At 71.6% G+C, this 52,152-nt stretch carries 44 protein-coding genes and 1 pseudogene (1 of these 45 only partly in view); 14 read left to right on the top strand and 31 right to left on the bottom strand.

Going from position 1 to position 52,152, the window contains the following annotated elements:
- Positions 1-109: 109 nt before the first annotated feature.
- Positions 110-931 (bottom strand): class I SAM-dependent methyltransferase, encoded by an 822-nt coding sequence (locus ABZ826_RS21065; RefSeq protein ID WP_361450218.1) that lies wholly within the window; start codon positions 929-931, stop codon positions 110-112.
- A gap of 224 nt (positions 932-1,155) precedes the next feature.
- Complete coding sequence (locus ABZ826_RS21060; RefSeq protein ID WP_361450206.1) at positions 1,156-2,160, bottom strand: AraC family transcriptional regulator; 1,005 nt, start codon at positions 2,158-2,160, stop codon at positions 1,156-1,158.
- Between the two features lie 81 nt (positions 2,161-2,241).
- Between ABZ826_RS21060 and ABZ826_RS21055 the strand changes: the two genes are divergently transcribed.
- Entirely contained in the window at positions 2,242-3,111 is an 870-nt protein-coding gene (locus ABZ826_RS21055) for an NmrA family NAD(P)-binding protein (protein ID WP_361450203.1), read from the top strand.
- A gap of 78 nt (positions 3,112-3,189) precedes the next feature.
- Here ABZ826_RS21055 and ABZ826_RS21050 read toward each other — a convergent pair.
- Positions 3,190-3,932: pseudogene (locus ABZ826_RS21050) on the bottom strand (class I SAM-dependent methyltransferase).
- An 80-nt stretch (positions 3,933-4,012) separates the two neighbouring features.
- On the opposite strand from ABZ826_RS21050, the gene ABZ826_RS21045 reads away from it, so the two are divergent.
- On the top strand, positions 4,013-4,975 hold the full coding sequence (locus tag ABZ826_RS21045; RefSeq protein ID WP_361450200.1) for a LysR family transcriptional regulator: 963 nt from the start codon (positions 4,013-4,015) through the stop codon (positions 4,973-4,975).
- A 144-nt stretch (positions 4,976-5,119) separates the two neighbouring features.
- Here ABZ826_RS21045 and ABZ826_RS21040 read toward each other — a convergent pair whose 3' ends face one another.
- Positions 5,120-5,425, bottom strand: coding sequence for a 4a-hydroxytetrahydrobiopterin dehydratase (locus tag ABZ826_RS21040; protein ID WP_361450197.1), 306 nt, complete (start codon positions 5,423-5,425; stop codon positions 5,120-5,122).
- A gap of 63 nt (positions 5,426-5,488) precedes the next feature.
- Here ABZ826_RS21040 and ABZ826_RS21035 point away from each other — a divergent pair, with 63 nt between their 5' ends.
- Positions 5,489-6,394 (top strand): helix-turn-helix transcriptional regulator, encoded by a 906-nt coding sequence (locus tag ABZ826_RS21035; protein ID WP_361450194.1) that lies wholly within the window; start codon positions 5,489-5,491, stop codon positions 6,392-6,394.
- On the opposite strand, the gene ABZ826_RS21030 is transcribed toward ABZ826_RS21035, so the two are convergent.
- From ABZ826_RS21030 to ABZ826_RS20985, 10 genes are all read right to left on the bottom strand, one after another.
- A complete protein-coding gene (locus tag ABZ826_RS21030) occupies positions 6,384-7,127 on the bottom strand; it encodes a YoaK family protein (RefSeq protein WP_361450215.1) in 744 nt (247 codons plus the stop codon). The two genes, ABZ826_RS21035 and ABZ826_RS21030, sit on opposite strands and share 11 nt — an antisense overlap.
- 519 nt (positions 7,128-7,646) lie before the next feature.
- Positions 7,647-9,974: a protein translocase subunit SecD gene (gene secD, locus ABZ826_RS21025; protein ID WP_361450191.1), complete on the bottom strand. Its 2,328-nt coding sequence runs from the start codon at positions 9,972-9,974 to the stop codon at positions 7,647-7,649.
- 30 nt (positions 9,975-10,004) lie between these two features.
- Positions 10,005-10,607 (bottom strand): hypothetical protein, encoded by a 603-nt coding sequence (locus tag ABZ826_RS21020; RefSeq protein WP_361450188.1) that lies wholly within the window; start codon positions 10,605-10,607, stop codon positions 10,005-10,007.
- Entirely contained in the window at positions 10,604-11,428 is an 825-nt protein-coding gene (locus tag ABZ826_RS21015; protein WP_361450185.1) for a rod shape-determining protein MreC, read from the bottom strand. Before ABZ826_RS21015 ends, ABZ826_RS21020 begins: the two co-directional genes overlap by 4 nt.
- A gap of 155 nt (positions 11,429-11,583) precedes the next feature.
- On the bottom strand, positions 11,584-13,695 hold the full coding sequence (gene ligA, locus ABZ826_RS21010; RefSeq protein ID WP_361450182.1) for an NAD-dependent DNA ligase LigA: 2,112 nt from the start codon (positions 13,693-13,695) through the stop codon (positions 11,584-11,586).
- Between the two features lie 46 nt (positions 13,696-13,741).
- Positions 13,742-15,844, bottom strand: a complete 2,103-nt coding sequence (locus ABZ826_RS21005; RefSeq protein WP_361450179.1) for a phage holin family protein — start codon at positions 15,842-15,844, stop codon at positions 13,742-13,744.
- Positions 15,845-15,944: 100 nt separating this feature from the next.
- Complete coding sequence (locus ABZ826_RS21000; protein ID WP_361450176.1) at positions 15,945-16,358, bottom strand: hypothetical protein; 414 nt, start codon at positions 16,356-16,358, stop codon at positions 15,945-15,947.
- A 162-nt stretch (positions 16,359-16,520) separates the two neighbouring features.
- Positions 16,521-17,960, bottom strand: coding sequence for a gamma-aminobutyraldehyde dehydrogenase (locus ABZ826_RS20995; RefSeq protein WP_361450173.1), 1,440 nt, complete (start codon positions 17,958-17,960; stop codon positions 16,521-16,523).
- An 89-nt stretch (positions 17,961-18,049) separates the two neighbouring features.
- Positions 18,050-18,451, bottom strand: coding sequence for a nuclear transport factor 2 family protein (locus tag ABZ826_RS20990; protein ID WP_361450170.1), 402 nt, complete (start codon positions 18,449-18,451; stop codon positions 18,050-18,052).
- Between the two features lie 47 nt (positions 18,452-18,498).
- Positions 18,499-20,040 carry a cytosine permease gene (locus ABZ826_RS20985; RefSeq protein ID WP_361450167.1) on the bottom strand — a complete coding sequence of 514 codons (1,542 nt, stop codon included), beginning with the start codon at positions 20,038-20,040 and terminating at the stop codon, positions 18,499-18,501.
- A 98-nt stretch (positions 20,041-20,138) separates the two neighbouring features.
- Between ABZ826_RS20985 and ABZ826_RS20980 the strand changes: the two genes are divergently transcribed.
- The 3 genes from ABZ826_RS20980 to ABZ826_RS20970 all read left to right on the top strand — a co-directional run bounded on the left by ABZ826_RS20980 (position 20,139) and on the right by ABZ826_RS20970 (position 23,134).
- Positions 20,139-21,590: a PucR family transcriptional regulator gene (locus tag ABZ826_RS20980; protein ID WP_361450164.1), complete on the top strand. Its 1,452-nt coding sequence runs from the start codon at positions 20,139-20,141 to the stop codon at positions 21,588-21,590.
- 144 nt (positions 21,591-21,734) lie between these two features.
- The gene (locus ABZ826_RS20975; RefSeq protein WP_361450161.1) at positions 21,735-22,517 is read left to right on the top strand and encodes an MBL fold metallo-hydrolase; all 783 of its coding nucleotides are present in this window, start codon (positions 21,735-21,737) and stop codon (positions 22,515-22,517) included.
- Positions 22,514-23,134: a DedA family protein gene (locus tag ABZ826_RS20970; RefSeq protein ID WP_361450158.1), complete on the top strand. Its 621-nt coding sequence runs from the start codon at positions 22,514-22,516 to the stop codon at positions 23,132-23,134. Before ABZ826_RS20975 ends, ABZ826_RS20970 begins: the two co-directional genes overlap by 4 nt.
- Here the strand turns inward: ABZ826_RS20970 and ABZ826_RS20965 are convergent.
- The 3 genes from ABZ826_RS20965 to ABZ826_RS20955 form a co-directional block, all read right to left on the bottom strand.
- Positions 23,124-24,182, bottom strand: coding sequence for an MBL fold metallo-hydrolase (locus tag ABZ826_RS20965; RefSeq protein ID WP_361450155.1), 1,059 nt, complete (start codon positions 24,180-24,182; stop codon positions 23,124-23,126). The two genes, ABZ826_RS20970 and ABZ826_RS20965, sit on opposite strands and share 11 nt — an antisense overlap.
- A gap of 49 nt (positions 24,183-24,231) precedes the next feature.
- The gene (locus ABZ826_RS20960; RefSeq protein WP_361450152.1) at positions 24,232-25,545 is read right to left on the bottom strand and encodes an aminotransferase class I/II-fold pyridoxal phosphate-dependent enzyme; all 1,314 of its coding nucleotides are present in this window, start codon (positions 25,543-25,545) and stop codon (positions 24,232-24,234) included.
- 152 nt (positions 25,546-25,697) lie between these two features.
- A complete protein-coding gene (locus ABZ826_RS20955; protein WP_361450149.1) occupies positions 25,698-26,549 on the bottom strand; it encodes an SMP-30/gluconolactonase/LRE family protein in 852 nt (283 codons plus the stop codon).
- A gap of 466 nt (positions 26,550-27,015) precedes the next feature.
- On the opposite strand from ABZ826_RS20955, the gene ABZ826_RS20950 reads away from it, so the two are divergent.
- The 3 genes from ABZ826_RS20950 (at position 27,016) to ABZ826_RS20940 (ending at position 29,884) form a co-directional block, all read left to right on the top strand.
- A complete protein-coding gene (locus tag ABZ826_RS20950; protein ID WP_361450146.1) occupies positions 27,016-28,524 on the top strand; it encodes a phosphatase PAP2 family protein in 1,509 nt (502 codons plus the stop codon).
- A gap of 172 nt (positions 28,525-28,696) precedes the next feature.
- The gene (locus tag ABZ826_RS20945; RefSeq protein WP_361450143.1) at positions 28,697-29,506 is read left to right on the top strand and encodes a methyltransferase domain-containing protein; all 810 of its coding nucleotides are present in this window, start codon (positions 28,697-28,699) and stop codon (positions 29,504-29,506) included.
- 24 nt (positions 29,507-29,530) lie between these two features.
- Entirely contained in the window at positions 29,531-29,884 is a 354-nt protein-coding gene (locus ABZ826_RS20940) for a VOC family protein (protein WP_361450140.1), read from the top strand.
- 172 nt (positions 29,885-30,056) lie between these two features.
- On the opposite strand, the gene ABZ826_RS20935 is transcribed toward ABZ826_RS20940, so the two are convergent.
- On the bottom strand, positions 30,057-32,030 hold the full coding sequence (locus ABZ826_RS20935) for a DUF5107 domain-containing protein (RefSeq protein ID WP_361450137.1): 1,974 nt from the start codon (positions 32,028-32,030) through the stop codon (positions 30,057-30,059).
- Between the two features lie 335 nt (positions 32,031-32,365).
- The gene (asnB, locus tag ABZ826_RS20930; RefSeq protein WP_361450134.1) at positions 32,366-34,213 is read right to left on the bottom strand and encodes an asparagine synthase (glutamine-hydrolyzing); all 1,848 of its coding nucleotides are present in this window, start codon (positions 34,211-34,213) and stop codon (positions 32,366-32,368) included.
- A gap of 502 nt (positions 34,214-34,715) precedes the next feature.
- On the opposite strand from asnB, the gene ABZ826_RS20925 reads away from it, so the two are divergent.
- A complete protein-coding gene (locus tag ABZ826_RS20925; protein ID WP_361450131.1) occupies positions 34,716-35,462 on the top strand; it encodes a carbon-nitrogen hydrolase family protein in 747 nt (248 codons plus the stop codon).
- A 413-nt stretch (positions 35,463-35,875) separates the two neighbouring features.
- On the opposite strand, the gene ABZ826_RS20920 is transcribed toward ABZ826_RS20925, so the two are convergent.
- The 8 genes from ABZ826_RS20920 to ABZ826_RS20885 all read right to left on the bottom strand — a co-directional run bounded on the left by ABZ826_RS20920 (position 35,876) and on the right by ABZ826_RS20885 (position 45,391).
- Positions 35,876-36,418 (bottom strand): DapH/DapD/GlmU-related protein, encoded by a 543-nt coding sequence (locus ABZ826_RS20920; RefSeq protein WP_361450128.1) that lies wholly within the window; start codon positions 36,416-36,418, stop codon positions 35,876-35,878.
- 68 nt (positions 36,419-36,486) lie between these two features.
- On the bottom strand, positions 36,487-37,488 hold the full coding sequence (locus ABZ826_RS20915) for a LysR family transcriptional regulator (protein WP_361450125.1): 1,002 nt from the start codon (positions 37,486-37,488) through the stop codon (positions 36,487-36,489).
- A 110-nt stretch (positions 37,489-37,598) separates the two neighbouring features.
- Positions 37,599-38,204, bottom strand: coding sequence for a GNAT family N-acetyltransferase (locus tag ABZ826_RS20910; protein ID WP_361450122.1), 606 nt, complete (start codon positions 38,202-38,204; stop codon positions 37,599-37,601).
- Between the two features lie 108 nt (positions 38,205-38,312).
- Positions 38,313-40,088, bottom strand: a complete 1,776-nt coding sequence (locus ABZ826_RS20905; protein WP_361450212.1) for a CocE/NonD family hydrolase — start codon at positions 40,086-40,088, stop codon at positions 38,313-38,315.
- Positions 40,089-40,269: 181 nt separating this feature from the next.
- Positions 40,270-41,214 (bottom strand): LD-carboxypeptidase, encoded by a 945-nt coding sequence (locus ABZ826_RS20900; RefSeq protein ID WP_361450119.1) that lies wholly within the window; start codon positions 41,212-41,214, stop codon positions 40,270-40,272.
- Entirely contained in the window at positions 41,211-43,199 is a 1,989-nt protein-coding gene (locus ABZ826_RS20895; protein ID WP_361450116.1) for a prolyl oligopeptidase family serine peptidase, read from the bottom strand. Before ABZ826_RS20895 ends, ABZ826_RS20900 begins: the two co-directional genes overlap by 4 nt.
- 22 nt (positions 43,200-43,221) lie before the next feature.
- Entirely contained in the window at positions 43,222-44,565 is a 1,344-nt protein-coding gene (locus ABZ826_RS20890; protein ID WP_361450113.1) for a M20/M25/M40 family metallo-hydrolase, read from the bottom strand.
- The gene (locus ABZ826_RS20885) at positions 44,558-45,391 is read right to left on the bottom strand and encodes a M55 family metallopeptidase (RefSeq protein ID WP_361450110.1); all 834 of its coding nucleotides are present in this window, start codon (positions 45,389-45,391) and stop codon (positions 44,558-44,560) included. Before ABZ826_RS20885 ends, ABZ826_RS20890 begins: the two co-directional genes overlap by 8 nt.
- Positions 45,392-45,608: 217 nt before the next feature.
- Here ABZ826_RS20885 and ABZ826_RS20880 point away from each other — a divergent pair, with 217 nt between their 5' ends.
- From ABZ826_RS20880 to ABZ826_RS20870, 3 genes are read left to right on the top strand one after another with little or no spacing between them, the layout of a single operon-like run.
- Positions 45,609-46,553: an ABC transporter ATP-binding protein gene (locus ABZ826_RS20880; protein ID WP_361450107.1), complete on the top strand. Its 945-nt coding sequence runs from the start codon at positions 45,609-45,611 to the stop codon at positions 46,551-46,553.
- A complete protein-coding gene (locus ABZ826_RS20875; RefSeq protein ID WP_361450104.1) occupies positions 46,550-47,524 on the top strand; it encodes an ABC transporter permease subunit in 975 nt (324 codons plus the stop codon). Before ABZ826_RS20880 ends, ABZ826_RS20875 begins: the two co-directional genes overlap by 4 nt.
- A 45-nt stretch (positions 47,525-47,569) precedes the next feature.
- Positions 47,570-47,974, top strand: a complete 405-nt coding sequence (locus ABZ826_RS20870) for a GntR family transcriptional regulator (protein WP_361450101.1) — start codon at positions 47,570-47,572, stop codon at positions 47,972-47,974.
- A gap of 69 nt (positions 47,975-48,043) precedes the next feature.
- Here ABZ826_RS20870 and ABZ826_RS20865 read toward each other — a convergent pair whose 3' ends face one another.
- From ABZ826_RS20865 to ABZ826_RS20855, 3 genes are read right to left on the bottom strand one after another with little or no spacing between them, the layout of a single operon-like run.
- On the bottom strand, positions 48,044-48,601 hold the full coding sequence (locus ABZ826_RS20865; RefSeq protein WP_361450099.1) for a DinB family protein: 558 nt from the start codon (positions 48,599-48,601) through the stop codon (positions 48,044-48,046).
- A gap of 31 nt (positions 48,602-48,632) precedes the next feature.
- Positions 48,633-49,505: an alpha/beta hydrolase gene (locus ABZ826_RS20860; RefSeq protein WP_361450096.1), complete on the bottom strand. Its 873-nt coding sequence runs from the start codon at positions 49,503-49,505 to the stop codon at positions 48,633-48,635.
- Positions 49,502-50,152, bottom strand: a complete 651-nt coding sequence (locus tag ABZ826_RS20855) for a TetR/AcrR family transcriptional regulator (protein ID WP_361450093.1) — start codon at positions 50,150-50,152, stop codon at positions 49,502-49,504. Before ABZ826_RS20855 ends, ABZ826_RS20860 begins: the two co-directional genes overlap by 4 nt.
- Before the next feature lie 58 nt (positions 50,153-50,210).
- Between ABZ826_RS20855 and ABZ826_RS20850 the strand changes: the two genes are divergently transcribed.
- Entirely contained in the window at positions 50,211-51,641 is a 1,431-nt protein-coding gene (locus ABZ826_RS20850; RefSeq protein ID WP_361450090.1) for an amidase, read from the top strand.
- A gap of 2 nt (positions 51,642-51,643) precedes the next feature.
- Here ABZ826_RS20850 and ABZ826_RS20845 read toward each other — a convergent pair whose 3' ends face one another.
- Positions 51,644-52,152, bottom strand: partial view of an aldo/keto reductase gene (locus ABZ826_RS20845; protein ID WP_361450087.1) — the 3' portion only. The gene runs 493 nt beyond the window's last position; only the last 509 of its 1,002 coding nucleotides appear in the window; its start codon lies beyond the right edge, outside the window; it ends in the stop codon at positions 51,644-51,646.

Below are 52,152 nucleotides of genomic sequence, written 5' to 3'. Positions count from 1 at the left end.
AGAACCCCCGCCCCTTCGCCTGGACGAAGAGCGCCGACGAGATCCTCGAACGCCTCGCCGCATATCTTGATCGAATTCCTGGCGCAGGACACTAGCAGGTCGACACCGGTCAGCCCTTCCGGCCCAGGTGCACCGTGCGTGCCATGAGCAGGAAGACGTCGGGGCGGTGGCGTAGTCCGGCCGGGTCCTCGGGGTCGAGCAGCCGGTCCAGTACGGCGATGTCCTCGGCCGAGAGGGCCTCCCCGAGCATCTCGCGCCGACGGCCGAATTCGGCGATGACGTGGTCGAGCGCCGGTCCTGAAAGTGGTGCCGGAAGGTCGAGAAGGAAGCTCCGGGTGCCCTGCGGCTCCAGCCCCACCGCGGTGAACAGGGCACTCCAGTCCTCGGTCTCGCGCTTGGAGCCGGGCAGTGCCGCCCGCATGTCCTCGAACCAGTCCGCGGTGATCACGTCGAGCCTGGCCTCCAGACCGGGCCGCCCCATGCCGATGTCACGCGGGAGTTGGCGCGGCGGCAGACCGCCCTCGACCAGGGCGACGGTCCCACCGGGGCGCAACAGCTCGGCGAACCCCGCGAGAACGGCGCGCTGGTCACCCATGTGGTGCAGGGTGTTGCCCGCCCAGATCAGATCCGCCTCCCCCAGTCCGTCGAGGTCGTCGGGGAGGTCGGCCTGCTGGGTGCGGAGCCGGTCACCGAGGCCGAGCCGCTGCGCGCGGGCCCGGGTGCGTTCCAGCAGGGCCGGGGTGCCGTCGACGGCGACCACCTCCGCCTCGGGGAACACCTCGGCGAGCAGACAGGAGATCACGCCGGGACCGCTGCCGATGTCGAGCACCCTGCGGACCTCCGGGGCCGTGGGCAGACCGGCGATCCACCGGGCCGCCTCCGCGTACTGCGGGCTGCTGAGCTCGGCGTTCTGCTCCAGCAGCGGGCCCATGACGTCCCAGCCGAATTCGGTGTTGTCGTGGTGATGACCGTGCGCGGTGCCCGGGTGACCGCCGTGCGCGGTCCTGTGCTGATGACTGCGGGTGGCGTGGTCCTGAGGTGTGTGAGTGCCATCGGACTGGGAACCATGGCCGCCATCGTGCTCAGAACCGTGAGTGGCGTCGTGCTGATGACCGTGATCGGTGTGCTGGCTCATGCGGACACCCTCACCACACATCACGCATCCGGCAAGCTTTCTTGCCGGTTCGGCAAGCCGCCGCTCCGGTACTCCTGTGGACTGACACCTCGGACGCGCTTGAACGCGGTGCTGAACGCGAAGGACTGGCTGTACCCGACCCGCCGCGCCACCGCCTCGACCGTGACATCCGTCTCCCGCAGCAGGTCCGCGGCGACGGCGAGTCGCCAGCCGGTCAGGTATGTCATCGGCGGCTCCCCGACCAGCTCGGTGAAACGCCGGGCCAGGCCGGCCCGGGAGACCCCGGTACGGGCGGCGAGACCGCCGACCGTCCAGGGGTGGGCGGGATCCCGTTGCAGCAGCCGCAGAGCCTGACCGACGACAGGATCACCCATGGCCCGGTACCAGCCGGGGGCTTCGGCGCCGGGCCGGGCGAACCACGTGCGCAACGCGGCGATCAGCAGCAGATCGAGAAGACGGTCCAGGACCACGCTCTGGCCGGGCTCGTCCTTGGAGATCTCCTCGTCGAGCAGCGTCAGCAGAGGGCTGCCCCGGCCGTCCGAGGGCAGATGAACGAGCGGGGGCAGGGCGTCGAGCAGTCGCCGGCTGATCTCGCCGTCCAGCAGATAGGTGCCGATGAGCATGGCCGCCGCGCCACCGAGGGCGTTGCCCCAGGTGCGCACCCCCAGCTGCATGGATTCGGAGAGCGGCTCGCCGCGCAGTGTGGTGCAGGTGCCGCCGGGTCCGATCACGGCGTGCGGCGCGGTGCCGGGGGTGTCGGCGACGGTGTACGGATCCGGGCCGCGCGCTATGGCGATGTCACCGGGCCGCAGCAGCACGGCGTCCGTGGCTGTGGCTGTGGCTGTGGCTGTGGCTGTGGCTGTGGCTGTGGCGGGAACGATCCAGGCCTCCCCGTCCGTCACCGACATCAGGCAGAGCGGGGCCCGGTCCTCGATCCGTACGGACCACGGAGGCTCCATCACCATCCGAAGCAGGAAGGCGCCCTTGGCCCTCGGCCCGTCCAGGAGTCCGGCGAGTGCGTCCATGCCCAGCAGCGTAGACGCACGCGTATGGAGCTGAGCGGCACGGGGATGTCGCGGACGGCGCCGCCGGACGAGCCTTGAGCCATGACACAGAACACGGAGAACGCGCGGCGGGAAACGGTGCTGGTGACGAGTGGTACGGGAAAGACCGGCCGCCGGGTCGTCGAGCGGCTGGCCGCTCGTGGGGTCCCGGTGCGGTCCGGTTCGCGCAGTGGTGAGATCCGCTTCGACTGGGCGGACGAGTCCGGCTGGGCGGAGGCGCTGCGGGGTGCGGAGGCGTCATATGTGACGTACTACCCGGATCTGGCGGCGCCCGGTGCGCCGGAGGCGATGGCGGCCTTCGGGCGGATCGCGGTGGAGAACGGGGTACGACGACTGGTGCTGCTGTCCGGACGGGGCGAGCCGCAGGCGGTGGTGGCGGAGGAGAGCCTGCGCGCATCGGCGGCGGGGGTGGAACTCACCGTCGTCCGGTCGGCGTTCTTCGCGCAGAACTTCAGTGAGGGCGCGATGCTGGACGGAGTGCTCGGCGGCGAGGTGGTGTTCCCGGCGGGCAGGACCGCTGAACCGTTCGTGGACGTCGACGATCTGGCCGACGTGGTGGTGGCCGCGCTCACCGAGGACGGCCATGCGGGCGTGGTGCATGAGCTGACCGGGCCGCGGCTGCTGACGTTCGACGAGGTCGCATCGGAGATCGCGCGGGCCACGGGGCGCACGGTGCGGTATCTGCCGGTGACCGGACCGGAGTACGCGCGAATGCTGGAGCGCTACGGCGTGCCGGGGCCCGAAGCCGGTTTTCTGGCCGGCCTGTTCACCATGCTGCTCGACGGGCACAACGCGACGGTGACCGAGGGCGTGAAGCGAGTGCTTCGGCGCGATCCGCAGGACTTCGGGGCGTTCGTCCGTGCGGCGGCGCGGGCAGGTGCGTGGGAGGTCCGTGACACGGTCCGGGAGTAGCACCGTCGGCCCGTGGGGCGGCCGGGAGCATCGGAACGCACTCGTGGGGGCGCCGGGCGCCCATTTTGTGAGCTCCTCTCAGTCTCCGCGTCTCAGCGCCGGCAGCCGGTAGCGCGGATCGGGGCGCGGCCGGTCGGGCTCGGGCAGCGCCGTCAGTACGGCCGCGAGCCGCTCGGCCGCCGCCCCCGGCAGGTGCAGGCGCGAGGCGTAATAGCCCGCACGCACCGCCTGTGCCGCGCTCAACGGGGTCCGGCCCTGGCCATGCCCCCGGAAGTGGGCGTCCCCCACCACGTCGAGGCCGGCCTCCGATCCGTACCCGACGACCAGGTTCGCGGAATCGGACGGGCCGGCGTCGAGACAGGGGGCGAAGGCCTCGTCGATGTCGCTGCCCACGTCGTGGGCCGCGTCCTTGTCGACGGTGGTGACGAACACACCACCGGGCCGCACCACCCGCGCCACCTCGGACACCACCGCCCGCACGTCCCCTTCGCCGCGCAGCAGGTGCAGCAGGTGCAGCAGCCAGATCGCGCCGACCGCATCCACCGCAGCGTCCGGCATCGGCAGCCGGCGCGCGTCGGCGAGCGCCACCGAACCGATCCGCTGCCGGGCCATCCGTGCCATGCCGTACGAGGCGTCGGTACCGAACACGCCGAGTCCGGGACGGGCGAGGGCCATTCGCTCGGTGACCAGGCCCGTACCGCAGCCGATGTCCAGCGGGTGGAAGGAACCAGTCCGAGCACCGCCGCGGCCGCAGCCTCGGCCCTGGGCGCGCCACCGCGGGTGGCGTCGTAGGCAGCCGCCTCGGCGCTGTAGTTCAGCACCTGGCCAACTCTGACACAGACCTCTACCGAATGGACGCCGGCATATTGCCGGTAGGCCGCAGGGCCCATAACTTGCGTTTATGGAGCTGGAGTTACGCCATCTGCGAACCGTACGTGCCATCGCCGACACCGGAAGCCTGACCAAGGCCGCCGCGGCCCTCGGGCTGGCCCAGCCGGCGCTGAGCGCGCAACTGCGACGGATCGAGAAGGCTCTCGGCGGCCCGCTGTTCGAGCGGGACCACACCGGTGCGCGGCCCACGCTCCTGGGTGAGCTGGTGCTCGAACGGGCCCGGGTGGTGCTGCCCGCCGTGAGCGAGCTCCAGGAGGAGGCGGTGCGCTTCGCCAACGCCTGGGGAACGATGGAACGCTTCCGGCTCGGTGGCACGCACGGACCGCTGCTGGGCGGCCTCGTCGACCGCCTGGTCGCCACGCACCCGACCGCGCCCGTGTCGACGTACACCTCCTGGCCGGTTGCCGAGATCGCCGCCCAACTGGTCGACGGAAGGCTCGACTTCGCGCTCATCGGGACCTGCGGAGAGAGCCCGCCACCGGCGAACGACCGACTGACGTGGCAGGTGGTCGGGGTCGACCCGGTCTTTGTGATGCTGCCGGACTCCCATCCGCTCGCCGACGAGCCGGAGCTCGACCTCTCCGCGTTGGCGGGCGAGTGCTGGGCGGACGTACCGGGCGACGGTTGCTTCGCCGACTGTTTCGTCGGTGCCTGCGCGCGGGCCGGGTTCAGCCCGGTGTCGGTGTACGAGACGGACACGGCGTCCGTCGTCCATCTGGTCCAGGTCGGACGGGCGGTCGGGCTGTGCCGGGCGACCTTCCCGCCGACGCCGGGAGTGGTGCCCCGCCCGCTCTCCGGTTCACCGCTGAGCTGGCGCCATCTGCTGGGCTGGCACCCCCGCTCGGCTGCGGCCGCAGCGGCGTCCGGAGCGGTGAGCGGGCACACCCGGGCAGCGTACGCGGAGGCGGCCGGGCGCAGCGAAAGCTATGCGCGCTGGCTCGACCGGCATCCGCGTTTCGGCGCCGCGATGTGAGGTGGCCGCCTCGGCTGCGCGGCGCCCATGCGTGTCACCCACCCGAGTCGCCCACCCACATCGCCCCGGCCCCATCGGGCGCCCGCCCCCGTCGGACGCCCGGCCCGGAGACCTCGGTGTTCGGCGGCGTGCCCGCCCGTCCGGCTATCTCACGCCGTGTCCGGGGGCGATCGCCACCACCCGCGCGGCCAGTTTGAGATCGTTCTCGGTGACCACGCCACCCGCGTCATGGGTGTTCACGGAGAGGGTGACGGTGTTGTACCCGAGGGTCAGATCGGAGTGGTGGTTCAGTTCGTCCTGGATCTGGGCCACGTGCACGGTCAGCCCGACGGCGGCGAAATGCGTGTGGAGCCGGTAGGTACAGGTGATGCTGTCACCCTCCAGCGACCAGCCGGGCAGGTCGCCCAGACGGTCCTCGATCTCTTTCTGCGACAATGGTGCGGCGGGCATGCTGCGACTCCCTCACGAGCGATCGGTGCCGGTCGACGGTGCCGGTGACGTTACGGTCTTGGTATGACAACTGTCGCGCTTGACACGGGGGTAGGGCCGCTGCTGCGCAGCTGGCGGGAGCAGCGTCGGATCAGCCAGCTCGAACTGGCCCTCCGCGCCGATTCCTCGGCCCGTCACATTTCCTTCATCGAGACGGGCCGCTCCCGCCCCAGCGAGGACATGATCCTGCGGCTGGCCGAACACCTCGACATTCCGGTAAGGGAACGCAACGCCCTGCTCGTGGTCGCCGGTTACGCGCCCCGATACGCACAGACCGCGCTCGACGACCCGGCGCTGGGCGCGCTGCGCGAGGGGATGGAGCGTCTGCTCCACGGGTACGACCCGTATCCGGCGCTCGTCGTCGACGGCATGTACAACGTGGTGGCGGCCAATCGGGGTATCGCGATGCTGCTGGAGGACGTGGCCGGGCATCTACTGGTCCCGCCGCTGAACGCCATGCGGCTCACGCTCCATCCGGAGGGCCTGGCGCCACGCATCCGTAACCTTCGGGAGTGGCGGGCCGATCTGCTGGCACAGATGGAACGCCAGATCGCCCTGGCCCGGTCGGCCGAGCTGCGTGAGCTGTACGAGGAGGTCGCGGGCTATCCCGCACCCGACGGCACTGACAGGGCCGAGAACTCCGAGGACGCCGCAACCGCCGGAAGCAGCGGGAGCGGCGGAAGTACCGGGGCCATCGGCGAAAGCACGACCAGGAACGGGGACGGGGACGGCAGGGCAGTCGGCCCCGCGTCATCTCTGCCGTTCGCGTTGCCCCTGCACATCGAGCACGGCGGGCAGGTGCTCTCGTTCGTCTCGTCCATCGCGACGTTCAACACACCGATGGACGTGACGGTGGCCGAACTGGCCATCGAGACCTTCCTGCCCGCCGACCGGGCCACCGCCGACCATCTGCGGTCCCTCACTTCCTGACGACAGGACGGGCCCAGGGCGCGTCCGAGCGTGCCAGGACGGCGGCGACGGTGCTCGCGACGGCCAGCACCGCCACGGCGAGCAGCAGGGGCAGGCTCGGGTGCCCGTGCAGCACGGCCGCGGCACCGACGAGCGCGCCGGTCATCATGGCTGCGGCCGAGAGCGCCCGTCGTCCGGCCTTGCTGCCACCTCCGCCGACGAACCGGCTGTCGGAGATGATGCCGGTGATGGTCAGGGTCAGCACGGTGGTGGTGAGGTCGGGAACCGCCAGTGCCCGGGACACGGCGTTCTGCGCCCCGAGGCCGAGTCCGAGCAGTGCGATGAGGGCGAAGCGGACCCCGCCGGTGAAGGGATGGCCGGACACCACGGTGACGATCAGCGCGGCCAGGACGCAGACGGTCTCCACGAGGAGTGCGTACAGCAGCATCCGGCCGCGATGGGACAGCGCACGGTGCACGATCAGACCGCCGAGCAGCGCCCCCACCACGAACGCCGCGAGTGCGACGAGGGAGGCCGCGAACGAGAACCCGGGGGCTCCCGCGATCGCGAAGCCGGAGAAGACCACGTTGCCGGTCATGTTCGCCACGAAGACCCGGCCGAGTTCAAGATAGCTGACGGCGTCGACCAGTCCGGTGACGACGGTCAGGGCGAGCATCAGGGGCGGCAGCGGTCCATGCCGGTCGTTCAGGTCCGGTACGACGGTGGACCAGGCCTCACGCAGCACGACGGGCACGGGCACGGGCACGCTCCGATCACGAGGCGGGTGCTCGGAATTGTGCCGCCCGGGGCGTACGGAACACCACGACCGACGCACGCGGCCCCCGCCCGGAAGGAAACATGGGTTCCGGGGACGGGGGCGCCGTGCGGCACAAAGTGGCCGGGCCGTCCGGCCCCGGCCCGCCGGACAGACGCCAGGCCCTCTCGTTCGGATCGTGTGGACCACGCCGGGCTCGTGTGCCCGGCGCCGGGCCCCGCCGCGTTGTCGTCGGTCGCCATGGCTCTCTCCTGCGCCATGACTCTCACCTCCGCCTCGCGATGCACGCCGCCGGGCCCCGCTCGCCGATCCGGCCTGATCCGGACGAAGGACCCTGGGGGCTGTCCCGTAATCCCTGGTGGATCAGCGTGCGGCGTCAGATGCGGTGCATCGCAAGGCAGAGGGACGCCCGAATACTGGATGTATTCGGGCGTTCCGACAACGCGGCGAGGTGCCGTAGCTGTCGTCGCACGCCCGCCAGGGATTACGGGACAGCCCTTAGACGCGTGCTCCGTTGTCGATCGGATCCCGGCGCGCCGTTCGCGTTCCGGAACGGCGACTCGGGGCCCTCTTGCGGGCGGGTGGCGGGGCCTTGCTGCTCCGCTCCAGGACGAGCGCGGCCGGTACGGCGGTCAGCACGGAGGAGTACGTGCCGACGCAGATGCCGATGAGCAGGGCGAGCGCGAAGTCCGCGAGGGAGTCGCCGCCCAGCACGGCGAGAGCGGTCAGGATGAACAGGGCTCCCATCCCGGTGTTGACCGTTCTGGGGACGGTCTGGAGAACGGCCCGGTTGGCGATCGTGCCGACGGGCGTGCGACGGGCCTTCGCCCACAGTTCCCGTAGCCGGTCGAAGACCACCACCGAGTCGTTGACGGAGTATCCGATGACGGTGAGGAGTGCGGCCAGGAAGATGCCGTCGACGGTCCGTCCCAGCCAGGCGAAGGCGCCGACCAGGATGATGACGTCATGGATCAGAGCCCCGACCGAGGCCAGGGCGAACGTCCAGCGGAACCGGATCGCCAGATAGGCCAGCTGCACGAGGACGGCGATGCCGAGGGCGATCAGGGCATTGCGCCGGAGTTCGTCCCCGAGGCTGGGGCCGATGAGTTCGTCGCGGATCTTGGTGGTTTTGCCGCCTTCCTCCGCGAGGGCCGCCCGCAGGGCCTGTTCGCCGTCGTCGTCGAGCTCTCCGGTACGTACCGAGAGGTCGCCCGCACCGGCCGTGGTGACCTCGGCATCGCCGAAACCGGCGTCGGCCAGGGCGTCGCGGGCGCGCTCGACGTCGACGGGCCGACTGGTCGAGTACTCGACGAGCCGCCCGCCGGTGAACTCGACGCCCAGGTTGACGCCGCGTACGACGATGCCGAGGACCGCGACGGCGATCAGTGCCGTGGAGATCAGCAGCCAGCGGTGCGGGGAGCGCATCAGCTGGGGGTCGCGACGGGTCAGCCAGGTCCGCACCCGGCCGGGACCGGCGATGCCGTTGACGCCCCGGTAGTCGCTGACGAAGCGTGAGCCCGAGGCGATCTCGGTGAGTGCGCGGGCGATGACGAGGGCGGAGAACATCGAGGCCATCACACCGATGGCGAGTGTGACACCGAAGCCCTTCACCGGTCCGGAGCCGAGGAAGAAGAGCAGCCCGGCCGCGATCAGTGTCGTCACGTTGGAGTCGGCGACGGCGCTCCAGGCACCACGGAACCCCGCGGTCAGTGACGAGCGCAGCGTGCGGCCGGGACGTTGTGCGTGTTCTTCCCTGGCCCGTTCGAAGACCAGCACGTTGGCATCGACCGCCATCCCGATGGCCAGAACGAATCCGGCGAGGCCGGGCAGAGTGAGGGTGACGCCGAGGGCGACCAGGGCCGCGTAGGAGATCAGTCCGTAGGCGGCGAGTGCGACGGCGGCGAGCGCGCCGAAGAGCCGGTAGACGACGGTGATGAAGAGCGCCGTGGCCGCGGCGCCGATGAGGGCGGCACGGGCGCTGGCGTCGATGGCGGCGGCGCCCAGCGTCGGACCGACGGTCCGCTGCTCGACGATCTCGACCGGGAGCGGCAGGGCACCGCCCTTGATGAGCAGGGCCAGTTCTCTGGCCTCGTCGGCGCTGAAGGAGCCGGTGATCTGGGTGGAGCCCGAGGGCAGACCCACGCCGCAGCCGGCCGAGGGGGAAACCTGCGGCGAGGAGATGATCTGCTGGTCGAGGACGATGGCGACGCGCCGCCGCTCGTCCTGGACCGGATGACAGGCGGCCTCGCCGGTCAGCCGGGTCCAGTCCCGGCCCGCCTTCTTGTGGAAGTCGAGGGAGACGGTCCAGCCGGCGCCCTGTTGGGCGTCGAACACGGCGGTGGCGTCCTTGACTCCCGCGCCGGAGAGCCGGGCCGGGCCGAGGTCGAGGGAGCGGCCCTGCTCGTCGGCGAGCGTCGGCCCGCGGTCGGCCCGGTCGTCCGCCTTCCCGTCCGCCTCGTCGCTGTTCCGTGTGCCGGGGCCCTCAACGGCGTGGAAGCTGAGCTGGGCGGTTCTGCCGATGACTTCGGCGGCCTTGCGCGGGTCCTGGACGTCCGGGAGCTCGACGATGATCCGGTCCTCACCGGAGCGGGTCAGGGTGGGCTCGGCGACGCCGAGGTTGTCGATGCGCTGGCGGAGCACCTCAAGAGTGCGGTCGGTGCTCTCCCGGTCCGCTTTCGCGGTATCGGAGTCCTTGGCCTGGAGCACCAATCTGGTGCCGCCCTGAAGATCGAGGCCGAGTCTGGGTGACATGGTCAGGGTGATGAGCGCGGATACGAGCAGCACGGCCGCAGCCAGAACCGCTCGCACCGTGGTGGCGCGAGTCATGGGTTTCCTCCGAGGGGGCGCCGGGCGCCCTCACCTCGGCGAGGACGGGACGGCGGTTCTGTGGGACGGTTCCGGTGGCAGGACCGGTGGCCGGTGAACGGCCGTTCCCGGAGGTCCGCGTACGCCGGGGAGCGCGACGCGGAAGCGGCCGGCGGCACGAAGGGGTGCGGCGGGGGGCCGCTGGTGGGAGTGGTGCGGCGGGCGGATGCCGGGTGGACCGGACAGCAGGATGTCGGGGCCGGGCGGCTGGAGTTGGTGCGCGGTCCGGGCGTGGTCGGTGCCGGCCCTGGGCTGGGGAGCGGTCGTGGGCGCGGGCCGGTGGCGGTCGGTCGCCGTGGCCGTGCGGGTGCGGCGGGTGTCCTGGACGGTGCTGGTCCGGGCGGTCCGGTCGGTGTGCGGGGTGGGCTGATGCGCGCCGGGCGAGTACGCGACGGAGGGCGGCACACCGGCGAACGGCCGGGCCGGGAGTACGGCTCCGGCTGTTGCGGGGGCGCCGCCGCCGACGGTGAGTACGGCGAGCAGGAGGGCGACGAGGAACTGCCGGGCCGCCGGTACGCGTTCGCGGTGCGCCGGGTTGCCCGGCCGTGCCCTCGGGGGCGCGTTCCCCGGGGGCGGCCCCGGGAGGGGGGTCACCTCTGTCGACCGGGCAGGGCCGGTGCCACACCGGCCCGGCGGAGCACGGAGCTGAGGATCAGCCCGGCGCCGCGCACGACCGTGGTCGCCGGGTCTTCGGCGAGACGTACCGGAACACCGAGCCGGACCGCGATCCGGTCGGTTATGTCGGGGCGGGCGGCGCCGCCCCCGGCGAGCAACGGGCCCTTGCGCAGGGCCCCCAGGACGGCACCGTGCCGGTCCTGCTGCCACATCGCCATGACCATGTCCAGGACGGTGCGCACGACGGCGGTGGGTGGCTCGCAGGGGTCGAGGTCGCTCAGTCCCGTCTCGGCCTGGCGGGCGTCACGGACCAGTCCGTCGACGAGAAGGGTCACCTCGGTCAGCTCGGCGCCGAGGTCGACGACGAGCAGCGGGCCGCCGTCCCGCGGTCCGGCGTACGCGGCGGCGGCTCTCGCGCTGTCCAGGGCGATGACGCCGATCGGCCCGAGTGCGGCGATGAGCTCTCGCGCGACGGCGCGGTGCTCGGATCCGGCGAGGACGGGATGGCTGAGGACGATCACGGTGTCGGTGCGGTCCGCGCCCAGTGCCGTCTCGGCGATACGGCCGAGCATCCGGCCGCAGGACACGGGGTCGACGATGCGCCCCCGCCGGACGGGGCGCCCGTGCCCGGGTTCGGCGCCGGGGTCGCCGCAGGCTCCGGTGTCCGCGATGACGCCGTGGCCGGGCAGCCAGGCACGGGTCCGGGAGCTGCCGAGGTCGAGCGCGATGCCGCGAGTGACGCCCCGGTAGTCCCGGCGGACGGACGGGTCGAGTCGCGGTCCGTCGTGCAGCGAACGCATCGCCCCTCCCCCGGTCTGCCACCGCAGCCGTTCACACACCCATGGACCCGCTGATAGCGAGGCATGGCCGAGCCCTCACTATGCAATAGGGAGGCAAAGAAAGCCACTCCCAGGTAAATCCAAGGGCTCGGCGTTGCATGGTCCGCGTCCTGTCGTCACACCTCCGACGGAAGGAATCCGGCGATCAGTTCGGCGAACTCGTCCGGCGCGGCAATCCGGACACCGAGGTCCTCGGCCTTGGTGCGCTTGGATCCGGCCTTCTCGCCGGCCACGAGGAGGGTGGTGCGCTTGGAGACGCTGGACGAGGACTTCCCGCCGGCCCGCTCGATCAGTTCGTTCATCTGGTTCCGGGACAGCTTCTCCAGCGCACCGGTCATGGCGCCGGTCACCACCACGGTCATTCCGTCGAGGGGCAGCCCGGCGACCCCCTCCCCGTCCGCCGTGGCGGCCGCTTCCGTACCCTCCTGGCCCGGCTCGGGCGGCGGCGTCGCTCCGGGCTCCGTCATGTTGACCCCGGCGGCCATCAGCTTCTCGATCAGCGGGGCCAGCTCCACCAGCTCCGCGACGACGCCCGCGGCCTTCTCCTTGCCGATGCCGTCGACCCGCTGCAGCTCCTCGGCTTCGGCGGCCCTGATCCGGTCCATGTCCGCGAAGTACCGGGCGATCCGCCGTGACATGGAGCGCCCGGTGCCACGTACCCCCAGTGCGCAGAAGACGCGGGAGAGCGGCTGGGTCCGTGCCGTTTCGATGGCGGCGAGGAGGTTGTCGGTGCTGGTCTCGCCCATCCGCTCCAGGCCGAGCAGCTGCTCCCGGTCGAGAGTGAAGAGGTCGGCGAAATCGACCACCAGGCCGGCGTCGACGAGCTGGACGACCCGGGTCGTGCCGAGGCCCTCGATATCGAGCTGGTCGCGGCCCGCCGCGTACGAGATGGACGCGACGAGGCGGCAGTCGCGGCCCCGGACACAGCGCCAGCGCTGCTCGCTGGTGTCGATCTCCGAGCCGCACTGGGGGCACGCCTCGGGAAAGACGACGGGCTGCTCGTCACCGGTGCGCAGATGGGCGACGGGCGCCTCGATACGGGGGATGATGTCGCCCGCCTTGTAGACCATCACCCGGTCGCCGATGCGCAGATCGCGGCGGGTGATGTCGGCCGGGTTGTGCAGCGTGGCATAGCTGACGGTCGAGCCGTCGATCTCGACCGGTTCGAGAACGGCGCGCGGTGCGATGATGCCGGTCCTGCCCACGTTCCATTCCACGCCGAGGAGCCGGGTGACCTTCTCCACGGCGGGGAGCTTGTAGGCGATGGCCCAGCGCGGCGCCCTGGTCCCGGAGCCGGCCTCGCGCTGGTCGGCCGCGAGATCCGCCTTGATCACGATGCCGTCGATGCCGAACGGCAGCGACGCGCGCAGGGCCGCCACCTCCTCTACCCGGGCCTGCACCTCCTCGACGGCGGTGACGGTGCGCGGCGCCACGTCCGTGTCCGCCGCGGTGTGCACGCCGAGCGCGGCGACGTAGGAAAGGACCTCGCTGTGCGGGAGTTCGGCGAGGGTGCCGGTCAGCTCTCCGGACTCGGGCAGCGGGAGGGCGCCGTAGGCGAAGAACGTCATCTCCACCGTGTACGCCCGGTCCTTGGCGCGCAGGGTGCCCGCCGCGCCGTTCCTCGGGTTGGCGAAGGGGGCGCCGCCGTGCTCGGTACGCACGGCGTTGGCCTGCTCGAACTGCTCTCTCGTCATGAGGATCTCGCCGCGTATCTCGATCGTCACCGGCTCGGCGAGTCGCTCGGGGAGGCCGGACACGGTGCCGATCGCGTGCGAGACGTCCTCGCCCGCGGTGCCGTCGCCCCGGGTGATCAGCCGATCCAGCCGGCCCGCCCGGTAGCGGGCGGCGACCGCCAGGCCGTCGAGCTTCGGCTCCACGCTCCACGCGGCGACGGGCCTGGCGATCCGGCGCTCCAGGGACGCGGTCCAGGTGGCGAACTGCTCGGCGGAGAAGACGTTGTCCAGCGAGAGCATCGGCACCGTGTGCGGCACGTCGCCGCCCGCGGCGCCGCCCGCCACCTTGCCGGTCGGAGAGGCCGCCAGCACCTCCTGCGGGTGCTCCTGTTCGTATGCGGCGATCCCCCGCACCAGCCGGTCGTACGCGTCGTCGTCGAGCGCGCTCTCGCCCGTGGCGTAGTACGCGGCGGCGGCCTGCGACGCTTCTTCGACCGCGGCGGCGTAGGCGGCGGCATCGGCGAGCACAACAGCTGAGTTCGTCATGGCCCCCATCCTGCCGCCCACCACTGACAACGCCCCTCAGCACTGACAACGCTCCTCAACCGGCCGCCGGAACTGTTCCGTCCGCCTCGTCGACGCCGCTCGTCGTGCCCGGCGCCGCCAGCGGTATCTGTGGTCCCGGGCACTCCCGGAGCCAGCGCCGCAGCACCTTGTGCACCTGCTCGGCCCCGACCAGCTCCGTGCCCTCCGCCACCGGGGCCGACAGGTCCGCCGGCCAGAGCAGGAACGGCCGGGACTGCTCGCCGCCCAGACCGCCGTGCGAGCCGATCTGCTCCTCGAAGGCGTGCACTCGGCCCGTGGATTCGTCGTACATCGAGTTCACCATGATGTCGGCGACGTGCGGGAAGCTGTCGGTGCGGCGCACCGCGGCCGCCGCGCCGGGCCCGAAGGACGCCAGCGGTCCCTCCCCGTCCTTCAGCTCCGACAGCGGGATCTCGACGCCGCCGCGGCCCAGCACCACCGATCCGTGGCGCTCACTGCGCACCAGCAGGAAGCCGATGCCGGGGTGATTGGCGAGGGTGCCGAGCAGTGCGGGTCGGCTCCGGTCGAGCTGTTCGCGCGAGGCCCGCCCCGCCATGTCCGGGAAGGAGATCAGGCCGAGGTTGCCGGAGGCGAGGACGACCGGGTCGGACGGTTTCGCCCGGTGCTCCGCCTCGCCCTCCTCGACCGGCCGGCGGTGCAGGGCGATCCGTACCGCGTCACGCGCCTCCGAACCGCTGCGGGTGCGCTGTGCCCGACGGGGTACGGGCAGCCCGCAGCCCGCCCGCACCAGGTCCTTCAGCGTCAGCCCGTACGCCCCCGCAAAAGTCTCTCCGGGGCTCTGACCGTGGTCGGAGAGCAGCACGATCCGGTACCTGCGCGGGGTGTGCTCGGCGACCTTGACGATCAGGGCGAGCGACCGGTCCAGGCGCGCGAGCACCTTCTCCGCGTCCCGGCTGCGCGGTCCGGAGTGGTGCGCCACCTCGTCGTACGCGACCAGGTCGGCGTAGACGGCGGTGCGTCCGGCGAACATGTCCCCGATGACCGCGGAGACCACGACATCGCGTTCGACGACGGTCGCGAAGGCCCGGATGAAGGGGTAGAGCCCACCTCGCTTGATCCGGGGGGTGTCCTTACGGATCCGCGCCCGGGTTGACTGGCCGATCTCGCGGCAGACCTCGGCGAGGAACGACAGCGCGGTACGCACGGCATTGGCCGGATCGGAGAAATAGGCAAAGTATCCCGCCCTGGAGCGACGGCCCTTGCCGAGCCGCGCGGCCATGGACAGGACGAGCGCCAGCTGGTCGGCGCCGCCGCTGAAGAGGTTGCCGCGGCTGGCTCCGTCGACCGTGAGCAGTCCGCCGTCACGGGTGCGTGCGATGGCGCGGCGCTGGAGTTCGAGGGCGCTCGCGGGGCGGCTGGAGACCATGACGTCGCCGCTCTCCTTCTCGTACCAGCGGAAGGCGGGGATGTCGTGGTTGCTGCCGTGCAGGATGCCGAGCTGGCTGGACCCGGTCTGGCTGGACCAGTCGGTGCGCCAGGGTATGAGCCGGTGGCCGTCCTCGTTCGCGAGCCACCGCGCGACGGTCGGCATCAGGCCGGATTCGGCGGCGTGGGCGAGAACGTCGTGGCCGACGCCGTCGAGCTGGATGAAGACGGTGCCGGGTGGGCCGCTGCGCCCGCTGTCCGTACCGCTGCGCCGTCGGTGGCGGTCGGCGAGCCGGGAGAGGCGGCGCCGGTAGGCGTTGTCGTCGCGGACGGCGAGCGCCGTAGAGGTCGCGGAGGCGACGGCGGACATCACCGCGGCGACGACGACCGCGGTCTCCGGGTTGGCGGCGCCGCGCCCGTCCGGGATGAGCCGCAGGGCGAGCAGCAGCAGCGAGCCGTTCAGGAAGAAGACGAGCATCCCGAGAACGAGTGCGGGCACGATGAGCAGCGCCCGCACCAGGACGGGCCAGACCAGTGCGGAGAGCAGACCGAACGCGCCGGCGCCCCAGGCCGCGGTGAACGCGGTCTTGGTGATGCTGTCGCCGTCGTCGGACTGGAGCTGGAAGTCCGGCAGAATCCCGGCGAGTGCCAGCATCGTGAGCGTCGAGACCGCCCACACCACCGTCACTCGCATCAGGGCGTTGCCGGCTGTTCGCCATCGCCCGTCACCCACGCCGTTCCCACCTCACGTCCGGACCCCTCCGATCCGGGCCCTTGCGCCCCAGCCTTTCACAGCGGGGCAGTGGGCCTGAGCCGACGACGGCCCGGGGCGGTCAGCAGCCGTCGTATCCGGCGGTCGGCATGGAGAGCCGACGGTGCACGCTGGCCTTCGTACCGGCGCTGTACGGCGGCTCGTCGAGTCCCGCGAGCTCCAGGCGCACGCCGCGCCGGGCGCACTCCGCGGCGAACTCGGGCACCGAGGTGAGGGCCCGCGCCAGCACCCGGTCGTTGGCGGCGACGAACAGTTCGATGTCGCCGCTCTCGACGTCCGTCCACAGGGCGTGGTGGTCGGGGCGCAGCCCGTAGAAGCGCAGTTGCCGGGTGACGACGTATCCCTTGTCGGCGGCCCAGCGGGCGCACATGGCGTGCTGGCCGCGGGTGTCCACGAGGAACGGATCGCGGTCCAGTTCTTCGAGCGGCGTGAGACTGGCGATGGCCGCCACCCGTACGTCCTGCCCGTCCCCCATGGCCGTTCCCCCCGTGCTAGGCGTAGGGGGCGACCCTACCCCTCCGGCTCCCGCGCAAAAAGGCGCGTGCCGGGACGGCGGAAGCGCGGAATACGGACACGGAGCAACTGTGCGCCCCCGCGCCGGGCGGAACCGGGCGGGGGCACAGGTGGGTGGCAGGGATCAGAGCGACGTCATGACGTGCTTGATGCGGGTGTAGTCCTCGAAGCCGTACGCGGAGAGGTCCTTGCCGTAGCCGGACTTCTTGAATCCGCCGTGCGGCATCTCGGCGACGAGTGCCATGTGGGTGTTGATCCACACGCAGCCGAAGTCGAGGTTCTTGGACATCCGCATCGCGCGTGCGTGGTCCTTGGTCCATACGGAGGACGCCAGGGCGTAGTCGACGCCGTTGGCGTACTCCAGCGCCTGGGCCTCGTCCGTGAACTTCTGGACGGTGATGACCGGGCCGAAGACCTCGTTCTGGATGATCTCGTCGTCCTGCTGGAGACCGGAGACGACGGTCGGGGCGTAGAAGTAGCCCTTCTCGCCGACCCTGTGGCCGCCCGCCTCGACCCTGGCGTGCTCCGGAAGGCGGTCGATGAAGCCGCTGACCTGGGCGAGCTGGCCAGCGTTGTTGAGCGGGCCGTACAGCACGTCCTCGTCGTCCGGCTGCCCCGTCTTCGTGTCGGCCGCGGCCTTGGCGAGCGCGGTGACGAACTCGTCGTGGACGGACTCGTGGACCAGGACCCGGGTCGCGGCCGTGCAGTCCTGGCCCGCGTTGAAGAAGCCGCCGACGATCAGGTCCTCGACCGCCTTCTCCAGGTCGGCGTCCTCGAAGATCACGGCCGGAGCCTTGCCGCCGAGCTCCAGGTGGACCCGCTTGACGTCCTTGGCCGCGCTCTGCGCGACCTGGATGCCGGCCCGCACCGAACCGGTGATGGAGGCCATCGCCGGGGTCGGGTGCTCGACCATCGCACGGCCGGTCTCGCGGTCGCCGCAGATCACGTTGAAGATGCCGAGGGGCAGCCCCAGCTCCTCCAGTACGCCGCCGATGATCTCGGCGATCAGGACGGTGGAGGCGGGGGTCGTGTCGGAGGGCTTGAGCACGACGGCGTTGCCCGCGGCGAGCGCCGGGGCGAACTTCCACACGGCCATCAGCAGCGGGTAGTTCCACGGCGCGACCTGCGCGCAGACACCGACCGGCTCGCGGCGGATGATCGACGTCGTCCCCTCCATGTACTCGCCGGCCGAGCGGCCTTCGAGCATCCGCGCCGCACCGGCGAAGAAGCGGACCTGATCGATGGCCGGGGCCAGTTCCTCGGTGCGGGTGAGGTGGAGCGGCTTCCCGGTGTCACGGCTCTCGGCGGCCACCAGCTCGTCGGCCCGCGCCTCCATCGCGTCGGCGATCCTGAGCAGGGCCAGCTGCCGTACGGACGGGGTGGTGTCCCGCCAGACGGGGAACGCGGCAGCGGCGGCGGCCATCGCCGCATTGACGTCGGCCTCGCCGGAGAGCGGGGAGGTGGCGTAGACCTCGCCGGTGCCGGGGTCCACGACGTCGAGGGTGCGGCCGTCCGAGGCGTCCGCGAAGACGCCGTCGATGTAATTACGGAACGTGGTGCTCATGGAACCGGTCTCTCTCATGGTCGGGCTCGTGTCGGGCGGCGGTGGAGGTGGGACGCGTGGTCAGGCGGTGATACCGGTGGGAGGCACCGTCACTCGGCCGAACGGGCGGACAGGTGCTCGTGGACGGCGGGCCAGCTGCCGTCGGCGGCACGGGCGAACACGATGGTCTCCCGCTCGTGGACGGTCTCCTCGCCGGCCCGGGTGACGATCGTGGTCTCCACGTCGTGGCTGAAGACGGCCGTGGTGCCGTAGTGCTGGACGAGCTGTCCGGTCGAGACGCAGCGCACGATGCGGAAGTCGTCCTCGGTCACCCACCGCTGCCACAGCGCCCGGTACTCGGCGGTGGAGCCGAGCCGCTGCGGGGTGGAGTGGAAGACGAAAGTGGCGTCCGGGGCGAAGGACCCGAAGTAGTCGTCGAGGCGGCCGTCGGCGAAGGCGGCGATCAGCGCGTCGGCCGCGGCCCGGACTTCGTGGACGGGGGTGGTGCTCATGTACGGCTCCTGGTGACGGGGCGTTGGGGGGCGGAGGGCCGGGCCGTTCAGCTCGCGGCGGCGGGTGCGGCGGCGACGGTCTCGTCGTCCGGGCCGCCGGTGATGGGCACGACGGCCGTGTCCGACGCCCTGACGAGTCGGGGGCCGTCCGGGCCGTACACCCCGCGCGGTTCGGGGAAGAGGGTGAGCAGGCCGAGGTAGACCACCGCCGCGAGCCCCAGGGCGACCGGCAGGGAGATGTCGGTGCCGTTCGCCAGATTGCCGAGCGGGCCGACGAACTGGCCAGGCAGGTTGGTGAACAGGAGCGCCACACCGGCGGAGAGGAACCAGGTGGACATCCCCCGCCAGTTCCAGCCGTGGTTGAACCAGTAGCGGCCACCGGTCTGACGGCGGTTGAAGACCTGGAGCGCGTCCGCGTCGTACCAGCCACGCCGGGTGACGTAACCGAGTGCCATCACGATCATCCACGGGGCGGTGCAGGTGATGATCAGCGTCGCGAAGGTGGAGATGGACTGCGCGAGGTTGAGCGCGAAGCGGCCGAAGAAGATGAAGGCGATCGACAGGGCGCCGATGAAGAAGGTCGACTGCACCCGGCTGAATCGGGTGAAGACGCTGGAGACGTCGAGGCCGGTGCCGTACAGCGCGGTCGTGCCGGTCGACAGGCCGCCGATCAGGGCGATCAGGCAGAGCGGCAGGAAATACCAGCCGGGCGAGATGGCGAGCAGTCCGCCGACGTAGTTGGGGGCGGCCGGGTCGAGGTACTTGCCGGCCTTGGACGCGATGATCGAGGCGGTGGCCAGACCGAACAAGAAGGGCAGCAGCGTGGCGATCTGGGCGAGGAACGCGGCGCCCATCACCCGGCGGCGGGGCGTCGTGGCCGGGATGTAGCGGGACCAGTCGCCGAGGAACGCGCCGAAGGAGACCGGGTTGGACAGCACGATCAGCGCGGCGCCGATGAACGACGGCCAGAAGAGCGGGTCGGCGGTCGAGGTGAAGGTACCCGCGTAGCCGGCGTCGAAGTCTCCCGCGAAGGCGAACGCGCCGAGGACGAAGAGCGCCGAGGCGGCGACCACCGCGATCTTGTTGACCATCAGCATGAAGCGGAAGCCGTAGACGCAGACCACCAGGACGAGCCCGGCGAAGATCGCGTATGCAATGCCATATGTCACGTCGGACTCGGGCAGACCGGCGAGTCGGTGGGCGCCGCCGACGAGCGCGTCACCCGAGGACCACACCGAGATCGAGAAGAACGCCACCGCGGTGAGCAGCGAGAGGAACGAGCCGACGATCCGGCCGTGCACACCCAGGTGGGCGGAGGAGGAGACGGCGTTGTTGGTGCCGTTGGTCGGGCCGAACAGCGCCATCGGGGCGAGCAGCAGCGCACCGGCGACGAGGCCGAGCAGTGTCGCCGCGAGTCCCTGCCAGAAGGACAGTCCGAACAGGATCGGGAAGGCACCCAGCACGCATGTCGCGAAAGTGTTGGCACCGCCGAAGGCGAGCCGGAAGAGATCGACCGGTCGGGCCGTGCGGTCGGCGTCGGGTATCCGCTCGACACCATTGGTCTCGACTTCGGTGATCGAGGCAGTCACGGGCGCTCCACCTTTTGTTCATGGGGACGGTCCCACAGTCTGTGGCCCTCGACGACGGTCGACAATTGTGCAGATCACAGAGCACTAGGCTGTTGTCTGTGGCCGACAACAAACTCACCGTGGAGGATCTCCTCTCCTTCCCCGCTCTCCAGCTCTCCGTGAAGGCGGGCAGCAGCGGGCTGGGGCGCTCCGTTTCCTGGGCGCACGCCAGCGAACTCGCCGATCCGACGCCGTGGCTGCTGGGCGCCGAGGTGATCATGACGACGGGCCTCGCGGTCCCGCGCACCGCCACCGGGCAGCGCGCCTATCTGGAGCGGCTCGACGACGCCGGTGTCTCCGCGCTGGCGCTCTCTGCGCAATTGCACATGCCACCGCTGCACGACGCGTTCTTCCGGGCGGCCGAGGAGCGTGGCTTCCCGGTCCTGGAGGTCCCGCTCGCCGTCCCGTTCATCGCGGTCTCCCAGGAGGTCGCCGCCTCGGTCCAGGAGGACGCCCGGCACCGGCTCGGCGCGCAGCTCCAGGTCTTCGGCTCGCTGCGCTGGCTGGTCGCCGAGGATCTGGACACACCGACGCTGCTGCGCCGTCTGGAGCGCCTGTCCGGTTACGACGTGTATCTGTGCACGCCGCAGGGGCGCCCCCTCCTGCCCGGTGTGCCGGCGCCCGAGCCGGGCGTCCTGCCCGCTTCCGTGGACGCTCCGCCGACCGTCCCCGGCGGGTTCGTGCTGCCCGTTCCGGCGCCCGGCGGCCCGGCGGGGTTCCTCGTCGCGTACGAACGGGAGGGTGCCCAGCCCGCCGGCCTCGCCGTCGTCCAGCACATCGCCACGGTGGCGGCGCTGCGGGTCGCGATGGTGCGCAACGAGCGCGAGACACTGCGCCGCGAGGGCGCGGAGACCCTGGCCGAACTCCTGCAGGAGGTACTGGACCCGGAGACGGCCCGGCGTCGGCTCGCCCGGCACGCGATCGAGGGCGACACCGTGCTGATCGTGGTGCGGCGGACCACGGACGAGGCCCTGCTGCGTTGTCTCCAGGACCACCCGCATCTGCTGCTCACCTGGGGGGCGGACCGGTATGTCCTGGGCGCGCCCCGGCTGGCGGGGGAGATCGGTGGACTGCCGGACGTGGCGGCCGGGATGAGCCGCCCGTTCCTGCCGGGTTCCGCGCTCCGGGTGGCCCAGCGCGAGGCGCTCTGGGCGGTTTCGAAGGCGGTCGAGTCGGGCCGCTCCGTGGTCCGCTACGGCGACGACTCCCTGGGCCGCTGGCTGCCCGAGGACCCGGCGGTCCTCACCGCGCTGGTCGAGCATGTACTGGGCGAGGTCCTGCGCTACGACCGGGCCCATGACTCCCAGCTGCTGGTATCCGTGCGTACGTGGATGGAGCGCGACCGCCGCACGGAGACGGCGGCGGCCGCGCTGCACATCCACCCCAACACCCTCGCCTACCGGCTGCGTCGCTTCGGTGCGCTGACCGACCGTGACATGGCGTCGACGGGGGCGCTGACGGAAGTCTGGCTGGCCATCCAGGCGGCGGGGACGCTGGGCCTCACCGACTGACCACGACCGGCCGGGACGGCAACCGGCGAGGAGCGCAACCGGCCGGGACGGCAACCGGCCGAAGCCGGGTCACCCGATCCGGTCACGGCACTAGGCTCGTTGCCAGGGCCGGAAAGAAAGAACCCGGAAACGAGGAGGCACCGCGTGCCGGTGGAAGTCACCTGGTGGGGTCATGCCACCTGCACGATCGAGGACTCCGGGGTCCGGGTGCTGACCGATCCGCTCTTCGTACGGCGCTTCGCGCATCTGCGCCGCCGCCGCGGGGAACTGCCCGGCCCCGAGGCCGCGGTCGCCGATGTCGTGCTCGTCTCCCATCTGCACTCCGACCACCTGCATCTGCCGTCGCTGGCCCGTCTCGCCCCCGGAAGCCGGCTGATCGTGCCGACGGGTGCGGTGCGCTCCGTGCCGGGGCTGCGGATGCTGCGCGCGGTGCGCGGGCTGCGCATCACCGAGGTCGGACCGGGCGACGAGGTCCGGGCCGGCGAGGTGCGGGTACGGGCGGTTCCCGCGCTGCACGACGGAAGGCGCCTGCCCATGGGCCCGCATCGCTCCCCCGCACTCGGCTATGTGGTCGAGGGCGAGGCGCGGACGTACTTCGCCGGTGACACCGGGCTGTTCGACGACATGGCCGGGGCCGTCGGTCCGGTGGATGTGGCCCTGCTGCCGGTGGGCGGCTGGGGTCCGTATCTGGGCCACAGCCATCTGGACGCGGGCCGGGCGGCGCAGGCGCTGGCCCGGCTGGCACCGCGGTCGGCCGTTCCGGTGCACTACGGCACGTACTGGCCGGTCGGGATGGACGCGGTCAGACCCCACGAGTTCCACTCACCGGGCGACGAGTTCGTCCGCAAGGCGGCGCAGCTGGCACCGGAGGTGGCGGTGCACCGGCTTTCGCACGGCGAACAGGTGCGGCCGGAGGCCGCCAGGTGATCCAGGAGGTTGTGAGACAGCTGCCCCCCGAGTCGACACAGCAGGCCCTCGGATATCCGTCCTTGTTCCTGCTGGTGGCGCTGGGCGCACTGGTGCCCGTGGTGCCGACGGGGGCGCTGGTGAGTTCGGCCGCGGTGGTGGCGCTGCACCAGTCGTCGCCGTTCTCGCTGCTGATCGTCTTCGGGGTGGCGTCGGCCGCCGCGTTCCTCGGGGACATCTGTCTGTACTGGCTCGGTCAGCGCGGGGTGCGGTCGAAGAACGGTTCGAAGTGGCTGCGGGCGATCCGTGACCGGGCCGCTCCGGAGCGGCTGGCGCAGGCACAGCGGAAGCTGGACGAGCACGGCGCGATGGTGCTCGTGCTGTCGAGGCTGGTACCGGCGGGACGGATTCCGGTGATGCTGGCCTGTCTGCTGGGCCGGATGCCGCTGCGCCGGTTCGCCCGGGGGGACGTGCCGGCGTGCCTGGCGTGGGCGGCGACGTACCAGCTCATCGGAATACTGGGCGGTTCGCTCTTCCCCGAGCCGTGGCAGGGCGTGGTCGCGGCGGTGGGCCTGACGCTGCTGATCAGCGGGGCGCCGGCGGTGTGGCGCAGGACGCGGGCGCGGTTCAGCCACTGATCGTGCGGGGTACCGGCTCCAGCACGCGGGAGCCGCCGATCGGCAGGTCCCAGAGCCGTGTCCGGGGGTGTCCGGCCCGCTGCCAGGCGGTGCGCAGCCGGGCCAGCGGTTCGAGTACGGGCTCCGCGGAGAGCACGAAGGTCGCCCAGTGCATGGGCGCCATCGCGTGGGCGCCGAGGTCCTCGTACGCCTGCACGGCCTCCTCCGGATCGGTGTGCACGTCGCCGAGCCACCAGCGGGGTTCGTACGCCCCGATCGGCAGCAGTGTCAGATCGATCCCGGGGTACCGGCGGCCGATCTCGCCGAACCAGTGGCCGTATCCGCTGTCCCCGGCGAAGTGGATGCGCTGCCCGCCGCGGTCGGCCGTGTCGATGATCCAGCCGCCCCAGAGGGAGTGGCAGGTGTCGGTGAGGGTCCGCTTGGACCAGTGATGGGCGGGGACGAAGTCGAAGCGGACGTCGCGCAGGCGGGCGGATTCCCACCAGTCGAGTTCGGTGACGCAGGTGAAGCGGCGACGGCGGCACCAGCGACCGAGCCCGGCGGGGACGAACAGCGGGGTGTCCCTGGGCAGCCTGCGCAGGGTGGGGGCGTCGAGGTGGTCGTAGTGGTTGTGGCTGATCACGACGGCGTCGACGCGTGGCAGGTCCTCCCAGCGGACGCCGACCGGTGTGATCCTCGGCGGGGTGCCGAGAATGCGCCGGGACCATACGGGGTCGGTGAGGACGGTCAGTCCGCCGGTGCGGACGATCCAGCTGGCGTGCCCGGCCCAGGTGACACAGGTGGTGTCCGCCGGGGTGGCTGGCAGGGGTTCGGGGGCGTACGGGAGCCGGTGGACGCCACGCAGCCCCTCCGTGTTGGGCCGCAGCGCGCGTTCACGGGCCAAGCGAGACATGCTCATGACACCAGGGAGAGGTGTGGTGAGCCGGTCGGCGAAGGACTTGGGCCAGACCCGTACCTCGCCGAGCGGGCGCGGTCCGACGACCTCGCCCTGGGCGATCCGGCGGGCGGGGGCGGTCCCGGCCGAGGAGTGCTCGGTCTGTTCCGTCATCGAGAAACTCCCGTCTCGGTTCGGCGTCTCGGTACCGGCGCCCGGTCCGTCATCGGAGTTCGTCGAGAGCCGCTGCGAAAATGCTCAGGGCTTGAGCCACGTGCGGCAATTCCAGGGGCTCCACAGCGGTGAGGGACTCCGTCTGCTGCTCCGGCGTCGTCCCGAGCAGCGTCCCGGTGCCCAGCCGTACGCGCAGCGCACCCAGTTCGTCGCCGAACCGGTGGCCTCCGGGCGTCGGCGCGCCGAGGCGTTCGGTCAGGTACTCCTCCAGCTCCAGCGAGTCCGTGACGCCCCGGTCCGCCAGCCGCGATCTGAGCGGACCGAGGTCGGCGTAGAGATGGCGCCCCGCCTGCGGGGGCCTGGCGAGCGCGCCCGACGCGAGGACCGCGCGGTGGGCCGCCGCGGCGATCCGCGCGTGGAGCGCGGCGGCCCGGCGGACCCGCTCCGTGACGGCATCCGGTTCGCGCAGCGCGTGGGCGGCGGCCATGGCGACGGGTCCCGCGACGAGCGCACCGAGTGCGGTGAGGATGTCGAGGGTACGGGCGTGGCGCACCGCCGCCCGCTCGGTGTCGGGAAACCGGGCGACCGCGACCGGCCAGGAGGACGGGGTGAGCGCGCCGGCGAGGTCGCAGACGACCGTGACGTCGTCCGGGCACATTTCGGCCGGGCTGAGCAGGACCGTGTCGTGCGGCCGGTGCAGGGTGTCGCGCCAGGTCTCGTCGCTGACGATGTGCAGCCCCTCGGCGACCGCGGCCTCGCACGCCTCACGCACGAGTTCCGGCGGGGCGACCGTGGCGGTCGGGTCGTCGACGACGGAGATCAGCAGCAGCCGGGGCCGGCCGCCCTCGGCGCGCACTCTGCGCACGGTCTCCAGCAGCGCGTACGGATCGGGCACTCCGCCGCACTCGGCCGGGGTCGGCACATGGTAGGCGGGCCTGCCCAGCAGCCGGGCCTGCGGAATCCAGGTCGCCGTGCAGGGGCGTGGCATGAGCACGTCGCCGCCGTGGGCGGCGATCAGCGCGAGCAGCAGCGGCGAGGCACCTGGGGCGGCGGCGACACCCTCCGGGGTGCCGTGCAGCCCACGCCGCGCCCAGTAGGCGGTCGCGGCCTCACGCAGGGCGTCGCCGCCACCGGTCGGTTCCGGTGCGCCGCGGCCGGCCGCGGCGGCGAGCACCTCGGCCAGCTCGGACAGGACGGGCAGACCGGGATCGGGGGCGGGCGGCCCGTACCGGACGGGGCCGCGGTCCTCCCGTACGCGACGCGCCCCTCCGCCGCCCTTCTGCCGCCGCCCCGCCCGTCCGGTCCGCTCGGTCCGCTCCCGCGCCATCCGGGCCTCCTTCGCCACCGCCCTGTCGTCTCGCACTCAGGGCCTTTGAGCACACAGGGCCCTTTATACGAGGGATCCACCGGCGGCGCCCGCCCAGCTGAGCCGTCACCGGTGGGAGGCGGCGAGCCGGCGAAGCGGGGAATCGAGGGGCCGGGGAGTCAGGGAAGCGGGCAGCCGGGGAGGCGGGCTCAACCCGCGAAGGCCGTACCGGGCAGCCCGCGCCCCGCGTCCGGCAGCACCAGCAGCGAACCGGAGAGCGGATGCGGTGCGGCGAGCCCGGAGCGGGCCGAGGTGATGTAGAGATCGCGCAGGTCCGCACCGCCGAAGGCGCAGGCCGTCGGGCGCTGCACCGGCAGGGCGACCGTCCGGTCCAGGCCGCCGTCGGCCGTGTAGCGGCGGACCGCGGCGCCGTCCCACAACGCGACCCAGACGGCGCCCTCGGCGTCGACGGTCAGGCCGTCGGGGAATCCCGCACCCTCCTCGACGGTGGCGAACGGACGCCGGTTCACGGCGCGCCCGCCGTCGAAGTCGAAGACGTCGATGCGGCGTGTGGGCGTGTCGATGAAGTACATCAGCCGCCCGTCCGGGCTCCACCCGATGCCATTGCTGCAGGCCACGACGGGCAGCACCGAAGTGACCGCGCCATCGGGCGCGATGCGGGCGAGGCTGCCGCCGGTCTCCGCGCCGTCGTCACGCATGGTGCCCGCCCACAGCGCCCCGTCCGGAGCGACCGCCGCGTCGTTCCCGCGGCGGCCCGGCTCGGGATCGTGGACCAGCCAGCGGAAGCGGCCGTCGGGATCGTACAGTCCGATGCCCTCCCGCAGATTGACCACGAGTCCGCCGCCCGCGCGCGGTTTGGCAGCACCGACGTGCTGTTCGGTGGCCATGACCGTACGACGGGCACTCACCGGGTCGTAGGTGTGCACCCGGGCGGAGACGATGTCGACCCAGATCAGCCGACCGGTGGCCGGATCCCAGGTCGGGCCCTCGCCGAGCTCGGCCTGCTCCTGTACGGCCACATCCAGGCCTGCGGTGGTCATGTCTGCCCTTCGTGGTGGACGGGCCGGCCGACGAGCGCGTCGGCGCCGTCGAGCACGGAGCGCACCGGTTCCCTCGCGCTCCTCGGCCCGGCGAATCACGGATACGGAGAGGGAGAACGCGACGACGACACCGGTGCGGTCCCGCTGCGACGCGGCGCCACGGCCAGCATCGGGAACACAGAGTAGTCGCGCGCCACATGCCGCGACAACGCCGACACCGACGGGTGACGGGTGATGGCCGACGGACGGCACGGGGCTCGTCGGTCGGGCAGCGTGAGCGGCTGGGCCGGGACCGCCGCGAGCGGCCCGGCCGACACGAGTCCGACGGCGTCCCGACAAGGCCCTGACGGGCGGGACGGGAGTCTCTGCGGTGGACGCAGGCCCCCACGCGGCCCCGCCGACCCGGTGGCCCGCGCGCGAGCGCGCCCGCTGGTTCGGTGCGTCCGGGCGGGGTAGGCGGTGTTCCATGTCCGCACCACGCCGTACTCCGTTCACCGGCCCGTCGTCCACTTCCTTGCGCGGCCGGCTGCACCGCCGCGATCTCACCGTGTTCCACGCCCTGGCCCACCGCAACTGGCCGGGCGCCGGACCCGTGCTGCCACGGCTGAGCCGCAGCGCCGATCACGGACTGCTGTGGTTCGGGGTCGCCGCGGGCCTGGCCGCGCTGGGCGGCAGCGCACGGGCCCGGCGGGCCGCGCTGCGGGGAATCGCCTCGCTGGCGGTCGCATCGGCCACGATCAACACGATCGGCAAGGGCGCGGTGCGCAGGGAGCGTCCGCTGCTGGACACCGTGCCGGTGATACGGCAGCTCAAGCGTCAGCCGTTCACGACGTCCTTCCCCTCCGGGCACGCCGCGTCGGCCGCGGCCTTCGCCACGGGCGTGGCTCTCGAATCGAAGGGCTGGGGCGCCGTCGTCGCCCCGCTCGCCCTGTCCGTCGCCGCCTCCCGCGTCTACACCGGAGTCCACTATCCGAGCGATGTGCTGGCGGGTGCGGTGCTCGGCGTCGGGGCCACGCTGGCCCTGCGGGGTGTCGTGCCGACCCGCGGACAGCTCCCGGCACCGGGGCGACCGCCCGGCCACGCGCCCGCCCTGCCGGCCGGCCAGGACCTGGTGGTCGTCGTCAACCAGGAGTCGGGCACGGCGACCGCGACGGCCTCGCTGGTACGGGACGCGCTGCCGCGCGCCGCGGTGGTGGAGTGCGCCCCCGAGGAGCTCCCGGCCGAGCTGGAGAAGGCGGCGGGCCGGGGCCGGGCGCTGGGGGTCTGTGGCGGGGACGGCACGGTCAACCGGGCCGCGGCCGTCGCCGCCGTGCACGGTCTGCCGCTCGCCGTGTTCCCCGGCGGAACGCTGAATCATTTCGCGTACGACCTGGGCATCGAGACGGTGGACGACACGTGCGCCGCGCTGACCGCGGGCGATGCGGTCAGGGTCGACCTCGGCCGCTTCCGGCCCGGCCCCGAGGGACCGGGAGGCGCGCACGGCTACTTCCTGAACGCCTTCAGCCTCGGCGTCTATCCCGAACTGGTACGGACGCGTGAGCACTGGGCCCCGCGTATCGGAGGCTGGCCGGCGGGCCTGGTCGCGGCGTGGAAGGTGCTGCGGGGCGAGCGTCCGCTGGAGGCCGAACTGGAGGGGCGGCGGCGCCCGTTGTGGCTGCTGTTCGTGGGCAACGGGCTGTTCCAGCGCGTCGGTCCGGCGCCCGGACGGCGGCACGACCTCGGGGACGGCCTGCTGGATGTGCGGGTGGTGCACGGTGGCCGCACACCGGGCCTGCGGCTGCTCGCCGCCGCCTTCGCGGGACCGCTGACCCGCTCCCCCGTACATGCGGCGGAACGGCGCCGAAAGGTGCGGATCGCCGGCCTGCGACCTGGTACGCCCTACGCGTACGACGGCGAAGTGGCCTACAGCAAAAACGAGTTGATGATCGACAAGCTCCCGGAGGCGCTGACGGTGTACTGCCCGATGACGAGGTGAAGGAGCCTGCCGGAATCCGCCGCGCGCAGGCGAACCAGGGCGGCCGACCGACAGTCGGCCGCCGCCGGCTCACGCACTGACCACGCCTGTCCACATGACAAGACCCCTATCTCATTATTCGGCATCCGGGCGTACGGTGGCCGTACCGATCAGCGAGAAAGGATCCACGGCCATGCCGAAGGAGACCGCCGTCTACACCCACGGCCACCACGAGTCGGTGCTGCGCTCGCACCGCTGGCGCACCGCCGCCAATTCCGCGGCCTACTTGATCGATGAGCTCCGCCCCGGCATGACCGTGCTGGACGTGGGCTGCGGACCCGGCACCATCACTGCGGATCTGGCCGCACTGGTCGCCCCCGGCCGGGTGACCGCCGTCGACACCTCCCGGGAGGTCCTGACCTGCGCGGCCGAGGCCGCGGCCGAACGCGGCCTGGACAATGTCGAGTTCGCCACCGCCGACGTGCACGCCCTGGACTTCCCCGACGACTCCTTCGACGTCGTCCATGCCCATCAGGTGCTCCAGCACGTGGGCGATCCGGTGCGGGCGCTGCGCGAGATGCGGCGCGTCTGCCGTCCCGGCGGCATCGTCGCCGCCCGCGACAGCGACTACGCGGCGATGACCTGGTACCCCGACGCGCCCGGCATGGATTCCTGGCAGGAGCTGTACGGCCGGGTGGCCCGAGCCAACGGCGGCGAACCGGACGCGGGCCGCCGGCTGCTCTCCTGGGCCCGCCGGGCCGGCTTCACCGACATCACCCCGACCGCGGCCAACTGGTGCTTCGCCACCCCGGAGAACCGCGCCTGGTGGAGCGGACTGTGGGCGGACCGTACGGTCGGCTCGGTGTACGCGGAGCAGGCCGTGGACGGCGGCCACGCGAGCGCCGAGGAACTGGCGGCGATCGCCACGGCCTGGCGGGAGTGGGGCACGCGGGACGACGCCTGGTTCATGGTCCCGCACGGCGAGGTGCTCTGCCGGGCCTGATCACCGCCAACTACCCTTGCCCACATGGATATTCTGGGAACCACGCTGCGCATCTGTGTCGACGACCTGGAGGCCGCGGTGGCCTTCTACGAGGACCTCACAGGCAGTTCCGCACTGCGCTTCGAGCGCGGCGGGGTCTCGGTCGCCGCGGTCAGCTGCTTTCTGCTGATGAGCGGCCCGGAGCCGGAGCTGGAGATCCTGCGCAAGGTGACGGCGACGATCGCGGTCAAGGATGTCGGCGAAGCCCACGCCTCCCTCACCCGTGTCGGCGCCCGGATCCTCGCCGGACCGGTGCCGACGCCGGTGGGCCGCAATCTGATCGCCGTCCACCCGGACGGCTCGGTCTTCGAGTACGTCGACCGGAACCTGACCGTTTGACGGGCGCTCGTCCGGCCCGCGCCCGTCCGCCCGACCGGTATCGGCCGTGCCACGGCCGCCCCCGACCCGTGGCCACCCGGCTCATGGCCGTCCCTGTCCCGCCTCCCCGCCCGCGCCGGTCGCGGCGGGACGAGGCGGGGCGGGACCGGGCGGGGCGGGGCGGCCTTCGCCGTCAGGTCCTGGGGCGCATCCGGTAGTTGTATCTGTCCGGCAGCGGCTCGTCGGTGAGCTCGGCCCACACCTCGTCCAGGATTTCCGCGCCCTCCCGCAGATCCGCCACCTCGAAGCCCTCGTCGAAGACGGCCCGAGCGGCGGCACGGTCGCCCTCGACGATCAGCAATCGCGCCTCCAACAGGCGGAAACGGCCGCGCTGTCGATGCTCCGTGCACAGGCCGTTCCACACCCCCCGGGCCGCTTCGGGGAGCCCTGCCGTCAGCAGCGCCTCCATCGCCTCGCGGGCGAGCGCCGCCATGGCGGACATCCAGGCGTCGCCGTCACCGTCGGGGCGTTCCGCGCACAGGCCGTCGAACGCCTCGGCGTAGAGCTCCGCGGCCCTGTCCCACTGGGCGCCCTCCTCGGCCGCGACGGCGAGGCAGCGCAGCAATGGCCAACGGGACGTGGCGAGGGCCAGTCCGCGCTCCCAGCTGCGGACCGCCTGGGCGCGGTCGCCGGCGTGCCACTGGGCGACGCCGAGGTGGTATTCGGTAAGGGGTTCGGCGGAGGCCGTCTCCAGCATGTCGCGCCAGTGCGCGGAGACCAGGGAGGGGCCGGGCGGAACCGGCCCGCGCGGTGCGGGAAAGGCCCCTTGTTCCAGCAACTCCAGCCAGGGTTGCTGCTGTTCACCGAGAGTCGACTCGGCGAACGGTGTGCCGGGGAGCCGGTGCTTACCACGCCGGACTTCGAGGGCACCCCAGCCGGAGCCGGTGGCGAGCGACTCGCCGGGCTCGGTGTCGGCACACGGGTGCCAGGCGGCGTACGCGGCATCGACGTCGGCGCGCGGCAGCGCCTCGGCGAGCCGCCGCTCGGTCTCGGCACGGGCCGCCGCCCAGTCGTCGCCGTGCACGGCCGCGGGGTCCGCGGACAGGGGTCCGTACGACTCCAGCCAGCTGAACTCGGCGCCCGGTGCAAGGGGAATGTGTTCCAGCTGGGTGCGGGCGAGTCCGGCCTGGATCTCGGCGTAGCCGACGGTGCCCGGCTCGGTGAGCCACTCCTGCCAGCGCCGCCCGCCCGGTCCGCTCCCCCACAGGAACAGCTTCCGGCCGCGCAGCAGGTCGGTGGACGTCTGGACGAGTCCCCTCCCGTCCTCGTCGAGGGAGGCGATCCAGCGGCGCGAGCCGTCGGGCACCTCGTAGAAGTAGTCGGCGGGGAAGTCGCCGCGCAGGGGGTACGTACGGTCGACGTGGCCCGACTCGGGGACCGGGACCCGGGTCAGGGTCCGCTCGTAGCCGAAGTGCCACGCCTCGTCGGCCGGGGCCAGCACGCGGGTGCGTTCGCCTTCGGGTACGGCGATGTTGGACCACCAGTAGACCGGTGCGGTGTGCTCGTGCGGATTGCGTATCCGTACGCCGACATGCAGGAAGTCCGAGTCCTCGGGCAGCCAGAGGTCCACCTGGAACGGCAGGTCGCGCAGCCGCTCCCACTCCCACAGGCGGACCATGTCCCCGCCGTCGGGCGCGGGCACTCGGGCTGCGTGCACCGGGGCGCAGGACAGGGTGGTGTGGCCCGTGGCGCCGATGTTCCATTCGATGCCGCCGGAGAACCAGGCTCCGTTGAGCGCGAAGTCGGCGGGCTGCAGGACGGGGTTGGTGTAGAGGAGTTCGCGGCCGGTGGGCTTGTGGTGGAGGGAGTGGATGCGTCCGCCGAGTCCGGGCAGGACGGTGGCTCGCAGCCGCTCGTTCTCGATGACGATCGCGTCCAGCGCGGTGGGGGCGCGTCGGCGGCCGTACCCGTCGAGGACGCGCACCGGCAGCACGGTGGCCAGTGGCTCGTAGCCGATCTGGCGTGCCATGTCACGTGGCAGGCCGGCTCGGTCACGGTCGTCGACGACATGCATCTCGTCGAGCGGCCGCAGAGCGGGCAGCGGGTTCTCCGGGCCCAGTGGTGCGGCGGGCAGAGTCAGTACGGCACGTCGTACGGTCGTGGCCAAGGCAACCTCGCTCCCTCGCGCGGGCCGCCGCAGGTCCGGGCGCCCCCCGATGACCATGGAACACGCTGGACAGCGGCCCGGCCAGAGGGGTCGCCGTCAGACTTCGGCAAAAGCAGGGCCCGGCTCGGGAGACCGGAGGCCACGAACGTGCCACCCGGGACCTCTCCCCACGCTGTTTCGCGTGTGTCTCGTCCCCGTCGCCGTGGCCTGGGCGCTCGACGGTGGACATCGTCGTCTCGCTCATCCGTGCCGACCTGGCTGCTCGGGGCGGGAACCGGCCCGGCCTCTTCCGGGGAGTGGGCTCCCTGGAAGAGGATGCGCCGGTACCGGCCCGCTCAGCCGAGGTCCATCTCCGGCTCGTACATGTCCAGCCACATCGCGAGGTCCAGGGTGCGCTCCAGCCCACGACGGGAGGCCGAGGTGATCCCGGGCGCGTCGTGTTCGGCCACCCGTTGCAGCCGGTCACGGTCGATGAGGTCGAAGACCCGGTGGTCCGGGCGCGCGAGCAGGTCGCGGGCGTGCTCCTGGAGTGCGACGGCGTACTTCGGGTCCTGGGTCGACGGATAGGGGCTCTTGGTCCGCTCGTACACGGACCGGGGCAGCAGGTCCGCGGTGGCCTCGCGCAGCAGGCTCTTCTCCCTGCCGTCGAAGGACTTCAGGGCCCAGGGGGTGTTGTAGACGTACTCGACGAGCCGGTGGTCGCAGAACGGCACCCGGACCTCCAGGCCGACGGCCATGCTCGCGCGGTCCTTGCGGTCGAGCAGGATGCGAACGAACCGGGTCAGGTGGAGGTGGCAGATTTTGCGCATGCGGTACTCGAAGTCGCTCTCGCCGGTGAGCCGTTCGATGCCGGCGACGGCGGAGTCGTAGCTGTCGCGGATGTACGCCCGCAGGCCGAGTGCCTGGTTCACGTCGTCGCGGAGCATGCCCGCGTCCTCGCCGAAGTGCTCGGCGAAACGCACCAGCCAGGGGAACGTGTCGGCTTTCCGGGCCTCCTCGTCGAAGAACTGGAGGTAGCCGCCGAACACCTCGTCGGCCGACTCCCCGGACAGCGCGACGGTCGAGTGTTCGCGGATGGCCCGGAAGAGCAGGTAGAGCGAGGCGTCCATGTCGCCGAGACCCATCGGGATGTCCCGGGCCCTGATCATCCGGGCGCGCACCTCGGGGTCAGCGAGGGCGTCCGGATCGAGCACGATGTCACGGTGGATGGTGCCCGCCTCCCGTGCCACGTCGTGAACGAACGGGGTGTCGGGAGTGGTGCGCAGTTCGTCGGCCACGAAGTTCTCGGTCCGCCCGACGAAGTCGACGGCGAAGGTGCGGACCTTCTCACCGCTCCTGGCGAGCTGTTGGGCGGCGAGCAGGGTGACCGCGGACGAGTCGAGGCCGCCGGAGAGCAGGACGCAGCGGGGTACGTCGGAGACCAGTTGCCGGCGCACGATGTCGTCGAGCAGCGTCCGCACCCGGGCGACCGAGGTGTCCTGGTCGTCGGTGTGCGGGCGGGTCTCCAGCCGCCAGTAGACGTGCCGGCGCAGACCGCCGCGGTCGACGGTGACGACCGTGCCGGGCTGCACCTCGTACATGCCGTCCCACACGGCGTGGCCGGGGGTCTTGACGAGGGTGAAGAGCTCCCGGAGCCCGTCGAGGGTCACGCGGGGCCGGGCCAGCGGGTTGGCCAGGATGGCCTTGGGTTCCGAGCCGAAGAGCACTCCGTCGGCCGTCGGCCAGTAGTAGAAGGGCTTGACGCCCATCCGGTCGCGGATCATGACGAGCTTGTCGTGGCGGCCGTCCCAGAGGGCGAAGGCATACATGCCGTTGAGCCGTTCGGCGAGGGACTCGCCCCACTCCAGGTAACCGTGCAGGACGACCTCGGTGTCCGAGTCGGTGAGGAAGCGGTGCCCGCGGGCGGTCAGTTCCGTGCGCAGTTCAGTGAAGTTGTACGCCTCGCCGGAGTAGACCAGGGCGACATCGCCCTCCGGTGTGCCGACCGTCATGGGCTGGCGTCCGCCGGGCAGGTCGATGATCGCGAGCCGACGGTGACCGAGCCCCGCGTGTTCGGCCGTCCAGGTGCCCCGGTCGTCGGGGCCCCGGCAGGCCATGGTCTCCGTCATCGCGTCCAGCGTCGCCATGTCCGCGGCTGCCCGCAGATCGCGGTCGAACGAGACCCAGCCGGCAATGCCACACATACGCGTCCTCCCGATTCGGTCCCGGCCGGGAGAGCGGTCCGTACGCACGGTGCCGTCCCTTGGGCGGCATGCCGAAGGCGGAGGCCCGGCAGAACCAGTTGTATCCAGCAGCTATGTATCGAGCCTGTGCCTGCGATTGCGTACGGTCAACACGGTCGTCACATGGATGGAGGCCGGCTCCTCGTACTTTCGGCCGCCGCTTTCCCCTTCCTATACGGGACCACCATGCTTCGCAGCCCGTAAGGAAAGGGCCCGCGGGCTCCGAAGGCGGCCCGAATCAGCCACGGGCAAAGACTTTCCCAACCCCGGGATGAGCCGGTGGAGGGCACTCGGCGGTCTGCGGACGGTCCGGTACGGCCGATCAGGGTGACTGATCCGGGTGACCTGTCCGGCGGACCCGCTCGATAGGCTGGTCAGGACCTTGTCCACGTCGGTGACCTGCGGTGTCCCGGGCGGTCCGCCGCCGGGGACACCCGGCCGACCGGCTGATCCGGAGTACCGCGTGCCCCTGCCGCTCACTGTCGCCGTCGCCCAGCCCGGCTGCGCCCCTCTCGACATCGCCGCCAACGCCGCGGCCCACGCGGAGGCGGTCAGCCGGTCGGGGGCACGACTGGTCGTCTTCCCGGAACTGTCCCTCACGGGCTACGACCTCGCTGCTCCTGCCGTGTCCCCCGACGACCCGCGCCTGCGCCCGCTCGTCACGACGTGCCACGAGTCGGGGGCGACGGCCCTGGTCGGGGCGCCGGTGCGCGCGGCGGACGGGCGTGAACACATCGCCACCCTGGCCGTGACCGGCGAGGGTGCCGCCGTCGTCTACCGCAAGATGTGGCTGCACGGTGCGGAGTCCGACCGCTTCGCCCCCGGTGAGCGGCCCGAGGTCCTGGTCGTCGACGGGCTGCGGCTCGGGCTGGCGGTGTGTTACGACGCCGCCGTTCCCGAGCACGCCGCGGCCACGGCCGCACTGGGCATCGACGCATACGTGGCGAGCACGCTGTACGGTTCCGGGCCCGAGCAGGCCGCTCGGCGGGACGGGCACATGAGCCGGTCGGCGCTCGCCCATGACGTGTGGGTGGTGCTGGCCACCTCGGCGGGACCGAGCGGGGTGTACGCCCACACGTCGGGCGGCTCCGGCATCTGGGCACCGGACGGGACCCCGGCCGTGCAGGCCGGGCCCGAACCGGGCGCCGTGGTGTCCACGACCCTCAGCACGGGCCGGGCCGTCGCCCAGGCGCGCAGGCTCAGTGGGTGATGCCGGCAACGTGCCTGGGCTTTCGGGAGTCAGTGGCCGTCTGAGAGCCTGTCGGGCGGCCTTCGATCGGACAGCGGACGCGGTCTGGTGCGTGCGATTCCAAGGCGCCGGGATGTCCTCGGACGGGGTCTCCCCTGCTCGAACGAAGCTGAGAGCTCGGGGATGGAGCTACCAGGGCATTTCGGCAACGCGGGAGGGGGTCCCCCCGGCCCTCAAGGCCTTGGGGGAGTGCGTGCCAGGGCGTGGCCGCCCGATCAGAGGCCGCCCGACAGGCTCCGAGGCAATGCGACGGTGGCCGCGACGTGGTTCGTCGCCCAGGACGGGAGCCAGTTGTCCCGGGGAGGCTCGCCGGACTTGCGATGTGGTTGATGACTGCCCCTGGTGCGGGACTCGGTGTGGTCCCGCAGAGGTCGTCACCACCGTCGGTGCACGGTGGCTTTGGTGCCGGTCACCAGGCTTGCCGGCGGAACGTCATCGGCCACGACCGCGCCGGCGGCGACCACGGCATCACGGCCGATGCTGACGCCGGGCAGGATCGTGGCACCGGCACCGATCCACACGTTCTCCGCCACGTCGATGGGCGCGCCGGTGAGGTACAGCCGCCGCTCCTCGGGATCAACCGGGTGGCCGCTGGTGATGAACGTGACCTTCGGGCCGACCATCACGCGCTCACCGAGCCGGATGCCGGCGTAGTCCAGGAACGTGCAGTTCTGGTTGATGAACACGCGCTCGGCGAGGTCGAGGTGGAGACCGTGTTCCGTGTAGAAGGGAGGATAGATCGTGACTCTCGGCGGCAGCGGCTTGCCGAGAATCTGTTCGAAAAGTTCCGCCTTGCCTTCTTCGTCCTCGAAAGGCAGGACGTTCAGGCGGGAGGTGAGCTCGGTGACCCGCAGGACCCTCTCGGCCATGGCCTGGAACTCTGCGCTGTGAATGCGCATGAGACGGTCGCTCGACATGCCACAACCCTTTCTGGTGTACCGGTAACTGGATGAGACTCGCCCTTGGGCGCTGGTGGAGGCGGCTGTCAGCAGCCGGTCGAGTCACCTTTGCCGGGGTGGGACCTGCGAGCATGCGCGATGTCGCTGTCGCCGCGTCGTGGCGTCGTTGCCCAGGACGGGAGCCAGGCCGTCTCAGGGACCCTTGGCAGGCTTCCGAGGTGGGTGATGATGCCACGAAGTCCTGGGTGTGGATTCGTTCTGGGGAGGATGAGCGAGAGTGGGTATGCGAGGGTCGGATTCACGACAGGGATGCGACGCAGGTCGTAGTTCGTCGGCCAGATGTACCGGTCGCGTGCCCCAACGAGGGTGGCCACGTCCGCGGAGTCCGCGAGGGTGTCCAGGAGTACTTCGTCTCCGAAGTGCGGGCCTGCGGCGTCGATACGCAGGTCGAAGTGGGTGGCGAGCTGATCGTAGAACTCCGCCCATTCGCTACGGGGCGCGATACCCGGCACCCAGATCCGGTGCTTACGCAGCTGCCGCGGCGTCAGTCTTCGCGCGGAGGCGAGCGGATGTCTCGGGCCGACGAGAAGTTCCAGCGGGGAGTCGAACGCGTGGATCATTCGCACGCCGGGCGGCAGTGTGGCCGGGTCGGTGACGGAGCGGAACGAGGCGTCGATGTCGCCCGCTTCGACGGCGGCGACCGCCACACGTGGGTCGTCGACTCTGAGCGTCACCACGTCGAGATCGGTTTCGGGACGCGACCGCCAGTAGTCGTGCAGAACCACGGCCTGCGCGCTTCGCAAACCGAGAACGTCGATCCGAAGGGCCCGGGAGCCCGGCCTGACCGCGGTGATGGCACGCTCGACACCCGCGACGATGCTGCGCGCGTGGGGGAGAAACGCCTGACCATCGAGCGTCAGCTCAACCCCTCGGGCGGTACGTGTGAACAGTCGCACGTCCAGCTCGTGCTCCAGGGCGGCGATCCGCTTGGAGACTGCCTGCTGTGTCACGCCCAGCTCATCGGCCGCATGTTGGAACTGTCCGAGCTCGGCCGCCCGGACGAACGATCGCAGTGCTTCGGTGTCCACTGGTCCATCGTAGGCGTGCCCAACCAATCGTTGTGGCTCGCGCAGGATCGGTTGTTTCATCGCGGTCCGGGTGCTGCACTCGGCGCAAGCGTCAGCACCGTCCTGGCCTCCTACGACTGGTCGCCGTCCTGGCTCACCATCTCGGCCGTGATCGCCCACCGCTCGTGGTCTCGCCAGGCACCGTCGATGAAGAGGAAGTCCGGCGAGAATCCTTCGAGACGGAATCCGGCCCGTCGCACGAGGGCGAGCGAACCTTCGTTGCCGGGCTGGATGTTGGCTTCGAGCCGGTGCAGGCCGAGCGGTCCGAAGGCGTGCCGCAGGACCAGTTCCAGCCCTTCGCTCATCAGCCCGCGCCCCGCCGCCTGAGCGAAGGCCCCGTATCCGAGCGCGCCGCAGAGGAACCCGCCGCGGACGATGTTGTTGATGTTGATGAAACCCGCGATCCCGCCGTCGGCCCCGCCCTCACCGCCGTCCCGCTCGCCGCGCCCGCCCTCGCCGCCGTCGCGCTCGCAGACGAGGAATCCGGCCTTCGTGGGGTCATCGATCATCCGGCCCGCGTAGGCCTCGTACGAGCGGGCGTCGGCGGGCGGGGAGAGCCAGGGACTGTGCAGCCCCCGGCTCTCCCGCGCACGGGTGGTGAACTCCTCGGCGTCCGCTTGCGTGTAAGGGCGGATCGCCGTGCGCCGTCCCTCGGCCAGGTAGTCGGTTCCAGTCATCCGGCCAGCCTAAGGGCTGATCACGAGCGCCGGCGGTCCGTCGCGCAGGCGCGCCTCGGACAGTCGGAGCAGTCGGGGCCGCGCCGGTGTGATGCCGCCCTCGGCGGGTCACTCGCCCCGGTCACCGACCACCGGAAGCTCCAGCACACCGGTGTCCTCGGGGGCACTGACCACCGTGACCGGCTTGATGCCGCGGTTGCCCGAGTAGGCGCCGTCGCTGGCCGCGATGACGAATTCGAGCCGGTGGCCCGCCTCGTACCGGTGGACGATCCCCGGCAGCTGCACGGTGAACGAGCGGGTGACGTCCGGCACGCGCACCGGGGAGACGAGCCGGTTCACCAGCGTCCTGGAGCCGTCCGGTGCCACGTCGTACACCTTGGCGAACAGCACGAGCTTGTCGGCGGCGTCCCCGCTGTTCTGCACCCGCTCCGTCTTCGGCGAGACGACCTTCAGCGTGGCCTTCGGCGCACCGACGACGTCCACGGCGGCCGTCAGCGGGGCACTGCTCCAGCCCAGATAGGTGCCCTTGATGTCGTACGGCTCGGGGTCGGGCAGGCCGATGAGTCCGGCGAGCGAACTCTCCGAGTGACTGGTCGGCACGAGCCAGTTGGCGTACTGGCGGCTGCCCCGGGTGACCTTGGACCGGTTGTCTACGAGCTTGCCGTCGCCGGAGAGGTACATCTTCCGGCTCGGGGCCGGTACGCCGGTGGCGGTGCCGTAACCGCTCTTCCAGTCCCGGTAGTAGGCGAACTCCGGTCCGGTGTCGGTGTTCTTCCTGTGCTGGAGGTAGCGGTCGAACCAGGCGAGGACGCGCTGTCCGACGTAACTGGTCTCCAGATTGCCCTTGCCCAGGTCGAGTTCACCGGGTGCCTGCCCGCCGCTGTGTCCCCAGGCCTGCCAGATCATCTTGGTCGTGGTGCCCTGGGCCTTGAGGGTCCGGTACGTGGCGGTGGCCTCGTTCAGGTTGAACAGGCTGTCGGTCTGGCCCTGGACGAGCAGGGTGGGCGCCTTGACCCTGCTGAGGTAGTCGACGGGCGACACGCTGCGCGCGTAGTCGAGCATCGCGGCGGTCCGGTCCGCGGGGTAGCGGCCGGAGTTGAGCAGCCGGATGGTGTCGCAGGCCTGCGCCGCGAAGTGCAGGCAGGTGAGGCTGCCGAACCGGGACGGGTCGAGGCTCGCGTTGAGGATCGTCTGCCCCTCCCCCATCAGATAGAAGCCGTTGGTCCACTGCCACTTGAAGACACCGGCGGTGTCGGACGAGACTCCCTCGCGCGTACCGGCGTTGTTGGGAGCGAGTGCGTAGGCGAGGTCGTTCCAGGTGACCAGCGGCACGAGGGCGTCGACGCGATGGTCGACGGCCCCGGTCGCCATCTGGATGGCGCCGCCGTACGAGCCGCCGATCATGCCGACCCTGGGGTCGCCCGTGCCGTCCTTGGTGACGTAGTCGGCCTTGGTGCCGTCGTCGGCGGAGCGCGTTCCGGCGAGGAAGTCGATGAGTCCGGCGGCGGCCTTCCCGTCGATGGCCGGGTCGTCGAGCGTGATGAGGCAGCCGGACCTGCCGAAGCCGAGACCGGAGTAGACGAGGCCGACGTAGCCGCGGGAGGCGAATGCCTTGCCGATGGCGTCGGTCGAACCGTCGGATTTACTGCCGCCGAAGCCGTTGGTGGCGAGCACGGCGGGGGCGGGGTGCTGGGCGTCGACCCCGGCAGGACGGTACAGATCGGCGTCCACGGTGCAGGACCGGCCGCCCGCCTGAAGGGTGAACTTCAGCGGGGTGACGGTGTACGGGGAGCTCTCGCCGGCGCTCGCGTGCGCCGCACCGCCGAGGAACAGCGGTGCGGCGAGCGCGGCTCCGGCCGCGTACGCGACCGACTTCCGGGACAGCGTCCGGTGCCCGGACCGGGAGCGGGAAACAGCACGTGACACGAAAGCCTCCACACCGAGAGCATCTTACCGACCAGTAAGTACTGGGCCGCGCTCATGCTGTGACGCGTGTCATGGTGATGTCAACGCTCAGGACCCCGTTTCCTGAAGGATGCTCAACTTCTTCGCGATTTCCCGCCATTCAGGTCAGCGCGGGTACCTCGACGGTGAGTGTGGCCGGGCCGCCGTCGGCCGGCGCGTCCAGCACGGCGGGCACTCCGAGCGGAATCGTCAGCGCGGTCGGCCCGTGCCCGAAGCCCAGCTCCTCGACGACGGGCACGCCCAGTGGGCCGAGCCGGTCGGCGAGGACCGCCCGCACCTCCTCGTACGGACCGCAACCCGCCCAGGAACCGCAGGCTACCCCGGACACCCCGTCGAGCGCCCCCGCCCGCAGCAGTTGGGTGAGGATGCGGTCGATGTTGTAGGGGTCCTCGGTGGTGTCCTCGATCAGCAGCAGCCCGCCGTCGGCCGACGTCCGGGCGTGCGGGGTGCCGATGTCGGCGGCGAGCAGGCTCACGCATCCGCCGTAGGTGATGCCGCGGGCCCTGCCGGGGACCAGTACCCGGGCCGAGGGAAGGCCGAGGGTACGCACCGAATCGGGCTCGAACAGGGTGGCCCGCAGGGACTCCTGGGTGTCCGGGTCCTTGAGGAAGGTCTCGGTGCCGGCCATCGGGCCGTGCAGGGTGGCGAGGCCCATGCGCCGGGCGAACGCCTCGTGGAGCACCGTGATGTCGCTGTAGCCGACGAACACCTTGGGCCCGGCCGCGCGCATCGCCGCCCAGTCCACCAGGTCGACCATGCGGTGCACGCCGTATCCTCCGCGGGCGCAGATCACCGCGTCGACGGACGGATCGCACCAGGCCTCCTGGAGATCCCGGGCCCGCTCCTCGTCCGTGCCCGCGAGATAGTCCAACTCCGGGTGCAGAGCGCGCGCATGGGGCGCTTCGACGGGGACCAGGCCCCAGCCGCGCAGTACGTCCAGGCCCGCGTCGAGACGGTCGGCGGGCACCGGTCCGCTCGGGGACACGACGGCGATCCTGGCACCCGGACGCAGCCGGGCCGGTCGGGTCAGGGGGGCTAGGGTCACTTCTTCAGCTCCAGTCGCGGTACGTCGGGACAGTCGATGCCGAAGGTCTGGCCGTACAGGGAGAGTTCGGCCTCCAGAGCACGGATCATGGTGTCGGCGCGCCGGAACCCGTGCCCCTCCCCCTCGAAGGTGAGGTACGCGTGCGGGATGCCGCGCCCTTCGACCCGGTCCAGGAACCGCTCGCACTGGACGGGCGGGCAGATCGGGTCGTCCAGCCCTTGGAGCAGGATGAAGGGGGCGGTCAGCCGCTCGGTGCGGCTGACCGGCGACCGTTCGCAGTAGCGGGCCGGGACTTCGGCGATCGGGCCGACCAGGGATTCCAGGTACTGCGACTCGAAGTCATGGGTCTCGTCGGTGCCCCAGCCGGTCAGATCGAGGATCGGGTAGATGATCGTGCCGCAGGCGTAGACATCGGTGCCGGTCAGCGAGGCCGCGGTGGTCCAGCCGCCGGCGCTGCCGCCCCGGATGGCGAGCCGCCGCCGGTCGGCCGTGCCCTCGGCGGCCAGCGCCTCGGCGACGGCCGCGCAGTCCTCGACGTCGACGACGCCCCACTGTTCGCGCAGCCGGTTGCGGTAGGTCCTGCCGTAGCCCGTGGAGCCGCCGTAGTCGACCTCGGCGACACCGATGCCGCGCGAGGTGAAGTAGGCGATCTCCAGGTCGAGTACGAGCGCGGCATGGCCGGTGGGACCGCCGTGCGCCCAGACCACATAGGGCGGCAGTTCACCTTCGGGACCGGTCCGGTCGGGGTTCCGGGGCGGGTAGATGTGGGCGTGGATCTCGCGCCCGTCGGGCCCGGTGAAGGTGCGGTCGTCGGGCTGCGGGTAGTACGCGGGGTCGACGGCGTCCTTGTGCGGTGTGCCGATGATCCGGGTGCGGCCTGTCGCGGTGTCCAGTTCGACGACCTCGTAGGCGCTGTACGGGCTCGCGGCGATGCCGATGGCCCGGCTGCCGTGCACGGCGAGCGACTCGGCCCATTCGGTCCAGGGCCCGGCGACGTCGACGAGTTCGCCGGTCTCCGGGTCGAGGATGCCGAGCGTGGTGGTGCCCCGGCCGTGGACGGTGGCGATCAGGCCGTTCTCCAGGGGCCGGAACCAGCTGAGGCCGATCTTCCAGAGCGGTCCGGCGAACTCCTGTTCCCGGGGACGGAGCGCCACCACGCCCCGGTGCGGGTCGGCGCGGTACAGGTTCCACCAGCCGCTGCGGTCACTGGCGAAGAGCAGCTGCCCGTCGGCACCCCACTCGATCTGCGGAACCGACTCCTCGGGGCCGCCGCCGAAGCTCCAGGCATGCTGGAACGTACCGTCCTCGGCGACGTCCGCCAGCATCACCTCGGTGCCGTCCCACGGCATGCGCGGGTGGTCCCAGGCGATCCAGGCCGCCCGCCGTCCGTCGGGCGAGAGCTTCGGTCCGGTGACGAACCGATGGCTGTCGTCGGTGAGTTCACGTACCGCCGAACGGTCGTCGGCCGCGGAGCCGTCCAGGGGTACGGCGGCGAGCACCCGGCGCAGTTCGGTGGGTGCCTCGCCGGTGAACTCCTCCAGGACGCACCAGACCTCGCCCTGCTCGCCCCGGTCGAGGTGGAGCTGCGGGTCGACCCAGCGCAGCCCGCCGCCGACGGGTGAGACCGGGGTCAGCGGCCGGGGTTCACCGGATCCGTCGGGGGCGTAGGCGTACAGCCGCTGGTCGGCGAAGTCGACGAAGACGATCAGCGGGCCCCCCTCGGCGCGTTCGGCCCCCGCCCAGGGCTGTCCGCCGTACTCGATGACGCGGCTCCGTACGTTCCACGGAGCGGGCAGCGCGGTGCCGGTGGTCCCGTCCGCCCGGCGGCGGACCAGGGCGCGGCGGCCCGCCTCGGCAGGGCGCGGCTCCGTCCACCACACCTCGTCGCCGACCACGCCGACGTACTCCGGGCGGCCGTCGTGCGACGCCGCGAGCCGTGCGTCGATCGGTGACGGCCAGGTTCCGTAGGCCCCTGTGGACACCATGATGAATTCCCCCCGTAGCGGGTCAGGCCGTGCGCAGATAGTGATCGAGGACGCGGACGCCGAAGTGCAGCGCTTCGACGGGGACGCGTTCGTCGACGCCGTGGAACAGCGCCTGGTAATCGAAGCCGACGGGCAGCTTCAGCGGTGAGAAGCCGTAGCCGACGATGCCGAGCCGGGAGAACTGCTTGGCGTCCGTGCCGCCCGACATGCAGTACGGCACGGCATGGCCGTCCGGGTCGAAGCGCTCGATCGCGGCGCGCAGCTTCGCGAAGGTCGGCGAGTCGACCGGCGCCTCCAGCGGGACCTCGCGATGGTGGAACTCCCAGTCGACATCGGGTCCGGTCAGCCGGTCCAGAGTGGCGTGGAACTCGTCCTCGCCGCCGGGCACCATCCGGCCGTCGATGTACGCGGTGGCGTGGCCCGGGATCACGTTGACCTTGTACCCGGCGTCCAGCATGGTCGGGTTGGAGCTGTTGCGGACGGTCGGCTCGACCAGGGCGGCGGCCGGGCCGAGCTTGCCGAGCAGTTCGTCCACGTCGAAGCCGGGAGCGTCGAGGTCGGGGTGGATGCCGTGCAGCGCGGCGATCTCGGTGAGCGCGGCGCGGACCGTCGGGGTGAGCCGGATCGGCCATTCGTGCCCGCCGATCCGGGCGACGGCCGCGGCGAGTGTGCTGACCGCGTTGGCCTTGTTGACCTTGGATCCGTGCCCCGCCTTGCCGTGTGCGGTGAGCTTGAGCCAGGCCGTTCCGCGCTCGCCCGCGGCGATCGGGTAGAGCGGCATGGAGGGTCCGGCGTGGAAGGTGAAGGCACCGGATTCGCTGATGCCCTCCGTACACCCTTCGAAGAGCCCGGCGTGCCGGTCGGCGAGGAAGCCCGAGCCGTCCTCGGCGCTGGCCTCCTCGTCGGCGGTGTACGCGATCACGATGTCGCGACGGGGCCGGACACCGGCCCGCGCCCAGGCCCGGACGACGGCCAGGACCATCGCGTCCATGTTCTTCATGTCGATGGCGCCGCGCCCCCAGACGACACCGTCGCGGACCTCCCCGGAGAAGGGGTGCACGGTCCAGTCGTCGGCCTCGGCCGGGACGACGTCGAGATGGCCGTGCACGAGCAGGGCGTCGGCGGACGGATCGGTGCCCTCGATCCGGGCCACCACGTTGGTGCGTCCCGGGCTGCGCTCCAGGAGGGTGGGTTCGAGTCCGGCGTCGGCCAGCCGCTCGGCGACGTACTCGGCGGCCGGGCGTTCCCGGCAGTCGCCGCCGCCGCGGTTGGTGGTGTCGATCCGGATCAGCTCGGAGGTGAACGTCACCGATTCGTCGAGCGCCCGCTCGTCGACGCTCTGCCGGGGGTCGGTCGCCTCAGCCATACTGTTCCTCCACGGCGGACGACACGATGGTGGTCACCGCCTTGAACGTGCGGATTGCTTCGTACATCGTCTCGCTGGTGTAGGCGACGCGCCGTTCGCCGCTGGGTGCCACGCCGGGGACGACGGTGGCCGCGCCGGCCAGGTGCTCGGCGTCGAATTCCAGCTCGACGGTGAAGGGGCCGCCCTCCACCGGGGTGTGGCGCACCGCCAGCCCGGTCGCGTCCTTGGCCGCCGCGCGGATGTCGGCGGCGGTACGGGCCGGGGTGCGGCACACCGCGGCGTACCGCGACACATAGTCCTTCACGGCGACCTTGCGCGCCTTGGGGGCGTACCCCTGCGCGTCCGCACAGGTCAGGTCGTCGCCGGTGACGAGGATGACGGGAACGCCGTACTCGGCCACGACATGTGCGTTGAGCAGCCCCTCGCTCGCCCGGACGCCGTTGAGCCAGACCCCGGTGAGGGAGTTCGCCAGATAGGTGTGGGCGAGCACCCCCTCCGTGCCGGCGCCCGTGTGGTAGCCGACGAAGGCGATGGCGTCGACATCGCCGTGCTGGACGCCTTCCACCATGGAGAGGGGCTTGTGCCTGCCGGTGAGCATCTGGACCCGGTCGTCCAGCCGCTCCAGCAGGAGGTTGCGCATGGACCAGTGGGCCTCGTTGACGAGCACCTCGTCGGCGCCGCCGTCGTAGAAGCCGAGCGCCGCCGCGTTCACGTCGGAGGTGAACATGGCGCGGCATCGCTCCCACTGCGGGGTGCCCGGCAGCACATCGGCCGGCCAGGTCACGCCGGTGGCACCTTCCATGTCCGCGCTGATCAGGATCTTCATGCGGGGTCACGCTACGCGCCGAAGAACCGCCAGGCCAGAGCCACAGATACGTTCAATGGTCCAGTCCTCCGAAGAGAGTGCGACCCACACCCCCATCAGACGCATTCCGGACACTTCACGCCCGGCCGTCGGCCGGGCCGACCCTCGTCGCCTTGACAGCCTTCTCGCACGCAGACCATGATTCCATTAATTGACTAATGGAATTGAGGCGAAGTGCATGGCAGACACATTCACCCCGGGCGGCACGTCCGGCGCCGGGGCTCTGGAGGCCCGCGGCCTGGGTAAGCGCTACCGCCGCGGCTGGGCGTTGCGCGACTGCTCGTTCCGGCTGCCGGTCGGACGGATCTGCGGTCTCGTCGGCCCCAACGGAGCGGGCAAGAGCACCCTGCTGGGTCTCGCGACCCGGCAGGTGCAGCCGACGGAGGGTGAACTCCGCATCTTCGGCGTTCCGGTGGACGATCCCGCGGCGATGCCGCGATTCGCGTTCCTCGGGCAGGACAAGCCGCTGTTCAAGCGGTTCACCGTGGCGGAGACCCTGCGCATGGGCAGCGAGCTCAACCCCGGCTGGGACATGGCCGCGGCGGAGCGGATCGTACGGTCGGGCCAGGTGGCCATGGACGCCCGGGTCGGCACCCTCTCCGGTGGTCAGCGCACCCGTGTCGCGTTCGCCCTCGCCTTCGGCAAGCGGCCCGACCTGCTGCTGCTCGACGAACCGATGTCCGACCTCGACCCGCTCGCCCGTCACGACATGAGCACCCTCCTGATGTCGGAGGCCGTCGAACGCGGCACCACCGTGCTGATGTCCTCGCACATGCTGTCCGAGCTGGAGGACATGTGCGACTACCTGCTGGTCCTCGCGGACGGCAGGATCCGGATGGCCGGCGACGCGGACGCACTCGTTCCGGCACACTCGCTGGTCACCGGGCTCGCCCCCGACGGGAATCCGGCCGACCTGCTGGCACCCCACACGGTGATCGAGTCCCGCGTCCAGGGCAGGCAGTTCCACGCGCTGGTACGGCCGAACGGTCCGCTGCCGGCCGACTGGGTGGTAGCAGAACCCAGCCTGGAAGAAGTGCTGCTGGCGCATCTCCGCTCGCCGCAGGCACCTCCTCTGTTCACACCCGGTGCCCGTATCGAGTCCGAAGGGATCCACAGCTCATGAGCGCCACCCCGACCGACACCTCCCGGACCGACCGGACACCGGGGACCCGCCTGCTGCGCGGGGTGCACTGGCTCGTCGCACGGCAGCACCGGGCCGCGCTGCTGACCCTGCTCGCCCTGATGGTCCTCGGCTCGATCTGGCTCGCGTACCAGCGCGGCAGGATGGGCGACCAGCTCGCAGCGCTCGGCTGGCCGGACAAGGATCTGGCCCAGCCGACGTTCAGCTCGACGGCAGTCGACCTCACTCTCACGGGCCTGAGTTCGCTGCCCGTGGTCCTCGCCGTGTTCCTCGGCGCCCCGCTGATCGCGACCGATCAGGAGCACGGCACCGCGCAGCTGGTCACCACCCAGTCCGTGTCCCGCCGCCGCTGGCTGACGGTGAAGCTCGCCTGGTGCTACGCGGCCGTCGTCCTGTCCGGTGCGGTGCTCTCGGCGTTCTTCACCTGGTGGTGGAAGCCGTACCGTTCGGTGTTCTCCAGCCTGTGGTGGGACGGGGCGATCTTCGACAGCACCGGTCCGGTGCTTCCCGCGCTCTGCCTCTTCCTGACCGCCGTCGGTGTCACCGTCGGCATGCTGCTGCGCCGCGTCCTCACGTCCATGGCGGTCACGTTCCTCGTCACCGTGTTCGTCGGGATCGTCTGGGACCGGATGCTCGCGCACCTCGCACCGTCGCGCATACTCACCTACCCGCTCGAAGGCGACATGCCCGCACGGCTGAACGAGTCGTACGAGGTGGACCGCTGGGTCGGCTCCGCCGACGGCCATCTCTACGGCTGGGGGCTCTGCGCCAAGACGACCGAGGCGGCCTCGAACGCCTGCGTCAAGGAGCACGGCATCGTCAACAACGTCTACAAGTACCTCGGTTACGACCAGATGCAGGCCATGCAGTGGACCGGGGCGGGCATCCTGCTCGCGGCAACCGTCGTGCTCACCGCGTTCGCCCTGTGGCGGATCTCCCGGAGCCCCCTCTAGGACCCGTCACCGCAGGTACATATCGTTTCGGCAGTCCAACAGGAGGTGAAGACGGTGGTTGTGTTCCGTATCGACAGACGCAGCGGAGTGGCGACGTACCTCCAGATCGTGCGACAGGTCGAACAGGCGCTGCGGATGGGTGCCCTGGAGGAGGGCGACCGGCTGCCCACGGCCGCACAGGTGGCGGCGGAGACCAAGGTCAACCCGAACACCACCCTCAAGGCGTACCGCGAGCTGGAGCGCGCGGGCCTCGCCGAGGTCAGGCAGGGGGCGGGCACCTTCATCACCCGCTCCCTCGCCCCGGTGCAGGAGGGTCCGGACTCCCCGTTGCGCACCTCGCTGGCCCAGTGGCTGGACGAGGCACGCTCCCAGGGGCTCAGCGGCCAGGAGGTCACCGCCCTCTTCCGGTCGGCCTACGCGGCCGTGTATCCGTCCGGGACGGACGGCTGAGGGACGATCGAGGGACGTTTGAGGGACGATTTCGTACTCCTCGTCCTCGTCCGTGGTACGGATCCGCGTTCAATCCCGTTCCGGACAGTCCCCCGTGGCACCGTCGGTCCGCTCGCGCAGCAGGTCCGCGTGGCCGTTGTGGCGGGCGTACTCCTGGATCATCACCAGGTACACCCAGCGGAGGCTGACGAGCCGGCCACGGGTTGTCGACAGGAATGTCTCGTCGAGGCCGCGCCCCGCCACGGCGGCCTCGCAGGCCTCGACCTCGGCGCGGAACACGGCGTAGTCGCGTTCCGCGTGGGCGGCGTCGACACCGTCGATGCCCTCGTCCCCGTCGTCGGGACCGGTGAAGACGTCACCGATCGGCTCACCCGCGAAACTCCGCCGGAACCACCAGCGTTCGATCTCCGCCATGTGCCGGACCAGGCCGAGGAGCGTGAGGTTCGACGGTTCGGCGGCGGTGCGGGCCAGCTGCTCCGGGCCGAGTCCGGCGCACTTGGTGAGCAGCGTCTCCCGGTGCCATCGGAGCCACCCCTCCAGCATGGCCCGCTCGTCCGCCGTGCTCGGAACGTTCAACTGGTCGCCGTCGGCCGTCGTGCGTTCGACGCGAGGTGCCGTCCATGTCATGACGGTCATCCTCGCACCGGGCGCACCGCGGTCAGGTCAGTTCCCGGATCAGCGGGCCCGCGTCCAGGAGGAGGAAGAGGTGCCCGCCGTCGGGGACGGTGTGCAGGTCGGCGCCGTCGATCTGCGCATGCGCCCAACGCGCCACCTCGATGGGCACGTTGCCGTCGGCGTCGCCGTGAATGAACACGGTGGGTACGGAGATGGAGCCCAGCGGGTCCGGCAACGGGCGGGAGTAGCCGACCAGATCCGTCACGGCCGCATCCCCGCCCTGACGCCGGGCCTCGGTCGTGTCCAGATCGGACAGCGCCGCGAACTCGGGTGTGCTCATGATCAGTCGATCGGCCCGGGGCCAGGCGTCGAAGTTCGCCTCGCGCTTCCTCATGGCCTTGAAGATCCCGGTCCCCGCGAGCATCGACCGGCCGACCGCCGGGGCCCACCGGACGATCCGGTCGAGCCACTTCACGATGGGGATCCGGCGCGCGTACGTCTCCTTGGGCGCTCCGGGAACGGCAGCGGCCGCGAGGATCAGCTTCGACACGCGCCCGGGGTGGGCCTGGGCCGCGGCCAGGGCGTATCCGCCGCCGCCCGAGATCGCCACGAGCGGGGCCCGTTCGTGGCCGAGGTGATCGAGCAGGGCCACGAAGTCGTCGTTCCAGCGGTCGAAGCCACGACCGGGTACGGGATCGGTCCCGCCGTATCCGGGGCGGTCCGGGAAGACGAGGCGGATGCCCGCCTCCGTCGCGGCCTGCCGCAGCGCGACACCCTCGTATCGGCTGCCGGGGGTGCCGTGGAGCACGATCGCGGGCGGGGCGGCGGGGTCCCCGTACGAGCAGTACTCGATGCGGCGCCCGCCGGGGGCCGTCAGGCGGACCGTCTCGGGCAGATCCGGCAAGGAGGGGGTCATCTCTGCTCCTCGTGCGATACGGAGGTGGCGACAGCGGCGGCGATCCCGCCGATGACGAGGTCGAGACCGAAGGCGAACCGACGGTCGTAGTCGTGGTGGTCGGCGAAGACCGACAATGCCTGGCGCTCGGGCGGGAGCCGGAGCTGTTCCGGATCGCCACGGCCGAGGCGGATCGCCACATGGCCGGTGACGAAGTCGTGCAGGGCGCCGTACGCGTACACGGCGGACGCCTCGTCGAGCCCCGCGGCCCGTAGAGCGGCGACGACCCTGAGCGCGACATCGTCCGCGCCGGGTCCGACGAGAGAGGCGCGGCGGTGCGCCTCCAGGACGACCGGGTGCCGCATGAGCAGGTCGTGCAGCGTGTCCGCGAACAGCCGGACGACATCGCACCACTCGTCCGGCCAGTCCACGGAGCGGGTCACCTCGCCGACGATCCGGGACACCAGCGCGTGCTGGAGTGCGTCGATGCCACCCGTCGTGCGATGGATCGCCATCGGTGACACACCCAGCCGGTCGGCGACCACGCGGAAGGTCACCGCGTCGAGACCGCGGTCGTCGGCGATCTCCGTCGCCGCGTCCAGGATCGCGTCGAGCGTCACTGCCCTGGGACGGCCGTTCCTCGGAGTGTTTGCCTTCTCCACCACCATGCCACCACCATGCCACCACCATATCGATACGCGTAACGAAACGGCAATGGGAGCATCCATGACGCAGTTGCACGACCTCACGGCGCTCCAACTGGCCGACGCCTACGAGCGCGGCGAGACGACGCCCTCCGAAGTCGTGGACCATCTGCTGGCCCGGATCAAGGACGGCGACCGGGTGGGCGCGTTCACCACCGTGTCGGCGGACCGCGCCCGCGCGGCGGCGGCCGGGGCAGGACGCGCCCTGCGCTCCTCGGGCCACGCCGAACTGCCGCGCCTGTTCGGCGTGCCCACCGCCGTCAAGGACCTGGAGGCCACCGCGGGAATACGCACCACCCTGGGCTCCGCGCTCTTTCGCGACTGGGTCCCCGGCCACAACGACGAGATCGTCGACGTCATGGCCGATGCCGGGCTGATCAGCCTCGGCAAGACCACCGTTCCCGAGTTCGGGGCCGCCTGCTACACCGAGCCCGAGGTGTCCGCACCCGCGCGCAGTCCGTTCGACCTCGGGCGCAGCGCGGCCGGCAGCAGCGGCGGCGCGGCGGCCGCGGTCGGCGCGCTGCTGGTGCCGATCGCCCAGGGCAGCGACACCGCCGGCTCGGTGCGCTCCCCCGCGAGCGCCTGCGGAGTGGTCGGGCTGAAGCCCAGCCGGGGCCTGGTCACGGCGGGCCCGAACGGCAACGACGGAATGGGGCTCTCCGTACGGGGGCCGCTCGCCCGCACCGTGCGCGACACCGCGGCGTTCCTCGACGCGCTGACCACCCGCACCGGAGCCGGCACGGTGCATCCGCCGCGCGTCGACAGCTACGAGCGCGCCTGCGAGGCGCCGTTCCCCCGGCTCCGGGTGGCGCTCGCGCAGGGCTCGGTCTCGGGGGGACCCGTGGACGCCGAGGTCGCCGCCGCCGTCGAACTCACCGCCCGTACGCTGGCCGGTCTCGGCCATGACGTCTTCGCCCGGGACCAGGCGGCGGACCCCGAGTTCACCGAGGGCTTCCAGACGATGTTCACCGCGCTGGTCGGGGCCAGAGCGATGACGTTCGACGAGACGGCCTTGCGCCCGATCGTCCGTCATCTCCGGTTCCGGTCACAGGAGTTGACCTCGGGCGAGCTGGCCGCCTCGATCGGTGTCGTCCAGGCGCGGGCGCGGGCCTGGACGCTCGACTACGCGGACGCCGACATCGTGGTCACCCCGACCGTGACGACCCCGCCGACGCTCATCGGTCAGTTGCGCGACGACACCGATCCGGCGGCGGAGCTGGCCGCGATGACCGCCTTCACCGGCAACACCGTCCTCGGGAACGCCACCGGGTTCCCGGTCATCAGCCTCCCGTTGGGCTGGAGTTCCGAGGGCCTGCCGCTCGGGGTCTCCCTCACGGCCGGCTGGGGCCGCGAGGACCTGTTGTTCGCAGTGTCGGCGGTCCTGGAGGAGGCCCTGCCGTGGGCCCACCGCTACACCAGCCGGGCAAAGGAGCCAACGGCCGCCGCGGACTGAGCTCAGCGGCTGTCCGAGCCCTTGAGGATCTCCTCGATCCGGGCCAGCTCCTCGTCACCGAACTCCGGATTGCGTACCGCCTCGACACTGTTCTCCAGTTGGGAGACGCTGCTCGCCCCGATCACGGCGGAGGTGATCCGGCCGCCCCGCAGCACCCACGCCAGCGCCATCTGCGCGAGGGACTGCCCCCGCGCGGAAGCCACCTCGTCCAGCGCCCGCAGCCGGTCCACCAGCTCCGGGGTGACCGAATCGGGCGTCAGGAAGGGGCTGTCGCCCGCCGCGCGGGAGCCTTCGGGGATGCCGCGCAGATAGCGGTCGGAGAGGATGCCCTGCTCCAGCGGCGAGTAGGCGATCGAGCCGGTGCCCAGTTCGTCCAGCGTCGCGAGCAGGCCGTCCTCGACCCAGCGGTCCAGCATCGAGTAGCGCGGCTGGTGGATCAGGAGCGGGGTGCCCAGCTCCTGGAGGATCCGGGCGGCCTGTCGGGTCTGCTCCGGGGAGTAGTTGGAGACGC

The organism is Streptomyces sp. NPDC047515, from assembly GCF_040643055.1.
GTDB lineage: Bacteria > Actinomycetota > Actinomycetes > Streptomycetales > Streptomycetaceae > Streptomyces.
Note: the sequence above shows the minus strand (reverse complement) of the source record. Positions and strands in the feature narration are given on the sequence as shown.

Excerpts from the sequence above, each read along its gene's own strand:
- ABZ826_RS20865 (WP_361450099.1), bottom strand. The coding sequence starts at position 48,601 with ATGACATGGACGGCACCTCGCGTCGAACGCACGACGGCCGACGGCGAC.
- ABZ826_RS21065 (WP_361450218.1), bottom strand. The coding sequence starts at position 931 with ATGGGCCCGCTGCTGGAGCAGAACGCCGAGCTCAGCAGCCCGCAGTAC.
- ABZ826_RS20920 (WP_361450128.1), bottom strand. The coding sequence starts at position 36,418 with ATGTCGAGCGACCGTCTCATGCGCATTCACAGCGCAGAGTTCCAGGCC.
- ligA (WP_361450182.1), bottom strand. The coding sequence starts at position 13,695 with ATGGGGGCCATGACGAACTCAGCTGTTGTGCTCGCCGATGCCGCCGCC.
- ABZ826_RS20945 (WP_361450143.1), top strand. The coding sequence starts at position 28,697 with ATGCCGAAGGAGACCGCCGTCTACACCCACGGCCACCACGAGTCGGTG.
- asnB (WP_361450134.1), bottom strand. The coding sequence starts at position 34,213 with ATGTGTGGCATTGCCGGCTGGGTCTCGTTCGACCGCGATCTGCGGGCA.
- ABZ826_RS20995 (WP_361450173.1), bottom strand. The coding sequence starts at position 17,960 with ATGAGCACCACGTTCCGTAATTACATCGACGGCGTCTTCGCGGACGCC.
- ABZ826_RS21000 (WP_361450176.1), bottom strand. The coding sequence starts at position 16,358 with ATGGGGGACGGGCAGGACGTACGGGTGGCGGCCATCGCCAGTCTCACG.
- ABZ826_RS21055 (WP_361450203.1), top strand. The coding sequence starts at position 2,242 with ATGACACAGAACACGGAGAACGCGCGGCGGGAAACGGTGCTGGTGACG.
- ABZ826_RS20880 (WP_361450107.1), top strand. The coding sequence starts at position 45,609 with ATGGCAGACACATTCACCCCGGGCGGCACGTCCGGCGCCGGGGCTCTG.
- ABZ826_RS20955 (WP_361450149.1), bottom strand. The coding sequence starts at position 26,549 with ATGACCACCGCAGGCCTGGATGTGGCCGTACAGGAGCAGGCCGAGCTC.
- ABZ826_RS20990 (WP_361450170.1), bottom strand. The coding sequence starts at position 18,451 with ATGAGCACCACCCCCGTCCACGAAGTCCGGGCCGCGGCCGACGCGCTG.
- ABZ826_RS20940 (WP_361450140.1), top strand. The coding sequence starts at position 29,531 with ATGGATATTCTGGGAACCACGCTGCGCATCTGTGTCGACGACCTGGAG.
- ABZ826_RS20850 (WP_361450090.1), top strand. The coding sequence starts at position 50,211 with ATGACGCAGTTGCACGACCTCACGGCGCTCCAACTGGCCGACGCCTAC.
- ABZ826_RS20910 (WP_361450122.1), bottom strand. The coding sequence starts at position 38,204 with ATGACTGGAACCGACTACCTGGCCGAGGGACGGCGCACGGCGATCCGC.
- ABZ826_RS20855 (WP_361450093.1), bottom strand. The coding sequence starts at position 50,152 with ATGGTGGTGGAGAAGGCAAACACTCCGAGGAACGGCCGTCCCAGGGCA.
- ABZ826_RS20875 (WP_361450104.1), top strand. The coding sequence starts at position 46,550 with ATGAGCGCCACCCCGACCGACACCTCCCGGACCGACCGGACACCGGGG.
- ABZ826_RS20895 (WP_361450116.1), bottom strand. The coding sequence starts at position 43,199 with ATGGTGTCCACAGGGGCCTACGGAACCTGGCCGTCACCGATCGACGCA.
- ABZ826_RS20890 (WP_361450113.1), bottom strand. The coding sequence starts at position 44,565 with ATGGCTGAGGCGACCGACCCCCGGCAGAGCGTCGACGAGCGGGCGCTC.
- ABZ826_RS20965 (WP_361450155.1), bottom strand. The coding sequence starts at position 24,182 with ATGACGGAACAGACCGAGCACTCCTCGGCCGGGACCGCCCCCGCCCGC.
- ABZ826_RS21015 (WP_361450185.1), bottom strand. The coding sequence starts at position 11,428 with ATGCGTTCGCTGCACGACGGACCGCGACTCGACCCGTCCGTCCGCCGG.
- ABZ826_RS20950 (WP_361450146.1), top strand. The coding sequence starts at position 27,016 with ATGTCCGCACCACGCCGTACTCCGTTCACCGGCCCGTCGTCCACTTCC.
- ABZ826_RS20860 (WP_361450096.1), bottom strand. The coding sequence starts at position 49,505 with ATGACCCCCTCCTTGCCGGATCTGCCCGAGACGGTCCGCCTGACGGCC.
- ABZ826_RS20885 (WP_361450110.1), bottom strand. The coding sequence starts at position 45,391 with ATGAAGATCCTGATCAGCGCGGACATGGAAGGTGCCACCGGCGTGACC.
- secD (WP_361450191.1), bottom strand. The coding sequence starts at position 9,974 with ATGACTCGCGCCACCACGGTGCGAGCGGTTCTGGCTGCGGCCGTGCTG.
- ABZ826_RS21040 (WP_361450197.1), bottom strand. The coding sequence starts at position 5,425 with ATGCCCGCCGCACCATTGTCGCAGAAAGAGATCGAGGACCGTCTGGGC.
- ABZ826_RS21045 (WP_361450200.1), top strand. The coding sequence starts at position 4,013 with ATGGAGCTGGAGTTACGCCATCTGCGAACCGTACGTGCCATCGCCGAC.
- ABZ826_RS21035 (WP_361450194.1), top strand. The coding sequence starts at position 5,489 with ATGACAACTGTCGCGCTTGACACGGGGGTAGGGCCGCTGCTGCGCAGC.
- ABZ826_RS21060 (WP_361450206.1), bottom strand. The coding sequence starts at position 2,160 with ATGGACGCACTCGCCGGACTCCTGGACGGGCCGAGGGCCAAGGGCGCC.